This window comes from Nonomuraea sp. NPDC049637 (genome assembly GCF_040675235.1).
Classification (GTDB): domain Bacteria; phylum Actinomycetota; class Actinomycetes; order Streptosporangiales; family Streptosporangiaceae; genus Nonomuraea.
Genome location: NZ_JBFAOM010000017.1, coordinates 113,226 through 169,800, shown reverse-complemented (window position 1 = coordinate 169,800; position 56,575 = coordinate 113,226). Strand labels below are relative to the sequence as shown.

The 56,575-nt window shown below is 70.8% G+C and carries 50 protein-coding genes and 2 pseudogenes (2 of these 52 only partly in view); 33 read left to right on the top strand and 19 right to left on the bottom strand.

Annotation, left to right across the window (positions count from 1 at the left end; genetic code table 11):
• The 5 genes in view from AB0J71_RS24355 to AB0J71_RS24335 are tightly spaced (at most 50 nt apart) and all read left to right on the top strand, a layout consistent with a single transcriptional unit that may run on beyond the window.
• Positions 1 to 855: the 3' portion of an ABC transporter ATP-binding protein gene (locus tag AB0J71_RS24355; RefSeq protein ID WP_352329867.1), read on the top strand. The gene continues 102 nt to the left of window position 1, outside the view; 855 of the gene's 957 nt are visible here — the last part of the coding sequence; the start codon falls outside the window, past its left edge; its stop codon occupies positions 853 to 855.
• On the top strand, positions 848 to 1,663 hold the full coding sequence (locus AB0J71_RS24350) for an ATP-binding cassette domain-containing protein (protein WP_364416161.1): 816 nt from the start codon (positions 848 to 850) through the stop codon (positions 1,661 to 1,663). The genes AB0J71_RS24355 and AB0J71_RS24350 overlap by 8 nt, the downstream gene beginning before the upstream one ends.
• Positions 1,660 to 3,072 (top strand): amidase, encoded by a 1,413-nt coding sequence (locus AB0J71_RS24345; protein WP_352329871.1) that lies wholly within the window; start codon positions 1,660 to 1,662, stop codon positions 3,070 to 3,072. Before AB0J71_RS24350 ends, AB0J71_RS24345 begins: the two co-directional genes overlap by 4 nt.
• A gap of 10 nt (positions 3,073 to 3,082) precedes the next feature.
• Positions 3,083 to 4,714, top strand: coding sequence for an amidohydrolase (locus tag AB0J71_RS24340; RefSeq protein ID WP_364389423.1), 1,632 nt, complete (start codon positions 3,083 to 3,085; stop codon positions 4,712 to 4,714).
• 50 nt (positions 4,715 to 4,764) lie between these two features.
• Entirely contained in the window at positions 4,765 to 5,574 is an 810-nt protein-coding gene (locus AB0J71_RS24335; protein ID WP_364416159.1) for a hypothetical protein, read from the top strand.
• 24 nt (positions 5,575 to 5,598) lie between these two features.
• Here AB0J71_RS24335 and AB0J71_RS24330 read toward each other — a convergent pair whose 3' ends face one another.
• Positions 5,599 to 5,802, bottom strand: a complete 204-nt coding sequence (locus AB0J71_RS24330; RefSeq protein WP_364416157.1) for a hypothetical protein — start codon at positions 5,800 to 5,802, stop codon at positions 5,599 to 5,601.
• A 288-nt stretch (positions 5,803 to 6,090) separates the two neighbouring features.
• Between AB0J71_RS24330 and AB0J71_RS24325 the strand changes: the two are divergent.
• The 5 genes and pseudogenes from AB0J71_RS24325 to AB0J71_RS24305 form a co-directional block, all read left to right on the top strand.
• Positions 6,091 to 6,947: pseudogene (locus AB0J71_RS24325) on the top strand (transposase); the annotation flags it as partial.
• Between the two features lie 296 nt (positions 6,948 to 7,243).
• Positions 7,244 to 8,887, top strand: a complete 1,644-nt coding sequence (locus AB0J71_RS24320) for a Tox-REase-5 domain-containing protein (protein WP_364416155.1) — start codon at positions 7,244 to 7,246, stop codon at positions 8,885 to 8,887.
• Positions 8,888 to 8,889: 2 nt separating this feature from the next.
• Positions 8,890 to 9,630 carry an Imm52 family immunity protein gene (locus AB0J71_RS24315; RefSeq protein WP_364416153.1) on the top strand — a complete coding sequence of 247 codons (741 nt, stop codon included), beginning with the start codon at positions 8,890 to 8,892 and terminating at the stop codon, positions 9,628 to 9,630.
• Positions 9,631 to 9,954: 324 nt separating this feature from the next.
• A complete protein-coding gene (locus AB0J71_RS24310; RefSeq protein WP_352325858.1) occupies positions 9,955 to 10,110 on the top strand; it encodes a hypothetical protein in 156 nt (51 codons plus the stop codon).
• A 52-nt stretch (positions 10,111 to 10,162) separates the two neighbouring features.
• A complete protein-coding gene (locus tag AB0J71_RS24305) occupies positions 10,163 to 10,417 on the top strand; it encodes a hypothetical protein (RefSeq protein ID WP_352325857.1) in 255 nt (84 codons plus the stop codon).
• Between the two features lie 461 nt (positions 10,418 to 10,878).
• On the opposite strand, the gene AB0J71_RS24300 is transcribed toward AB0J71_RS24305, so the two are convergent.
• Positions 10,879 to 13,653: a hypothetical protein gene (locus AB0J71_RS24300; protein ID WP_364416151.1), complete on the bottom strand. Its 2,775-nt coding sequence runs from the start codon at positions 13,651 to 13,653 to the stop codon at positions 10,879 to 10,881.
• A 254-nt stretch (positions 13,654 to 13,907) separates the two neighbouring features.
• Between AB0J71_RS24300 and AB0J71_RS24295 the strand changes: the two genes are divergently transcribed.
• Complete coding sequence (locus AB0J71_RS24295) at positions 13,908 to 14,267, top strand: RICIN domain-containing protein (protein ID WP_364416149.1); 360 nt, start codon at positions 13,908 to 13,910, stop codon at positions 14,265 to 14,267.
• A 324-nt stretch (positions 14,268 to 14,591) separates the two neighbouring features.
• Here AB0J71_RS24295 and AB0J71_RS24290 read toward each other — a convergent pair whose 3' ends face one another.
• Complete coding sequence (locus AB0J71_RS24290; protein ID WP_364416147.1) at positions 14,592 to 15,137, bottom strand: GNAT family N-acetyltransferase; 546 nt, start codon at positions 15,135 to 15,137, stop codon at positions 14,592 to 14,594.
• A 343-nt stretch (positions 15,138 to 15,480) separates the two neighbouring features.
• The gene (locus AB0J71_RS24285; protein WP_352325852.1) at positions 15,481 to 17,094 is read right to left on the bottom strand and encodes a thiamine pyrophosphate-dependent enzyme; all 1,614 of its coding nucleotides are present in this window, start codon (positions 17,092 to 17,094) and stop codon (positions 15,481 to 15,483) included.
• A gap of 309 nt (positions 17,095 to 17,403) precedes the next feature.
• Between AB0J71_RS24285 and AB0J71_RS24280 the strand changes: the two genes are divergently transcribed.
• Positions 17,404 to 18,531: an FAD-dependent oxidoreductase gene (locus tag AB0J71_RS24280; protein WP_364416145.1), complete on the top strand. Its 1,128-nt coding sequence runs from the start codon at positions 17,404 to 17,406 to the stop codon at positions 18,529 to 18,531.
• Positions 18,532 to 18,572: 41 nt separating this feature from the next.
• Positions 18,573 to 19,025 carry a hypothetical protein gene (locus tag AB0J71_RS24275; protein WP_364416143.1) on the top strand — a complete coding sequence of 151 codons (453 nt, stop codon included), beginning with the start codon at positions 18,573 to 18,575 and terminating at the stop codon, positions 19,023 to 19,025.
• Between the two features lie 337 nt (positions 19,026 to 19,362).
• Here AB0J71_RS24275 and AB0J71_RS24270 read toward each other — a convergent pair whose 3' ends face one another.
• Positions 19,363 to 19,737: a hypothetical protein gene (locus AB0J71_RS24270; RefSeq protein WP_364416141.1), complete on the bottom strand. Its 375-nt coding sequence runs from the start codon at positions 19,735 to 19,737 to the stop codon at positions 19,363 to 19,365.
• Between the two features lie 97 nt (positions 19,738 to 19,834).
• Positions 19,835 to 20,692 (bottom strand): TetR/AcrR family transcriptional regulator, encoded by an 858-nt coding sequence (locus tag AB0J71_RS24265; RefSeq protein WP_364416139.1) that lies wholly within the window; start codon positions 20,690 to 20,692, stop codon positions 19,835 to 19,837.
• A 134-nt stretch (positions 20,693 to 20,826) separates the two neighbouring features.
• Here AB0J71_RS24265 and AB0J71_RS24260 point away from each other — a divergent pair, with 134 nt between their 5' ends.
• Entirely contained in the window at positions 20,827 to 21,570 is a 744-nt protein-coding gene (locus AB0J71_RS24260) for an ABC transporter ATP-binding protein (RefSeq protein ID WP_352325846.1), read from the top strand.
• On the top strand, positions 21,567 to 22,889 hold the full coding sequence (locus AB0J71_RS24255; RefSeq protein ID WP_364416137.1) for an FtsX-like permease family protein: 1,323 nt from the start codon (positions 21,567 to 21,569) through the stop codon (positions 22,887 to 22,889). The genes AB0J71_RS24260 and AB0J71_RS24255 overlap by 4 nt, the downstream gene beginning before the upstream one ends.
• 38 nt (positions 22,890 to 22,927) lie before the next feature.
• Here AB0J71_RS24255 and AB0J71_RS24250 read toward each other — a convergent pair whose 3' ends face one another.
• Positions 22,928 to 23,608 (bottom strand): Pr6Pr family membrane protein, encoded by a 681-nt coding sequence (locus AB0J71_RS24250; RefSeq protein ID WP_364416135.1) that lies wholly within the window; start codon positions 23,606 to 23,608, stop codon positions 22,928 to 22,930.
• A gap of 185 nt (positions 23,609 to 23,793) precedes the next feature.
• On the opposite strand from AB0J71_RS24250, the gene AB0J71_RS24245 reads away from it, so the two are divergent.
• From AB0J71_RS24245 to AB0J71_RS24230, 4 genes are all read left to right on the top strand, one after another.
• Positions 23,794 to 24,126 carry a hypothetical protein gene (locus AB0J71_RS24245; protein WP_352329018.1) on the top strand — a complete coding sequence of 111 codons (333 nt, stop codon included), beginning with the start codon at positions 23,794 to 23,796 and terminating at the stop codon, positions 24,124 to 24,126.
• On the top strand, positions 24,123 to 24,500 hold the full coding sequence (locus AB0J71_RS24240) for an alpha/beta fold hydrolase (protein WP_364416133.1): 378 nt from the start codon (positions 24,123 to 24,125) through the stop codon (positions 24,498 to 24,500). The genes AB0J71_RS24245 and AB0J71_RS24240 overlap by 4 nt, the downstream gene beginning before the upstream one ends.
• 122 nt (positions 24,501 to 24,622) lie before the next feature.
• Positions 24,623 to 25,213 (top strand): nuclear transport factor 2 family protein, encoded by a 591-nt coding sequence (locus AB0J71_RS24235; protein WP_352329016.1) that lies wholly within the window; start codon positions 24,623 to 24,625, stop codon positions 25,211 to 25,213.
• A gap of 478 nt (positions 25,214 to 25,691) precedes the next feature.
• Positions 25,692 to 28,202: an excinuclease ABC subunit UvrA gene (locus tag AB0J71_RS24230; RefSeq protein ID WP_364416131.1), complete on the top strand. Its 2,511-nt coding sequence runs from the start codon at positions 25,692 to 25,694 to the stop codon at positions 28,200 to 28,202.
• Positions 28,203 to 28,337: 135 nt separating this feature from the next.
• Here AB0J71_RS24230 and AB0J71_RS24225 read toward each other — a convergent pair whose 3' ends face one another.
• Positions 28,338 to 29,687, bottom strand: a complete 1,350-nt coding sequence (locus tag AB0J71_RS24225) for an alpha/beta hydrolase (RefSeq protein WP_364389432.1) — start codon at positions 29,685 to 29,687, stop codon at positions 28,338 to 28,340.
• Between the two features lie 430 nt (positions 29,688 to 30,117).
• On the opposite strand from AB0J71_RS24225, the gene AB0J71_RS24220 reads away from it, so the two are divergent.
• Together AB0J71_RS24220 and AB0J71_RS24215 are read left to right on the top strand one after the other, a co-directional pair.
• Entirely contained in the window at positions 30,118 to 31,350 is a 1,233-nt protein-coding gene (locus tag AB0J71_RS24220; RefSeq protein WP_364416129.1) for a sensor histidine kinase, read from the top strand.
• Positions 31,347 to 32,048 carry a response regulator transcription factor gene (locus AB0J71_RS24215; protein WP_364416127.1) on the top strand — a complete coding sequence of 234 codons (702 nt, stop codon included), beginning with the start codon at positions 31,347 to 31,349 and terminating at the stop codon, positions 32,046 to 32,048. Before AB0J71_RS24220 ends, AB0J71_RS24215 begins: the two co-directional genes overlap by 4 nt.
• Before the next feature lie 37 nt (positions 32,049 to 32,085).
• Here the strand turns inward: AB0J71_RS24215 and AB0J71_RS24210 are convergent, their stop codons facing one another.
• Positions 32,086 to 33,705, bottom strand: coding sequence for a PHP domain-containing protein (locus AB0J71_RS24210; RefSeq protein ID WP_352329798.1), 1,620 nt, complete (start codon positions 33,703 to 33,705; stop codon positions 32,086 to 32,088).
• 361 nt (positions 33,706 to 34,066) lie between these two features.
• Between AB0J71_RS24210 and AB0J71_RS24205 the strand changes: the two genes are divergently transcribed.
• Positions 34,067 to 34,573, top strand: coding sequence for a GNAT family N-acetyltransferase (locus AB0J71_RS24205; RefSeq protein ID WP_352329796.1), 507 nt, complete (start codon positions 34,067 to 34,069; stop codon positions 34,571 to 34,573).
• Positions 34,574 to 34,965: 392 nt separating this feature from the next.
• Here the strand turns inward: AB0J71_RS24205 and AB0J71_RS24200 are convergent.
• A pseudogene (locus tag AB0J71_RS24200) lies at positions 34,966 to 36,216 on the bottom strand (alpha-L-fucosidase); the annotation flags it as partial.
• Between the two features lie 74 nt (positions 36,217 to 36,290).
• Between AB0J71_RS24200 and AB0J71_RS24195 the strand changes: the two are divergent.
• Complete coding sequence (locus tag AB0J71_RS24195) at positions 36,291 to 36,506, top strand: hypothetical protein (RefSeq protein WP_364416125.1); 216 nt, start codon at positions 36,291 to 36,293, stop codon at positions 36,504 to 36,506.
• A gap of 82 nt (positions 36,507 to 36,588) precedes the next feature.
• Here the strand turns inward: AB0J71_RS24195 and AB0J71_RS24190 are convergent, their stop codons facing one another.
• Positions 36,589 to 37,836: an MFS transporter gene (locus AB0J71_RS24190; RefSeq protein ID WP_364416123.1), complete on the bottom strand. Its 1,248-nt coding sequence runs from the start codon at positions 37,834 to 37,836 to the stop codon at positions 36,589 to 36,591.
• A gap of 74 nt (positions 37,837 to 37,910) precedes the next feature.
• Here AB0J71_RS24190 and AB0J71_RS24185 point away from each other — a divergent pair, with 74 nt between their 5' ends.
• Positions 37,911 to 38,918, top strand: coding sequence for a LacI family DNA-binding transcriptional regulator (locus tag AB0J71_RS24185; RefSeq protein WP_352326860.1), 1,008 nt, complete (start codon positions 37,911 to 37,913; stop codon positions 38,916 to 38,918).
• A gap of 76 nt (positions 38,919 to 38,994) precedes the next feature.
• Here the strand turns inward: AB0J71_RS24185 and AB0J71_RS24180 are convergent, their stop codons facing one another.
• Both AB0J71_RS24180 and AB0J71_RS24175 read right to left on the bottom strand, forming a co-directional pair.
• The gene (locus tag AB0J71_RS24180) at positions 38,995 to 39,297 is read right to left on the bottom strand and encodes a hypothetical protein (protein WP_352326861.1); all 303 of its coding nucleotides are present in this window, start codon (positions 39,295 to 39,297) and stop codon (positions 38,995 to 38,997) included.
• Between the two features lie 456 nt (positions 39,298 to 39,753).
• Entirely contained in the window at positions 39,754 to 41,469 is a 1,716-nt protein-coding gene (locus AB0J71_RS24175; protein WP_364416121.1) for a right-handed parallel beta-helix repeat-containing protein, read from the bottom strand.
• A 63-nt stretch (positions 41,470 to 41,532) separates the two neighbouring features.
• Here AB0J71_RS24175 and AB0J71_RS24170 point away from each other — a divergent pair, with 63 nt between their 5' ends.
• Positions 41,533 to 42,432, top strand: a complete 900-nt coding sequence (locus tag AB0J71_RS24170) for a TetR/AcrR family transcriptional regulator (protein ID WP_364416119.1) — start codon at positions 41,533 to 41,535, stop codon at positions 42,430 to 42,432.
• A 50-nt stretch (positions 42,433 to 42,482) separates the two neighbouring features.
• Here the strand turns inward: AB0J71_RS24170 and AB0J71_RS24165 are convergent, their stop codons facing one another.
• The 3 genes from AB0J71_RS24165 to AB0J71_RS24155 all read right to left on the bottom strand — a co-directional run bounded on the left by AB0J71_RS24165 (position 42,483) and on the right by AB0J71_RS24155 (position 45,225).
• Entirely contained in the window at positions 42,483 to 44,525 is a 2,043-nt protein-coding gene (locus tag AB0J71_RS24165; RefSeq protein WP_364416117.1) for a serine hydrolase domain-containing protein, read from the bottom strand.
• Between the two features lie 122 nt (positions 44,526 to 44,647).
• Positions 44,648 to 44,896 carry a hypothetical protein gene (locus AB0J71_RS24160; protein ID WP_352326865.1) on the bottom strand — a complete coding sequence of 83 codons (249 nt, stop codon included), beginning with the start codon at positions 44,894 to 44,896 and terminating at the stop codon, positions 44,648 to 44,650.
• Positions 44,893 to 45,225 (bottom strand): winged helix-turn-helix domain-containing protein, encoded by a 333-nt coding sequence (locus AB0J71_RS24155; RefSeq protein WP_352326866.1) that lies wholly within the window; start codon positions 45,223 to 45,225, stop codon positions 44,893 to 44,895. The genes AB0J71_RS24160 and AB0J71_RS24155 overlap by 4 nt, the downstream gene beginning before the upstream one ends.
• A 158-nt stretch (positions 45,226 to 45,383) precedes the next feature.
• Here AB0J71_RS24155 and AB0J71_RS24150 point away from each other — a divergent pair, with 158 nt between their 5' ends.
• The 4 genes from AB0J71_RS24150 (at position 45,384) to AB0J71_RS24135 (ending at position 49,133) form a co-directional block, all read left to right on the top strand.
• On the top strand, positions 45,384 to 46,163 hold the full coding sequence (locus tag AB0J71_RS24150; protein WP_364416115.1) for an ABC transporter permease: 780 nt from the start codon (positions 45,384 to 45,386) through the stop codon (positions 46,161 to 46,163).
• A 21-nt stretch (positions 46,164 to 46,184) separates the two neighbouring features.
• Positions 46,185 to 47,207: a glycine betaine ABC transporter substrate-binding protein gene (locus AB0J71_RS24145; RefSeq protein WP_364416113.1), complete on the top strand. Its 1,023-nt coding sequence runs from the start codon at positions 46,185 to 46,187 to the stop codon at positions 47,205 to 47,207.
• Positions 47,191 to 48,006, top strand: coding sequence for an ABC transporter ATP-binding protein (locus tag AB0J71_RS24140; protein ID WP_352326869.1), 816 nt, complete (start codon positions 47,191 to 47,193; stop codon positions 48,004 to 48,006). Before AB0J71_RS24145 ends, AB0J71_RS24140 begins: the two co-directional genes overlap by 17 nt.
• A 677-nt stretch (positions 48,007 to 48,683) precedes the next feature.
• A complete protein-coding gene (locus AB0J71_RS24135) occupies positions 48,684 to 49,133 on the top strand; it encodes an RICIN domain-containing protein (protein ID WP_364416111.1) in 450 nt (149 codons plus the stop codon).
• A 138-nt stretch (positions 49,134 to 49,271) separates the two neighbouring features.
• Here the strand turns inward: AB0J71_RS24135 and AB0J71_RS24130 are convergent, their stop codons facing one another.
• The 3 genes from AB0J71_RS24130 to AB0J71_RS24120 all read right to left on the bottom strand — a co-directional run bounded on the left by AB0J71_RS24130 (position 49,272) and on the right by AB0J71_RS24120 (position 51,738).
• Entirely contained in the window at positions 49,272 to 49,901 is a 630-nt protein-coding gene (locus tag AB0J71_RS24130) for a hypothetical protein (RefSeq protein ID WP_352328014.1), read from the bottom strand.
• A gap of 80 nt (positions 49,902 to 49,981) precedes the next feature.
• Positions 49,982 to 51,076 (bottom strand): HAMP domain-containing sensor histidine kinase, encoded by a 1,095-nt coding sequence (locus AB0J71_RS24125; RefSeq protein WP_364389440.1) that lies wholly within the window; start codon positions 51,074 to 51,076, stop codon positions 49,982 to 49,984.
• A complete protein-coding gene (locus AB0J71_RS24120; RefSeq protein ID WP_364416109.1) occupies positions 51,073 to 51,738 on the bottom strand; it encodes a response regulator transcription factor in 666 nt (221 codons plus the stop codon). Before AB0J71_RS24120 ends, AB0J71_RS24125 begins: the two co-directional genes overlap by 4 nt.
• A 163-nt stretch (positions 51,739 to 51,901) precedes the next feature.
• Between AB0J71_RS24120 and AB0J71_RS24115 the strand changes: the two genes are divergently transcribed.
• The 4 genes from AB0J71_RS24115 to AB0J71_RS24100 all read left to right on the top strand — a co-directional run.
• The gene (locus AB0J71_RS24115; RefSeq protein ID WP_364416107.1) at positions 51,902 to 52,966 is read left to right on the top strand and encodes a hypothetical protein; all 1,065 of its coding nucleotides are present in this window, start codon (positions 51,902 to 51,904) and stop codon (positions 52,964 to 52,966) included.
• A gap of 268 nt (positions 52,967 to 53,234) precedes the next feature.
• Positions 53,235 to 54,566: a PHB depolymerase family esterase gene (locus AB0J71_RS24110; RefSeq protein WP_364416105.1), complete on the top strand. Its 1,332-nt coding sequence runs from the start codon at positions 53,235 to 53,237 to the stop codon at positions 54,564 to 54,566.
• A complete protein-coding gene (locus AB0J71_RS24105) occupies positions 54,563 to 55,939 on the top strand; it encodes a PHB depolymerase family esterase (RefSeq protein WP_364416103.1) in 1,377 nt (458 codons plus the stop codon). Before AB0J71_RS24110 ends, AB0J71_RS24105 begins: the two co-directional genes overlap by 4 nt.
• Positions 55,940 to 55,964: 25 nt before the next feature.
• Positions 55,965 to 56,575, top strand: the start of a protein-coding gene (locus AB0J71_RS24100; RefSeq protein WP_364416101.1) for a lectin. Its footprint extends 967 nt past the window's final position; 611 of the gene's 1,578 nt are visible here — the first part of the coding sequence; its start codon is at positions 55,965 to 55,967; the stop codon falls past the right edge of the window.

The following is a 56,575-nucleotide window of genomic DNA, read 5'->3' as shown; positions in this document are numbered from 1 at the left end:
GGGCTCGTCGGCGAGTCCGGGTCGGGCAAGTCCGTCACCTGCCGGGCCGTGCTCGGCCTGCTGCCCGGGCGGACCGCCGTGAGCGGGCGCGTCCTGGTCGACGGCCAGGACGTGCTGGCGCAGACCGCCGCGGGGCTGCGTGCCCTGCGCCGCCGGCGCGTGGCGATGATCTTCCAGGATCCGCGGGCGTCGATCAATCCCGTCCGGCGGATCGGCGACTTCGTCACCGAGGGACTGCGGGCGGGCGGGCTGCCGTACCGGCAGGCTCTCGATCGGGCGGAGGGGCTGCTGGAGGCGGTGGGCATCGAGGATCCGAAAGCCGCGCTGCGCCGTCACCCGCACGAGTTCTCCGGCGGGATGCTGCAACGAGTGATGATCGCCGGGGCGCTGGCCGCGGAGCCCGACCTGCTGCTCGCCGACGAGCCGACGACCGCCCTGGACGTCACGACGCAGGCGGAGGTCATCGCGATCCTGTCCCACCTCAGGACCGCGCGCGGGATGGGCATGCTGTTCGTCACCCACGACCTGGAGCTGGCCGCGGCCATCTGCGACCGCATCTACGTGATGTACGCGGGCCGGATCGTCGAGGAGCAGGCCACCGGCGAGCTCTTCGCCCGCCCCCGGCACCCGTACACGGCCGGGCTGCTGGCGGCCACGCCCCGGCTGGAGTCCCCCGAGCCGCCGCACGGCGTGCCCGGCAGGCCGCTGTCGCTGGCCGAGTCCCCGGCCGGGTGCGCCTTCGAGGCCCGCTGCGCTCTGGCCGTCGAACGATGCCGGGAGCGACGGCCCGACCTGGAGATCCTGGAACGCGCGCAGGTGGCGTGCCTGAGAGCTGGAGAGCCGGTCCATGACTGAGAACGTGCTGGAGGTCGAGGGGCTGCGCAAGGCGTACGGCCACAAGGCGGCCGTGGACGGCGTCTCCTTCTCGCTGCGGGCCGGCGGCTCGCTCGCCGTGGTGGGCGAGTCGGGATCGGGCAAGACGACGACCGCGCGGATGCTCGTCGGCCTGGAGCTCCCGGACGCCGGGCGGATCAGCGTCGAGGGCCGGAACCGCTCGCGCGCCCCGCGGGGCCGCCGGGCCAGGCTGTCGCGGGCGCGCGAGATCCAGATGGTCTTCCAGGACCCCTACCTCTCCCTGGATCCGCGGATCAGCGTGAGCGAATGCGTGGAGGAGCCGCTACGCCTGCATTTCGCCCTGGACAAGGAGGCCCGGCGGGCCCGGCGCGAGGAACTGCTGGAGCGCGTCGGGCTCGGCGAGCGTGAGGCCGCCGTACGGCCCAGGCGGTTGTCCGGCGGCCAGCGCCAGCGGGTCGCCATCGCCCGCGCGCTGGCCACCGCGCCGAAGGTGCTGATCCTGGACGAGGCCACCTCGGCGCTCGACGTGTCCATCCAGGCGCAGATCCTCGACCTGCTGGCGCGGATCCGTCGCGACCTCGATATCGCCTACCTGTTCATCACCCACGACCTGGCCCTGGTCCGGCACGCGGCCGACGACATCGTCGTGCTCCACCGCGGCAAGGTCGTCGAGGCCGGGCCGACCGCGCAGGTCCTGGCCGCCCCCCAGCATCCCTACACCCGCCTGCTGCTGCACTCCGTGCCGCGGCCGGGCTGGGATCCTGCCCAGATCGCCGCCGACCGGCGCGCCCTTCAGGAGATCATGTGAGTGAGCTCGCACACCTGTCCGCCACGCAAGCTCTGAAGCTGTTCAGGACCCGGGCCCTGTCGCCCGTCGAGCTCATGACCGCGGTCATCGAGCGGGCCGAGGCCGTCGAGCCGCGGGTCAACGCGCTCAGCGAGACGATGTTCGACGAGGCGCTCGATCAGGCCAGGAAGGCCGAGCGCGCCTACCTCGGCAACGGGTCGCCGCGGCCGCTCGAAGGGCTGCCGGTCGCCACCAAGGACGAGCAGCCGATCGCCGGAAGGCGTGCCAGCGACGGTTCCCTGGCCCACGCCGGCCACGTCGCCGACACCACCCATCCGGTCGTCGAACGGGTCGTCGCCGCCGGCGGGATCGTCCATGCCCGCACCACCACGCCGGAGTTCTGCTGCGCCGCCTACACGCACTCCCGGCTGTGGGGCCTCACCCGTAACCCCTGGAACCTGGACTACTCGCCCGGCGGTTCCTCCGGCGGCGCGGGCGCGGCCCTGGCGTCGGGGACGGCGACGCTCGCCACGGGGTCCGACATCGGCGGCTCGATCCGCCTGCCCGCCGCGGCCACCGGCACGGTCGGATACAAGCCGCCTTACGGGCGGGTGCCCGCGATGTCGCCGTACAACCTGGACCACTACTGCCATGACGGGCCGATGGCCCGTACCGTCGCCGACTGCGCGCTCCTGCAGAACGTCATCGTCGGGCCGCACCCGGCCGACGTCGTGTCCATCCGCCCCGCCGTGCACATCCCCGAACGCCTCGGCGACGTCGCCGGGTTGCGCATCGCCTATTCCCCCGACCTGGGGAACTGGGAGATCGAGCCGGACGTCGCGGCCAACACCCGCGCGGTCGCCGACGCGCTGGCCGCGGCCGGCGCCATCGTGGAACAGGTGGAGGTGCCGCTGCGGCGCGCCGACGTCATGCGCGCGGCCTTCATCCACTTCGGCGCCATCTTCGGTCCCATGGTCGCCGGCGTGGCGGACACGCACCGCGACGAGCTCACGCCCTACGCCCTCGCCTTCGCCGAGGACTCGCGCGCCGCGCTGGCGCGGGACGGCTTCCTGGCCGGGCTGGAGCTGGAGGGCCGCATCTACGCCGTGATCGGCGACGTGCTCGACCGGTACGACGCGCTGATCTGCCCCACCGCGGGCACCGCCGCGCTGCCCGCGGGCGAGGACTACGTGGACACCAAGCTGACGGTCAACGGGGTCCAGTTCGACCACTACCTGGAGTACTCGCTGACGACCGTCTTCAACATTGCCAGCCGCTGCCCCGTGCTCAACGTCCCGTCCGGTCTCGCGTCGAACGGCGTGCCGACGGGGACGCAGATCGTCGGCCGCAGCTACGACGACGCGACGGTCTTCCACATCGGCGCCGCCGTCGAACGCGTCCTGCCGTGGCCCACACGCCCGCAGCTCTGAGGAGACTTTCATGACTTTTGCCGACAAAACTGCCGACATCGTGTTCCTCAACGGCCGGGTGCGCCCCATGGCCGGCGCTCCCAGCCGCGCGCTGGCCGTACGCGACGGGCGGATCCTGGCGCTCGGCGAGGTCGAGGAGGTGCGCGACCTGGCCGGCCCGCGGACCGAGATCGTCGATCTGGCCGGCCGGACCCTGCTTCCCGGGTTCCAGGACGCCCACGTGCACCCGGTGCTGGCCGGACTCTCCATGACCCGGTGCGACCTGCACGAGGCGCGGGACGCCGCCGACGCCCTTGCCGTCGTCCGCGCGTACGCCGCGGCCAATCCCGAGGTGCGCTGGATCTCCGGCGGCGGATGGTCCATGGAATGGTTCCCCGGCGGCACGCCGAGCCGGATCGCCCTCGACGAAGTCGTCCCCGACCGGCCGGTCTACCTGACCAACAGGGACGGGCACGGCGCATGGGTCAACACCGAGGCCCTGCGGCTGTGCGGCGTCCACGACGGAACCCCCGACCCGAACGACGGGCGCATCGAGCGCGAACCCGATGGAACCCCTCAAGGAACCCTGCACGAGGGCGCCGCCTCGCTCGTGGGCAGGCACGTGCCCGAGCCCACGGACGAGGACCTGCTCCGCGGCCTCCAGGCCGGCCAGCGACGCCTGCACCAGGCCGGAGTGACGGCATGGCAGGACGCGATGGTCGGCCCGGAGGTCCAGCGCGCCTACGAAGCAGCCGCCGACGCCTCCATACTCACCGGGCGCGTGGTCGGCGCCCTGTGGTGGGATCGAGAGCGGGGCGAGGAGCAGATCCCCGAACTGCTCGCCCGCCGTACCACCACCGGACGGTTCAGAGCCACCAGCGTGAAGATCATGCAGGACGGCGTGGCGGAGAACTACACCGCCGCCATGACCTCCCCCTACCTGGACGGCTGTGGATGCCGGACCGGCAACAGCGGCATCAGCTTCGTCGGGCCCGAGGACCTGCGCGCCTACGTCACCCGGCTGGACGCCGTCGGGGTCCAGGTCCACGTGCACGCCGTCGGCGACCGGGCCGCCCGGGAGGCGCTGGACGCGTTCGAGGCGGCGCTCAAGGTCAACGGGCGCAAGGGCAACCGGCATCACATCGCCCATCTCCAGGTCGTCCATCCCGACGACGTGCCGCGGTTCGCGGCCCTGGAGGTCACCGCCAACATCCAGCCGTTGTGGGCGGCGCACGAGCCGCAGATGGACGAGCTGACCATCCCCTTCCTCGGCGACCGGCGCGCCGCCTGGCAGTACCCCTTCGGCGACCTCCTGCGCTCGGGCGCCGCCCTCGCCGCGGGCAGCGACTGGCCGGTCAGCAGCCCGGACCCGTTCCTCGGCATCCACGTCGCCGTCAACCGGATGCTCCCCGACGGATCGGGGCGGCCGTTCCTGCCCGCGCAGCGCCTCTCGGTGGCGGCGGCCCTGTCGGCGTACACGATCGGCACCGCCCGGATCAACCACCTCGACACCAGGACCGGGACCATCGAGCCCGGCAAGCTCGCCGACCTCATCGTCACCGACGCCGACCCGTTCGCCGTACCCTCCGGTGACCTGGGCGGCATCACCGTCCTCGCCACCTACGTGGAGGGACGACAGGTGCACGCGCATCCGTCCTTCTGACCGCTCGCCGCCGTGACGAGATGGTGATCACCGTTTGCGATCATCGGCTCATGAAGCGCATGAGCGCCGTGCTGGTGATGGCCGGCCTGCTGAGTGTCACGATTCCCGGCGGCGCCGTTCGCGCGGCTCCTGAGTCGCAGTCCCTCGACTCCGTCGTCGAAGCGATCCAGCACCAGTTCGCGAAGAAGGGCAGCGTGCGGTTCACCGTCAAGCGGCGCGGCGGGCCTCCGGCCACCTGGGACATCAAGGCGTCCGGCGCGTACCGCTTCAACGCCTCAGGCGTGTACGCCGCCGACACCACGACGATCTCCCAGGAGGCAGGGGGGACGGGCCGGTCTCGGGAGATCAGCGTCGGCCCGGACTTCTACTCCCAGGGCTACGTACGTTCCAAGGACGGCAAGTACATCTGGAAGTCGCCGTCAACGGTGGGGAAATGGACCTACGGCGGGCGGAACCTTTCCGGCGTCATCTGGGGAGAGGACCTGATCAACGGAATCAACCCCGGATTCCTCAGGCTGGGCGCCCACAACGGTGCCTTCAGCGGCGACGGCGGAACATTCGAGGGAGTCCGGACCACGGTCTTCAACGGCGTCGTGACGGTTCCGGAGGTGGGGGAGCGGCAGGCCGGCATGTTCTTCGAAACCGAGCAGGAGGGCGGCTCGTGGCGCGGGTCCATCACCTGGAAGCTGTGGGCGGGCCCGGACAATCTGCCGCGACGCTTTCACGCCATCCTGAGGTTCACCTCGGCGTACGGGGGCGATGAGGTCGAGACGATGACGATGAACATCATCTATCGAGGTTGGGGGAGCCCGGTCAAGATCACGGCCCCGCCCAGGAGCCTCGTCACCGATGACTGGTGATCCGACGGGCACGTCCGGCCGTGTTCACGGGGTGGTGCCCATGCCGTACTGAGCTGCCTGCAACGACCACAGCTGCGCGTATTCGCCGCCGAGAGCCAGCAGCTCCTGGTGGCTGCCGCTCTCGGTGATCCGGCCGTCCTGCAGGACGAAGATGCGGTCGGCGTGCTGCACGGAGTGCAGTCGATGGGTGATGAGGATGACCGTGCGTCCGCCGGCCAGGGCGCGCACCCCGGCGAAGGTCTCGGCCTCGGCGCGGGGTCGAGGGCGGCGGTCGGCTCGTCCAGGACCAGCACGGGTGCGTCCCGGAAGTACGCGCGGGTGACCGCGGCGGCGCAGGCGAGCGCTTCGGGGGTGGGGCCGGTGGTGTGGCGGCCGATGGCGACGTTGGCGGACACGGTGAAGGGCCATCGTTCGTAGCCCTGGGACAGCAGGGCCACCTGGTCGAAGAGTACGCCCGGTGGCCCTGGTAGGCCATCGAACAGGGCACGTGGAGATCTCACCGACGAGGAATGGTCCTTGATCGAGCCTCACTTACCTCTGGGTGAGCGGGGCCCGATCCCGGATCTGCGGCGGCTGTTCAATGCGGTGATGTGGCGGTTTCGTACCGGCAGCCCGTGGCGTGACCTGCCGGAGGAGTACGGGCCATGGTCCACCGCATACGACCGGTTCCGTACCTGGGCGCGGGACGGCGTGTTCGAGCAGCTGATGCAGGCCGTGATCGCCGAGGCCGCAGCCCGGGGACAGGTCGGCCTCGCCCTGGTCAGCGTCGACTCCACCACCGCCCGCGCCCACCATCATGCCGCCGGGATGGTCTTGGACGGTGAGCTGAGCGCAGCCCTGGAAGAAGCCGTCGAGCAGGAAAGGGGGCTGCGCCAAAGGGGCAAAACGCCCCCGACGGCGACCCCGGCGACGAAGAGGTCAGGGACAACGTCGACGGGGACGACGGGAGGAACGAGCGGCGCCGGCTGCGACGCCGATACCGGTTCCGGCTGAAGGCCGCCAAGCTGGGCCGCTCCCGGGGCGGGTTGACCAGCAAGGTGCATCTGGCGGCCGATGGTCGATGCCGTCCGCTGTCCTTCGTCCTGACCGCCGGCCAGGCCGGAGACAGCCCGCAGTTCCGCCCGGTGCTGGAGCACATCAAGGTCCGGCTAGCGATCGGCCGTCCGCGCACCCGGCCGGGCGCGGTGGCCGCGGACAAGGCCTACTCCTCGCGCGGCAACCGCGCCTACCTGAGCCGGCGCGGGATCAAGGCGGTCATCCCGGAGAAGGCCGACCAGGCAGCCAACCGCAAGAAACGCGGATCTGCCGGCGGCCGGCCGGTCACCCATGATCCCGATCTCTACAAGCAGCGCAACACAGCCGAACGCTGCATCATCACGTTGCACCTTGACGGGCTGACGAAGCGAGGTCGCGGGGGATGAGCGACATGCCTGAGAATCGCCCGGGCGAAGAACTGCCACCGCCTATCGGTCCTCCCGCGTCTGGGCCGCCGTGGTCTTCCGGCCCTCCTGCGTCCGGGCCGGCACCGCCTACCGGTCCTCCCGTGCCCGGCTTGCCACCCCCTGGCCCTTCCTTTCCCGGCGTTCCTTTCCCGGGCCCGCCGGTCCCGGGTGGCCCGCCGGTTCCAGGTGGTCCGCCGGTCGGCCGACGGACGCCGAATCGTCGCCGGATGTGGTTCCTCGTCGGCGGAGGAGCGGTGGCGGCGCTGGCCGCGGTGGCCGTCGCGCTCACCCTTCTGATCAGCAGCTTAGGTCGCCTGCCCGGCCTGACCCGCCCGGTGAACACGGCAGGCCCCGCTGCGACCACGGAGGTCAACAGCGCGATCAGCCATCTGGCCGGGCTCCCGGCGGCTCACTACAGGGGAACGCTGGCCGACCGCGGCCAGCAGCTGGGCCTCGACGTCAAGGTCACCTCAAAGGGGTCGACGGCGGGCACGGTGACCGTGAGCGGTCAGAAGATCAAGATATTCACCGCCGGCGGTAGCACCTATGTGAAAGCCGGACCGGGCTACTGGCGCACGAACGGCGCCACTGCGCGCCTGAGCAAGGAGTACGCCAAGCGCTGGGTCAAGATGAGCACCGGACCCGCCGGTTTCGCGCTGTCGAAGCTCCTCGCCCCGCCCAGTCTTGCCCGGCTGCTGGGCCTGTCCGGACAGGTCGACTTGTCGAGCGGCCCGGTCACCAAGGTCAACGGCGTCCAGGCACGTAAGGTGACTGCGCCGATTGGCGCCATCTATGTGACGACGACTGCTCCGTACCAGATCGTCCGCATCGATTCCGGGGCATCCGGCGGCGGTCCGGCACCTCCCACCCCCCATATCACCGGCACCGGTCTCTCCGGCGGCGCCCTCGTCGTGCGGCCGGCGCGATGGCGTGACGATTTCCGGTTGAACATCACCGTCTCCGCGATGACGGGTGCCCAGGCACGGACGTTCATCGACCAGCTCAAGCAGGAAGCCAAGGCCCTCAGGGGCGCCATCGACTCCAGCGTGGCCTTCTCGGCGGCGAGCTCCGGCAGGCTGTCCCCCTGTAACAACAGCGGCTGCACCGCCACCATCACGATCAGCAACCGGGTAAAGCTCGACAGCCCCTATCTCAAGGTCGGCGCGATCACCGCCGACGTCATCATCGACTTCCAGCTGGACGGCAGGCCTGCCGGCTCATGCCGGCGGCAGGTCTCCATCCCTGCCAACGGCGAAGCGGACGTCACCTGCAGCGTCTCCTACCACGCCGCCACCAACCGCAGCCACAGCGTCCGCGCGCAGTCCACCGGATTCGCCCGGGCCCTCGTCAAAGCCGAGATCCCGGCCACCATCAAGGCACTTGAGGCGGAACAGCAGGCAATCCCCTCTGCCAGCTCTGACACCGACAACATCGTGACCGACGCCCGCGTTCTGAGGACGCCGCGGGTGGGCACGACCGGCGGCGGACCGGGCAGATGGATCAAAATCAACTACACCAAGCGCAGGCACTGGATGCGTTACCAGGAGCAGGTCACGGGCGTTCGGATCAGCCGCGAGTACAAGGTCAACGGCGTCAAGTTCGACGGGTACGACGGCCCTCGGGGAGTCCTCCTGGATGCCAAGCTTGGCTACAGTAAGAAGCTTGACGAGCATGGAAACCTCACCAAGAAGCAGGCGGACAAGTTCAAGGTTCAGGCCAATCGGCAGATCGAGGCCGCCAAGGGGACCGGCAGGTCCATCGAATGGAGGTTCTCCAACGAGCGGGTGGCCGATGCCGTCAGGGAGTTCTTCGAAGAAGAGGGCATCAACATCAAGGTCGACTATCAGCGGATGAACTGGAAGATCAGATAATCGTGCGCAAGATTCTGGTGCGGGGATTCTGGGGTCCTCGCCGGCAGTCTGCGCAGGACTGCGCCGAACGCTGGGCCGCCTGCTTGACGAGGCTTCAGCGCACCGCTCCCGAGCTGTTCACCACCTGGCACTCGCCGCTGGACGAGGATGAGAAGGATCCTCCTGCGCTCAAGCCCGACGCAGGGAGCCTGCTGGCCGAAATGGCGCGCCTCGACGAGTACCTGGAGGTGGAACTCGGTGCCACGAAGGCGGAGCTGGGCTTCACCCTTTCCGCTTGGAGCACCGCGCCGCACGGGGGAAGCGTCGTATTCCGCGGAACCGTGGGCTCTCATGCCGAAGGCTCAGAGGTCCGCAACAGCATCACGGTGACGATGCAGGGCGAAGAGGTGGCGGCGCACGGCTGGGAGGTCGCCGCCGGCATCCTCACCATCGTCGCCGAGCACTGGGACATCGACTGGGGGGACGCGGGCCACGCCCAACTGTGGGCCCGGCTCAAGGAACATCGGTCGCTGCGGCCGTCCGACCTGCGAGCCGGATACGTCACCTACCTGTCGGCCCGCCGCTGGGCGGAGGCCCCGGCCTCGCAGGAGGGGACGATCACTCCCTTGGGCGGCGGTGCGCTCATCGATCTGAGGGCGGAGGTGACCCGCGCGAGCAGTGATGACCCAGTTGTCCGGCTTGATCAAACGCTCGCCGCCTCGCCCGCGTTCACGCCGGTGCCTGACGACCGCGGGACCTGGTGAACCGTTCGATGAAGCTGTCACTCAAGTGCCGGTGACGCGGTGAAGGCGACGAGCCGAGCCGCCATGGTCGCGGCTGCCGCCACTCCTGGTGTCCAAGATGATGCTCGTGGCCGGTCTCACCGAAGGGCAGATCGCGCGGGCGGTCATCGAAGCGGCCGACCTCGACGGTGTGGCGACTACGTCGGGCGGTGACGCTTGATGACGGTCATCTGGACGCGCCACGAGTACACGTACGCTCCCGCGCCCGAGGTGTAGCCTGGCCGCCGGATCGTCTACACGACGCAGGCCGGCCGAGGGCCGGGAACGCCGGCGATCGACCGGGGCATGCACAAGGTGGTCGAACCGCTCAAGCGGAGCGGCAACGTCTGGGTACTCCAGTGCGAGCGCGAGGTGTTCTTCGGGCATCACCCGCAGGCCGGGGTGCCCATCGCCGATGCGGCCTTGATCAGCGTCGGCGCCGAGGGCGATGATGCCTCATGAGCGCCACCGTGAAGCTCCGCATCTGGTCCGAGACGCGACGCGGAGGTCAGCGATGAACGCCACGCCGATCGACCTCACCGAGGGGCAACGCAAGCTCTTGATCCGCATCCGGGACTCCACAGTGATCACTGGCGACGTGAACACCTTGTGGGGCGACTGGGCGAAGCGCGCTGCCTTCAAGTGGCTGGCCGAACAGGGGCTGATTCGCGACGAGCGGGACGATCTTGCGAATGGTCACCGCTGGCACCTCACCGACGCGGGCCGCGCCGAACTGGAACGGCGCGGGACCGGGGAACACCGACGATGAGTGAGGTCCTGGACTATGGCGAGGTAGTGGCCGTTGACGCTGGCGATCTCGGTCAGGCACTCTGGGTGAGGCTCAGAGGGGCGTCCTTCTCCCGAAGCTGTCCCCAGCCGTCAGGTGGCGCTGATCGGGCACGCCTGTTCTGGCCGGTTCCGGAATGGCTGAATCGCAGGTCAGCGCATCCGAGACAATCTCCATGCGGATTCGGGCGCATCCCAGCGCTGACGCCCGGTGCCGAAAGCTGCGGTTCGCCGGGCTGGTCGGGGTCCTGCTGAACGATCCCTGATGTTCGGCTCCTGCTACACGCAGCTCACCGACGTCTTTCAGGAGCAATACGGGATCTACTGCTTCGACCGTACGATCCCGCATCCGCGCGGCCCAGCTCCGTCCCGCCGCGACCGAAGCCGCCACGGGGGTGGCCACCGAGGTTGCCGCTGGCGGGCGGCCACCTCGGAAGCACATGGCTAGCTCGAGAGACCCGAGTTGATCTCGGCGAGCAGCTGGGTCGCCTTCGTGTAGCGGATGAGGTTGTCCAGCGTGGGCGGCTGCGCGAGGGTGGCCTGGGCGTGGCGGACGGCCTCGCCCACCGTCCGCACCCCCAGGGCCCGCGCGGTGAGGCCGTCCACGGCGGTGCCGGCGTTGATCCGGCGGTCGGCCAGGTTGAGCGTGGTGGCCAGCAGTTCGGCCCGTAGTGTGCGCGGCTGCGTCAGCGGCAGGGTGAGGACGGCGGTGGACTCCCGCAGGGAGAGCGCCCCGTTCGCGGCCGAGCCGTCGGCGCCGTCGAAGCGGTCGTCGGTGGCCTGGACGCGGGCGAGCGCCTCGGCGGTGCGCAGGTCGGGCCGCAGCGCCCAGAACGTGACCAGCCCCGGGTCGCGGCTGGGGGAGACGGTCGTGATCCGCGTTTCCGCCGTCGCGGCGGCGGGGCTGGTGGGGCACGGGCCGGAGCCGTCGGCGCTCAGCGAGACCGGCACGGTGACCGTCGCCGCGTCCAGGAACAGCAGGCTCGGCCGCGCGGTGAAGGCGATCGTGCCGGTCCCCGTGCCGGCGGGCAGCGTGCCGATGGCCCAGCGCAGCGTGGTGGTGCCGTCGGCGTTCCTGCTCACGGAGCCGGGGCGGGGCCCGGCGCCCTGGTCGAGCGCGGTGCTGTAGTAGAGGCCGGCGGGCAGCGTGGCGGTGAGCGTGGCGCCGGAGGCCGCAGCCCCGCCGGTGTTGCGGTAGGTCAGGGTGTAGGCGGCGGCCTCGCCGGCGTCGACGGTGGCGGGCGCGGTGGCCGCCACGCCGATCACCGGCCGGTGCACCGTGGTGGACACCCCGGCGGTGTTGTCGGACAGGGTGCCGGTCTCGGCGTATCCGCGCTCATTGGTCCCCGACACGGCCGCCGTGTTCGTCAGGACCGTCCCGTCCGTGGTCGCACAGGGGACGTCGTAGGTGAACGTCTCCCGCGCGGAGCCGCCCGCCGGCACGTCGGACGTCGTGCGGTGGACGACGTCGCCGCCGGGCATCGTGTCGTCGATCTTCACCGCCGTGGCGGTGGCGGGTCCCTTGTTGCCCACGGCCACGCTGTAGGTGAGCCGGTCGCCGGGGGAGGCGTCCTGCCTGTCCACGGTCTTGGCGGCGGTGAGGTCGATCGGCGGGTTGAGACTCGCGGCGGCCTCGGCGGTGATCTCGGCGCTGCCCAGGCCGAGCACGCCCTTGTGCGCGCCGTCCTCGAACCAGGGGCTCTCGCGGAAGTTGAGGTTCAGGTGGTCCCAGTCGTTCCAGGAGGTGAGGGTCTGCTTGGGGGAGACGGGGCAGGACGTGGTGTCGGGGCCCATGATGATGTGGTTGACGTCCCCGGATTGGCTCGTCGCCCTGGTGCCGTCGCCGTTCCAGTCGACCGGCTTGTTGGCCGGCGTGGTCAGCGCGACTCCGGGTCTTCCGGCCACCACCGTCCCGTACACGACCGTCGCGCTACCCGCTCCCGGCAGGGCGTCGCCCACCTCGTCGAGCCCCTGGTCCTCGTTCATGGGGGCGCGCTCCTGGGGCTGGTAGTCCAGGGGGCGGGACGCGGTGGACGCCGTGGGGAACTGGTAGGAGTAGTTCATGACGCTCAGGTAGTTCGGCTTGCAGTTGATGCTGTCCAGGCCGCCGTGCTGCAGCCCGAGCGTGTGGCCGAGCTCGTGCATGAACGTGCCCGCCTCCGCCGCGGTCTGGCCGCCGTTGGCGATGATCCGCGTGTTGTCCCACGCGCCGAGCGAGATGACGAAGTCGTTGCCACCCGGCAGGGCGACGCGGGCCAGGTGGGCCAGGTCGACGTGCTGCTGGGTGTCGTCGCCCGCCTCTGCCTGGCCCGATGTGGTGCCGAGGCCGGTCAGCCCGTGCACCGACACGGCGTAGCGGAACGCCAGCCGCTTGGCGCCCAGGATGTTCTCGCAGTTGCGGGAGATCCGGTCGAGCACGTCGCCGAAGTTCCCGTCGCAGGCGATGGCGGGGTCGCCGAACTTGACATCGTCGAAGTCGTCCCAGCTGCCGGGGCTCTTGGTGTCGAACGTGACCCGCTCCGCCTCGCCGGCCCGCTCCCCGGTACGGACGTGCAGGGTGATGCCGTGCGCCGCGAAGGCGGTCACCACCTGGCTGATGGCGTTCGGGTCGAGCTCCCTGGAGCGCCGGCAGTACGACGCCAGGCAGAACATCGCGTCCAGCTCGACGAAGATGTCCTTCTTGTTCGGGTCGGCGCTGTACGGGGGCTGGTTCAGCGCGAGATCGACCGTGCCGTCCTGGTCGTAGTCGATGCCGTTGGTCTCCCAGTCGTCCAGCAGCCCGTCCTGGTCGGTGTCACGGCCGGTGTGCACCTTCAGGGTGGTGGAGCAGGTGCCGATCGTCGTGTCGCCCGACAGCGTCGAGGTGATGTCGATCCGCAGGCCGCTCGCGTCACCGAGGCCCTCCGCGTACGCCGGCGGCAGGTCGAACTCCCCCTGCACCAGCCCCGTCTCGGCCGATAACAACTGCCGGTAGAACGGCGTGGCGTGCCAGTAGTGGAACCCGGCCTCCACCGTGGCGGTGAACCAGCCGCTCTCCTGACTGTCGTTGAGGAAGGTGATACGGGCACGGGGCCGCTCGCCCTCCGCGAGCGACAGGGGCGAGGTCCCGAGGAACTCGCACTCACCGTGCACCGCGCCGTCGGCGTGCCCCGCGGGGGCGCCGAGCAGGGCGGCGACGACGAATAGGACGAGCGGCACGATCACGCGGCGGATAAGCATGGGCCGAGTGTCGGCGCCCGCGCTCGTGCCGTCATGAGTAGCCCGTACTCATCCTGTTCCGGCGGCGGCCACAGCCTGGCCGCCACCCCTGCGATGGTGGTTCCACAGCCGGGCAACGACCCGTCCAGTCCCTGAACTTCCGGGGTGAGGCGCGGGTCGAAATCCGAGTACGGGGTTACTCATGACCGATCTCGCCTGGGCCGGTGACGGTAGGGGAGTTCAGCCCGTGTCACCGAGGAAGCGCAGGAGAGATCATGAGTGGTAGGCGACTCGCCGTAGCCGTTGCGTCAGCCGGTCTGCTGGCCGGCACGCTCTGCGTGCCCGCCTCGGCGGTGGCGTCGGCGTCGTCGGCCGGTCCGGTGTACTGGTACCAGGTCGTGGCTCAGCACAGCGGAAAGTGTCTGGACGTGGCGTACGCCAGAACCGGGCACGCCGCCAACGTCATCCAGGGCACCTGCGCTCCCCGCGGCAGCGGCTACAACCAGCAGTGGCGCATCGTCGACAGCGGCGCCTCCGGCAATTACATCCGCCTCATCGCCCGGCACAGCGGCCTGTGCCTCGATGTCGCCTATGCCAGCACCAAGCACGGAGCGAACGTCATTCAGGGCACCTGAGGCGGGCCCGGATCCGGCAATAACCAACTGTGGCGCTTCCGGCAGGTCGGCGTCAGCTGGGAATAGGATCCGATGGCCCCGGCAACGGGCCAGGCGTCTCAGTACCCACCCAAGATCGTGACTCAGCTGGCGGGGCCTGCCGTCTCCGTCCAGCGCGACCGCGACTACATCCGCGACAAGGGACCCTGGAGGCCGGCAGGCGGCCGCCGCGCGCGGCCGCACCGAACGACTGCCCGGCGACTCCCGCCCTTTGCGTCCCGTCGAGGCCTTCGGCGGTGGCCACCGGCGCGAGCTGCGTGATCTGGCGAGCCGATGCACGCGTCCCTAGCGCGGGTCGAGTACGCGCGTCATCCAGATCGAGTCACCGTGTTCGCTGTCCTCGTCGATGCGGTCGCTTCGGTGGAAGCCGAGTTTCTCAAGGACGCGGAACGAGGGTGTGTTCCACTCCCGTACAGTCGCCCAGAGGCGGCGACGCCCTGTTCGGATCGCGGCTTCCAAGACCGCACGGGCGGCTTCTGTCGCATAACCATGGCCGTGAGCTCGTCGTGCCAGCTCGTACGCGATCTCGGGTTCGTCGAACGATCCCTGGCCGACGGTCAATCCGCAATACCCGATGAACTCGCCGGTGTCGCGCAGCTCTATGGCCAGCAACCCGAGCCCAGGAGCCGCCGTCAGCGGATTGTCAATGAGCCAGCTGCGGACGTCCTCGACCGTCGGCCGTCCCTCGGCGTCGATCCGCCGGGCCGCCGGCACTCGCGGATCCCGTTCGAGCCACAACCCGCGGAACTCCTCCGCATCCGACGGCACCCACCGCCGCAACCGCAGCCGCTCGGTCACCAGCTCCGCCGGCAGATCCACATATGTCTTCATCCCGATCAACCTAACCCAATGCTGATCGACCTTGGACGGTGACCCTGTTGGTGGGGGATGCCGGCACGATGCCAGTACGGGCGGACCGAAGAACACGTGCAGCACCCGCGCCCACGTCAACCGTCTGAGCTGCGGACAGGCGGTCCGCTCGATCCGCGTCGTCCCAAGGCCGTCCCTCGCCTCGATCCCGAACGCTGGTTCAGCGATTCACTGCCCCTTTCACTCGTACGTGCTCCGCCCTCCCGGCAGAGCATGTGAGGTCGTCGAGGGCGCCGGAGCGTCCTCGCGCGGCATTGCGGCGACGCGCCCCTCATTGCGTCAGGAGGTGGGTTCGGACGGTGGTTCAGGGCAGCACTGCAGGCAGCCCGCGCGAGTCGACCTTCGCGACGATCAGCGCCGGAGCGCTGGACGACGTCTTCACGGTGGCGAGCGCCTGGTCGAGCTCCGCCGCGGTGTCGACGGAGTACGTGGACCGGACGCCCAGCGCGTCGGCGAACTTGACGAAGTCCCATTGGTTGAGCAGGACGTAGGGCTTCGGCGTCACGCCGGGGTCGGTGAAGTAGTCCGAGTCGATGAGGTACTGCTCCAGGCCGTAGATGCCGTTGTCGATGACCACGACGACGGGGTTGCGGTCATAGCGTACGAACGTGGACAGTGCCTGGGCGGTCATGTGGAAGCCGCCGTCGCCGCAGATGACCAGGGGACGCCTGCTCGACCCGAAGGACGCGCCGACGGCAGCGGCCACGGAATGGCCGATGGAGGCCCACACGGCGCTGCTCAGGAACCCGTCGCGGCCTTTGACCGGCAGGTTCGCCGCAGAAGCGCCGCCGAGGAAGGTGTCCGGCATCGCCAGCCATGTGGCGTCCAGGGCGGCGCCGACGCGATCGAACACCTGGGCGTAGGTCAGCGGGCCGGTGGCGACGGGCGGGGCCGGGTCGACGGCCGCGGAGAGGGGAACCGGCGCCTCCTTCGCCGCCTCGGCCACGAGTGCGGTCACCAGGGCGGTGATGTCCGCGTTCTGCTTGCTCCCGTTCTTGATCTTCACCTTGCCGTCGTAGGCGGTGACGATATGGTCGGTGTTGTTCTGGATGAACGTGGCGTAGCTGCCGGGGAAGACGCAGCCGAGCATCACGATCAGGTCCGCGTCCCGGACCTCGGGGGGCTGGCAGCTCGGCGGGGCGAAGACCCCGACCCAGCCGTCGTCCTGTTCGGACAGCACCGATTTGGCCAGCACCTGGGTCGACCAGCGGACACCGAGCTTGGCGATCAGGGCGGCGACCTTGTCGGCCAGTCCGTAACGCTGGACCTCGACGCCCAGCAGGAGCACGGGTTTCGTGGCGGCGCGCACGAGGCCCACGATCGCGGTGGCGAGCTGCTGCTCCGTGCCCGCCGCCGGATCGGTGACGGGCAGCGCGCCGGCCGGGGGCGTACAGGCCGCCGTCCAGATGGTCCGATCGATCTCGATGTAGACCGGCCGTTTCTTCCTGATCGCCGTCGAGATCGCGCTGTCGACCAGGCCGGGCACGTCGGCGGCCTGCTCGGCGCGGGCGGCGCTCGCGGTGACCAGCCGGTAGGCGTTGAGGTCTCCGTCGGGCTGGCCGGTCGAGTGCGAGAACAGGACGTCCAGGTTCTTCAGGTTGGCCCGGTTCGCGGCGCTCGGGCCGCCGTTCACGACGACGACCGGGCTGCGCTCGACGAACGCGCCAGCGATGGCGTTGATCATGCTGAGCATGCCGACGCCGTTGGCCACCGCGGCGGCGCCGAGGCCCTTCATGCGCGCGTAACCGTCGGCCGCGTATCCCGCTTCGAGGTCGGTGGCCGTCACGACCGGCGTGATGTGGTGCGCGCCCACCGCGTCGAACAGCGGGGCACCATATGCGGCGGGCACACCGAACAGGGTGTCGACCTGTTGCTGGCTCAGCCGCTCGAGGATGTAGTCGGCAACGGTGAAGGGCACGATGACGCTCCTGGGCATGCCCGCCGTACGGCAGATCAGTCGGAAAGGACAGGCACGGATCGTCCGGCCGCTTGGGACGCCTACCCGCGCGGCCGGCCGGGCGAACGCGCGGGAGCCGTGCCTTGACGTTGCTCAGGGCTGGTGTTTCCGCAGGTCAAGACGTCTATATGCGGCTCGGCCGGACGTCGTCGCCGTCTTGGAAACAGTCGTCCAGAAGCCGGTCAAGCGTTGGAGTCGGGGGAAGGAGCGGACGCCTGCACGGGTATGCGTACCCATCGACGGCCAAGCGTCTGATCACCGGAGCCCGACATGCTGCTGGACGAGCGTGGAGTGAGCACACCTGCCCACCTGCCCACTCCGGACTTCACCTTCGATCCCCATGAGCCGGGCGCGTGCGTCGCGGGTCTGAGGCCCTACCGCAAGCACTCCTATCGGCTCGAAGGAGAGGAGCTCGGCGACAAGTTCGTCATCCACAACTACGGCCACGGCGGTGGAGGCATCACGCTGAGCTGGGGCTGCGCCGCCGCGGTGCGGGACATGGTCCTCAAACGCCAGGCCGATACCATGATCATCGAAAGGGAGATCGCGGTGATCGGCGCTGGCGTCATGGGAATGACCGCCGCGGCCCTGCTGCTCGACCTCGGGCTGAACGTCACGATCTATTCCGACCGCAAGCCGGTCGAGACCACGTCGTACAAGGCCGGCGGCCAGTGGGCCGCGTCGATCCTGGAGTATTCCAAGGACTTCGCCAAGGTGCAGGAGTTCCAGTACATCCTCGCGACCGCCTACACGATGTTCAAGGCCGGCATCGGCAAGGGCTTCGGCGTGTCCGAGGTCGACAACTACAGCGTCCGTCCCACCTCGGGAATCGACGTGGTGCACGAACTCGTGCCGGGACTGCTGCCGCCGCGCGAATATCTCCCGCGCCTGCCGTTCGCGGGCCACAACACCTCCGGATACAGGTACCGGACGTTGCTCGTCGAACCGCCGATCCTCATTCCCCGGCTGGAACGCGACCTGAGGGCGCGCGGCGTCATGTTCGTGAGCCGGAGATTCATCAACAGCACGGACGTGCTCACGTCCCTGACGCAGAAAGTCATCATCAACTGCACCGGGCTCGGCGCGAAGGAACTGTGGAACGACAACGAGATGATCTCGTACCGAGGACAGCTCGCGATGTTGCGGCCGCAGCCGGACCTGGAATACCTGTACGGGCAGAAGGGGTACATGTTCCCGCGCCATGACCACGTCGTCATCGGGGGCACCGTCGAGGAGAACGACCAGGAGGTGTTCGATCCCGACAGATGCAAAGGCCTGGTGGATTACATGGCCGGCGTGTTCGGTCAGGCGCCCGCGGTGCCGATGCCGGACTTCCATGTGCACCATCCGCGCAACGAGCGCCTGGTCGATCCGAGACTGTCGATCGCCCATGACTGAACGCGGGAAAGTCAGCAACCACAGGAAGTGACAAGGCGGCAATGACTCAGACAGTTCAGGGATTCAGCGTCCAAGCCAAGTGCCTGGCCCAGGACGGTACGCCGTGGCATCTGCCCGGACCGGACGACACGGCGGAGAAGGGGGAGAGAGTGACCCTGCACATCACTGCCCGCCTTCTCAACTCGTCGCAACCCGCCACGGACCTGGCGATGATCGAGTGCGAAATGCTCCGCGGATTCACGCCAGTCAGGGACTCGCTCGACGCCCTCGTCGCAGGCGGCCTCGTAAGCTTGTACGACATAGACGAGACAGATCAGTTGAATCAGCGACTGGAGCTCTACCTCAAAGAAGTCGGAAGCACCCCTACCGAGATCGTCTTCGAGATCGAGTGCAAACAGGCGGTCCACGACCTGAAGCCATCGACGATCGAACTCTCCGACTCCTACGACGCCGACAGCGGCGTCACCACCACGTATCCCACGGCCGAAGAATGACGAGCCAGCCGTTGACGGCAGCGATGGGGATGGCGGCTTCGCAGCGGACAGCACCGGCGCCGCGCCGCCTCCGGCAGTCCCGCGTACGACAGCTCGGACGCCGCCCTGACCACCACGCGCAGGGCCGATGGAGGCGACGCCATCCGGGGTGCCGCCGGAACACGGCTACGCCACGCCCGACAGCGGCTGGGCCGTCTCGTCGTGGACAGTCCTGGCTCACCGGCGACCGGTCACGCGCTCCCATACAGCCCCCTCCTGTCCCGACCGGCACGGCACCGGCCCCCCAGGCTTCGGAGCCGTCCCCGCCCCGGATGGGTCATCACCCTGCTGCAGCCGGTCAGCGACGGGTGGCGGCGAGGCGGCCTCCCGTGACGCGGAGAAGATCGAGCTTTCCGTCCTCGGCGCTTCCGGCCGCTGCCGTGTAGGTGACCAGGCGCAGGTCGGCGCCGGGAACGACGAGGACGTCGCAGTCGAGCAGGATGTCGCCGACCTGAGGGTGCCGGATGGTCTTCGCGTCGGTCGTATGGGGGGCGCCGGTCGTCTGCGCGGCCCAGTGATGAGCGAAGGCGCCGGAGGTCGCGCGGAGTTCCCGTACGAGACGATCGAGCCGGGCATCGGCGGGACAGCGGGAGACTTCGGTTGCCTTGAAGTCCAGCCCGGCAGATGCTTCTCGCTGTGACGGCTGAGGATCGAGGGTCCGTGTAGCAGGCATGGCCAACCGGCCCCTTCGGCCAGTCGGTATGGACTCGGCGAGTCTCGCCGCAGTTCGAGCAGGGCGGGGAAGGCCGGGGGCGGCCTGCTTCCCGACCTCACCGATGCGGGGTGCCCGTCGGCGCCGGCGGGCCCTGGTCGGGCGGCAGCAGCAGCCCGATGCCGTCGAGCATGCGGTGGAGCCCGAACTCGAAGATGTTCTCCGGTTCCGATGCCTCGAACGCCTCGTCCCCGAACTCCGCGACCATCGGCAGCCGCGCCGCCCCGATGCTGCGCGCGAACGCCTCCTTGCGGGCCTGCGCCCACTCCCGCCGCGTGTGCCTGCTGGTACGGGCGGCCTGCGCCTCGTGGGCGAGCGGCACGGCGGCGCTCTGCACGTACGTGCCGATCATGATGGCGACCTGGACGAGCGTGGCGAAGTCGAGCCCGTGCCCGTCGAGGGCGCGCATGCGCCAGTCGGTGTAGGCCATCAGCGCGGGCGCGACCGGCGGCCGGGTGGTGACCGCGACGAGGTGGGACATCCACGGATGCCGCCGGTAGAGCTCCCACTCCTGCCGGGCCGAGAGCTCCAGCCTGGCCCGCCAGCCGTCGGGCCCCGGCTCGGGCAGCGGGCGGGCGGCGAAGACGGCGTCGACCATGAGGTCGTTGAGCTCCTCCCGGCTCGGGACGTACCGGTAGAGGGACATCACCCCCACTCCCAGGTCGGTCGCGACGCGCCGCATCGACAGCGCGGCGACCCCCTCCCGGTCGGCGAGCGCGACGGCGGCCCGGACCACCCGGCCCTGGTCGAGCGCCGCCTCGGCCGGACGTCCCGGCTGGGCCGCGGGCTCCTCGGGGGCGGGCGGCTCGGCGAGCCGCGCCCGGTAGGCCCTCGTGCGGCAGGCGCGCGAGCAGTAGCGCCGGGGCCGCCCCCGCTCCGCCGTCCGCAGCTCCCGCCCGCACACCTCGCACGCCACTGCGCCAGCCCCCTTTTCGTCACGGTCAAATTCCGTGACGAAATTATATCTCACCCCCATGACGTCGCGCTCATATGCAATTGATGTACGGTGTATTTATGACTCGTGCAGCGTACATAAATCCTGTGACGAAAATGGCTCTGGAACTCCACCATGTGACGAAACGCCACGGCGAGGGCGCCACCGCCGTCACCGCCCTCGACGACGTCTCCCTGGCGATCCCCATCGGCACCTTCGCCGCGGTGATGGGCCCCTCCGGCTCGGGCAAGAGCACCCTGCTCCACTGCGCGGCCGGCCTGGACCGGCCCGACTCCGGCTCGGTCGTCCTCGACGGCCGCCGCCTGGACGGCCTGGACGAGGCCGCGCTGACCCGGTTGCGCCGCGAGCGGATGGGCTTCGTCTTCCAGTCCTTCAATTTGGTGCCCACCCTGACGGTCGCGCAGAACGTGACCCTGCCCCTGGAGTTCGCCGGCCGCCGCGTCGACGCGCGCCGGGTGCGGGCCCTGCTCACCCGGCTCGGCCTGGGCGAGCGCACCGGGCACCGGCCCGGCGAGCTGTCCGGCGGCCAGCAGCAGCGGGTGGCCATCGCCCGCGCGATGCTCGGCGAGCCCGCCGTCGTGTTCGCCGACGAGCCGACCGGCGCCCTCGACACGCAGGCCGCCCGCGAGGTGCTGGCCATCCTGCGCCAGGCCGCCGCCCAGGACGGACGGACGATCGTCATGGTGACCCACGACCCCGTGGCCGCCTCCTACGCCGACGTGGTGGTGTTCTTCGCCGACGGCCACGTCGTGGACCACCTGCCGCGCCCCGACGCCGCCACGGTCGCGGCCCGCATGGCCCGTCTGTCCGCGCCAGCCCACGCCGGGGGTGCGCGATGAGGTGGCGGCTGGCCCTCGGCACGATCAGCGCCCACCGGGCGTCCTACCTGGCCTCGGCCGCCGTCATGGCGGCCGGGACCGCGCTGCTCACGGCGTTCGCGACCCTGCTGGAGACCGGCCTGGCCACCGGCCGCGACCCCGGGTTCCTCGTCATGCTGCCGGCCATCCTGGGCGGCTGGACACTGGCCGTCGTGGCCTTCGGCGTGGTGTCCACCGTGTCGCTGACCATCGGCCACCGCGAGCGGGAGCTGGCCCTGCTGCGCTCCATCGCGGCCACCCCGCGCCAGATCCGGCAGAACGTCGTGCTGGAGACGCTGGTCGTGGCCGTCCCCGCGATCGCCGCCGGGCTGCTGCCGGGCGCCGGGCTCGGCGCGGTCGTGCTCGCCCGCCTGGCGGACGCCGGGCTCGTCGGGGCGGGCGTCGAGCTGGTCGCGGGGTGGCCGAGCGTCGCGCTCGGGGCGGGCACGTCCCTGGTCGCCGCGCTGGCCGCCGCGCTGATCTCCAGCAGGCGCGCCGCGTCGATCCCGCCGGTGCGGGCGCTGGCCGCCGCCGGGCCCGCCCGCGCGCTCGGCCGGGGCCGCCTGGTGGCCGGAGGGCTGCTGCTGGCGCTGGGGCTGAGCCTGTCGGTGACGACCCTGTTCATGGCGGACGGCCCGCTGCTGTCCAGCACGGCGGGCCCGGCGGGCGTCGCCGTCGCGGTCGGCCTGGCCCTGCTCAGCCCGGTCGCCGTCCGGCCGGTGGGACGGCTGGCCGGGGCCGGGCTCGGGGCGTCCGGGCGGCTGGCCGTCCGTAACCTGCACGCCCGCGCCCCGCAGACCGGCAGCGTCGCCGGGCCGCTGATCCTCATGGTCGGCATCGCCGGCGGCACGCTCTACATGCAGAGCACCGAGGACAGCCTCCATCGGGGCGCCGCCGACGTCAGCGCCCGGCTCGCCCCGGTGAACTACCTGGTCGTCGCCATGATCATCACGTTCACGGCGATCGTCGTGGTCAACACGCTGATCGCCGCGACCCGCCGCAGGGGCCGCGAGTTCGGGCTGCTGCGCCTGTCGGCCGCCACTCGTGCCCAGGTCATGGCAACTGTCGTGGCCGAGGGCGTGCTGACCGCGGTCCTGGCCCTTGTGCTCGGCACGGTCGCCGCCGCCGCGACCACCGTGCCCTACAGCCTGGTCAAGACCGGGTCCCCGATGGCCGCCGGGCCCGGCTGGGTCTACGCGGCCATCGCCGGGGGCGCGCTGTTGCTCGTCCTGGCGGCCACGGTGCCCACTGCCGCGGGGGCGCTGCGGGTCAGGCCGGTCGAGGCGCTGTCCGCCCCCTGACCGCTGACCTGCGGCTGAGTCATTCCAAGCTCATGCTCTCAGCGCCTCGCCGGAGTGGCGGGGCCTGCGGTGTCGGCGGGAGCCGAAGGGGCGAAGGCCGGGAGTCTGCGACTGGCGTGATCGGCCAGGCCGCGCAGGGCGATCAACCCGTCTCCGAGCAGTACGAAGCACACGGCCAGCGCCAAGGCCATGAGTGCCACGCCGTCGTACCCGAACTTGTCCACATCCAGAAAGGGATAGGGATACCGCTTCCACGCGCCGGGGGGCAGCAGGGCGCCTCTGACCAGGGCGAAGGCCAGATACGCCATCGGGTAGACCAGCCATCGGAGAGCGGCTGCCCATCTTGGCCGAGGAGCGTTCCGGTCGAAGAACAGCCAGTCGATCACAGCCATGACGGGCGTCACATAGTGGAGGAGGAAGTTGCCCAGACCGTAGCCGTGCAGGGAGAGGTGTTCGAAGGGGCTCGCTCCACGCATGCGTAGAAAGTGCCAGACCAGCCCAGTGATCACGATGTAGAGCGTCACGGCCCCCTTGAGGTCGGCAGAGGGGCACCGCCTGCCGATCACTTTCCAGGAGTAGAACCCCATCAGCAGCAGATTGCTCTGCACGGTGAAGAGCACGAGCGGGTTCAGCGGGCTGCCCAGGCCCATCCAGGTATAGATCAGGCCCACCATGGCAGCCGCTATCAGCATCAAGCGGGACGCCGTCACCCAGCTCACAGGGATCATGGTCGCACGAAGCGCATCGTACCGACCTGCGATCCGCCGATCGCTGGAACGTCGAAAGCAAGGGTGGGCCCCTGGCCGCGGTGGCCTCCTCCGAGCCCAGTGCTTGCTAGCCATATGACTCCGTCTACGCCATCACCGACCTGGGCCGCGAAACCGCCGAACGCTGGCTGCGCGAGATGCTGCGCACCACGGGCGGCGAGTTCCCCGAGTTCGTCGCGGCCGTTTCGATACTGGTCGGGCTCCCGCCGGAAACAGCGTGCGAGGAGCTGGAGACACGCGCCCACGCGCTGGCCGCGTCGCTGGCGGAGGTGGAGTCGACGCTGGAGTCCTCCGGCGAGGTGCCGCGGTTGTTCCTGCTGGAGGAGGAGTACCGCCGCGCGGTGCTCACCGCCGAGCTGGAGTGGGTCCGCGGTGTGGTCGAGGACCTGCGGCAGGGACGGCTGACCTGGGACGAACCATGGCGGCGCGCGATCGCGTCCGCCCTCGAACCACCGGAGGAACAGGCATGAGCAAGGAGCTGTACTACGAAGTGACGGGCTCGGGCCCGTCACTGCTGCTGATCGCCGGCGGCACCGACGACGCCAGGGACTTCACCGGGATGACGCCGCTGCTGTCCGACAGCTACACGGTGGTCTCCTACGACTGCCGCGGCATCTCCCGCAGCCGGTCCGACGGCCCGGCTGCGGACGTGACGATGGAGACGCAGGTGGCGGACGCCCGCTGGGTCCTGGAAGCCGCCGGCGGCGGACCGGCGCACGTCTTCGGCAACAGCAGCGGCGGCCTGATCGCCCTCGCCCTCGCCGCCCGCCATCCCGGCCTGGTACGTACGGTGGTCACCCACCCGACCGCATTCGCCCACAGACTCCGCCGAATCCTTGCCTAGCCCGGCCTGCTGAAAACCCACGTCATCCTTGTGGGGCCCTGCACGATGGGTCGGTGTCTTGATGATGCGGCAAGGGGGCGACCTGGGCGGATATCGGCAGGCGCAAGGTCCCCGTCCTGGAGGTGGGACAGCGCGTCCAGTGGTTCGGGCCGGTCGTCGGTGGCGAGCTTGCCGTCTACGGGTCCGATTTCCGCCGGGTGCATCCTGTCCAGGGCGGACATGATGAGCGCATGACGGCAGAGACAATGACGAATGACGGTCCGGCTCCGGGGGGCGACGAGGGCAGGAGCTCACTGGCAGTGCTGGAGAGGTTCTACCGGGCGGAAGTCGCCTATATCGCCGCAGGGGGCTTCGGCAAGGCCGACTTCGGCGAGCTTGCCGAGTGCCTGGACCCGGAGGTCGTGATGTACCAGGCGGACTCCCTGCCCTACGGGGGCACCTGGCGCGGACCGAGCGGCATCGAGCAGTTCATGGCCGCCATGAGCGAGGCATGGCAGTCCCTGGAGTTCCTGGAGCAGAAGTATGTGGTCGACGGCGGCAGTGTCGTGGTCTGGAACCGCGGCATCCTGCGCGCCCGCGCCACCGGCCGGGCCCTGGAGACCTCGGTGATGCAGCTGATGACGATCAGGAACGATCGCATCACCGAGATACACCCCTTCTACCTGGACACTTCTGCGGTCCTGCACGCCCTACGCGCGGACGACGACGTCTAGTCGTTCTGTCCCGTGAGGTTGAGTACGTGGCCGGTTGGTGGCGCGAGTGGTCGTCGACGCCGGTCACCACCTCGCCCTCACGCCCGCCAGCCGGCGGCACGCCGCCCGACTCGACAGCACCTGTCACCCATGTCGTGGGATCGACGCGTCAAGCATGTCCCGGGACAGGACACGGATGAAAACATGACACAAGGCGTCGGGTTTCAGAGTGATCATCAATGCACCGGTCGGCGCCGATGTGGGGGTGGACCGGGGGCCTGACCTTCGACGGGGACGACAAGCTCGCCGAGGTGTCCAGGTCCTGATCTGCGGTACGGGCCGAATCCGGACCGGCCACGTGCCGACGGAACTGATCAAGCGGCCGCGTGGTGGCGGAATCAACTTGTGTCGACACGGGTGGGAGTCCATCCGCCTGTGTTCGCCTGTGTTGCGAGAGGGTGGATCAAGGTTGACTGCGTTCGTACGGGACGTCGCCAGTATGGGGCGAGAGGCCATCGAGGTGGTGGGGGCTCGTACCAACAATCTGCGGGACGTGTCGGTGAGCATCCCCAAGGGGCGGCTCACCGCCTTCACCGGGGTGAGCGGCAGCGGCAAGACCTCGCTGGCCATCGACACCCTGCACAACGAGGCCCAGCTGCGCTACCTGGAGGGGCTTTCGCCGTTCGTGCGGCAGTACATCACCCAGCGCAATCGGCCGAAGGTCGACCGCATCCTGGGGCTCGGCGCGACGCTCGCCGTCGACCAGCGCCGCCTGAACCGCAACCCCCGGTCCACGGTCGCGACGATCACCGGCATCGACGGGCATCTGGGACTGCTGTACTCGCGCCTCCCGGGGATCGGCGCCGACCCGGCGGCGCAGAGCGTCAACGGGCATCTGACGACCGCTCATTTCGACCGCAACACCCCGGAAGGCAGTTGCGCGGACTGTCACGGCGTGGGCGGGCGCTGGCAGGCGCAGGAGGACCTCATCATCACCCATCCGGAGCTTCCCCTCTTCGAGGGGGCCTCGCCCTGGTACGCCAAGTGGCGGTCGGGGGAGCACGCGTTCGTGCCGGCGCTCGCCGACAAGCGCGGCGTGGACCTCGGCCTGCCATGGCGGTCGCTGCCGGAGGAGTTCCGCCACTGCGTGCTGTACGGCACAGGTGAGGAGAAGGTCGAGGCGACCGTCGACATGACCAGCAAGAAGGAGACGGTCTCGGTGACCTACACCTCCAGCCAGCCGCTGCGGGGGGCGCTGGCCGAGGTGGAGCGGGTGTTCCTGAACGCCCAGACCGCCACCGCCAAGCAGCGCTACCTGCCGTACATGCGCAAGCAGCCGTGCGGCACCTGCGGCGGCAGCGGGTACGACCAGGTGGCCCGGTCCGTGCGGCTCGGCGGGCTGACCTTTCCCGACCTGCTCCAGGTGGACGTACGGGAGGTGCGCAGCTGGGCCGCGCGGCTGGCCGGCGACCTGGACGCCCGGCAGCGCGAGGTGGGGGAGCCGCTGCTGCAGGACCTGGGCCGCAGACTCGGGATCCTCGACCGCCTCGGCCTGGCCCATCTCCAGCTGTCCAGGAGCGCGGCGACACTGTCCGGGGGCGAGTTGCAGCGAACGCGGCTCGCCGCGCAGCTCAGCACCGAGCTGAGCGGCATCGTCTTCGTCCTGGACGAGCCCGGGACCGGGCTGCATCCGGCGGACAAGGCGCACCTGCTCGACATCGCCCTGGAGCTGCGCCAGGCCGGCAACACGGTGCTCCTGGTCGAGCACGATCCCGAACTGATCGCCCGGGCCGACTGGGTGATCGACATGGGGACCGGCGCGGGCCGCCTCGGCGGTGAGATCCTGGTGTCGGGGCTTCCCGCCGACGCGGCCGCCCACCCCACGTCGCTGACCGGACGCTACCTGGCCGGTGAGGGGCCCCGGCTGCGCCGGACCCGCCGTCCGGCCGGGGATGACACCGGCTGGGTGGAGCTGCACGGCCTGCGTGCGCACAACGTGACCGCAGACGTGGTGCGTTTCCCCGCCGGCCGGCTCACCTGCCTGACCGGGGTGAGCGGCAGCGGCAAGAGCAGCCTGCTCGGCGCGCTCGCGGCGAGCACGGAGGCCGCGTTGAACGGGACGACGATCGACACCGTGCGACAGGTGACCGGCCTGGAGGGGTTCGACTGGGTCGCCGTCGTCGATCAGGAACCGCTCGGGCGCACGCCGCGATCCAACCCGGCCACCTACAGCAAGGCGTTCGACGTCGTCCGTAAGCTGTTCGCCGAAACCGACATGGCACGCGCACGTGGGGTCAACGCGTCCTGGTTCAGCTTCAACACCGCGGGCGGTGGCCGCTGCGAACCCTGCACCGGTTATGGCCGCAAGCTGGTCGACATGCACTTCCTGCCCGATGTGTGGGTGGTCTGCGACGCATGCCAGGGGCGGCGCTACACGCCGGAGGCCTTGGAGATCACGTACCAGGGATTGGCCATCGACCAGGTGCTGGAGCTGACCGTCGCCGAGGCGGTGGAGCGGTTCTCCGAACCCCGGCAACTCGCCGAGACCCTGGGGGCCTTGAACCAGGTCGGGCTCGGCTATCTCCAGCTCGGCCAGAGCGCCACAGAGCTGTCCGGCGGCGAGGCGCAGCGGCTGAAGCTGGCCTCCGCCATCCAGCGCGGCGCCGCGGGCCGCAAGGCCGGTCTCGTCGTTCTCGACGAACCCGTCTCGGGCCTGCACCCCTCTGACGTCCAGCGGGTGGTGGATGCGTTCGACGTGTTGCTCGACTCGGGCAACACCGTCGTCGTGGCCGAACATGACATCCCCGTCGCCGCGTCCGCGGACTGGGTGATCGACCTGGGGCCTGGAGCCGGTCCGGACGGGGGCGCGGTGGTCGCGGAGGGCACCCCGGACGCCGTCGCGACCGCGAACACCCCGACCGCCGGCTTCTTCCGGCGGTACGCGGCGGGCCTGCCTCTCCTGGAGGGGCCGCGGCTCGGGTTCGTGTCACCAGCCGCACAGCAGGTGTGAGGGGCACCAGGACTACGGCAGAGAGGACAACCGCCCCTGATCCACCTGACGTGGCGCTCGGAGTGCTCGCCGGCCGCGACACCCGCTTCGGGGCCCGGGTCCGGCCGGGACGGCTGGTGGCGGGGCGCGAACGTGTCAGCCGGCCGGGCGGCCGCAGGTGACGTCCTTGCCGGGCAGGACGCCGTCGACCAGGTAGCCGGTGACCTTGGTGTCGACGCAGGCGTCGCCCGCCGCGAGGTAGACGCCGTGGCGGAAGGCGCCGGTCAATGTGATCATGCGGGAGCCGGTCAGCGCCCGGTGCATGGCCTGCTGGCCCGGATGGGGCGTCGCGGGGTCGCCGGCCGCGCCGACGATCAACGCCGGTACGGAGTTGCGGATCCTCGTGGGCGCTTCGAGCGGCTTGACCGGCCAGAACGCGCACGGGCTGATGTTGCGGACGAGCGGTCCGAACAGTGGTTCGGCGGTGCGGTGCCGCTGGATGTCGCGGTAGTAGGTCGCCGGGTCGCGGGGTGCGGCCCGGTCACCGCACAGGATCGCCGTGCCCGCCCGGTCCGAGGCCGCTCCGGCACCGGTGAACAGGCCGTCGAGGAATTCCTTCAGCGAGGCGGGCGGCGGCGTCCCGCCGCCGCGGCCCAGCGCCCGCGCCTCCTCGGCGAGGACGGCATAGGACTGCGGGCCGTCGCTGTAGAGGCGTGCGAACAGCCAGTACGGCACGACATGGGCATCGACGCGGTATCCGCCGATCTGCACGGGATGCCGGTTGATCTTCTCCACGGTCGCCAGGACGGCGTCACGTGTCCCGCCCAGCCCGTACTCCTTGTCATGTGCTGCGGCCCAGGACGCCCAGCGCCGCAGCGCGGCGTCCATCGCGGGGGCGGCGCGTGCGAACATGCGCGGGCCGTACACCTGCGGGTCGACGGCGCTGTCGAGCACCACCCGGTCGGCCCGCGAGCCGAACAGCTGCAGGTAGGTCGCACCCAGGTAGGTGCCGTAGGAGTAGCCGAGGTAGGACAGCTTCCGCTCGCCGAGCGCGGCCCGGATCACGTCCATGTCGCGTGCGGTGTTCCTGGTCGTGGCGTACGGCAGGGTCTGGAGATTGCCCTTGGCGCAGCCCGCCGCCAACTGTTCGGCGAGGCGCACCCCCTCGTCGAAGGAACGCCGGTCGGGTCCCGCCGAGCGGAGGAAGGTGTCGGTCCGCCACCGGCAGTTGATCGGTGTGCTGCGGCCGACGAACCGGGGGTCCATGCCCACCAGGTCGTAACGGGCCGCGACCGCGGGCATCTCCTTGCCCAGGAGCGTCATCGAGAGGCCGGCGCCTCCCGGCCCGCCGGGGTTGAGCAGCAGGACGCCGCGGCGCCGGGAGGAGTCGGTGGCCTTGATCCGGGAGAGCGCGATGGAGAGGGTCCGCCCCTGCGGGTTGCGGTAGTCCATCGGGACCAGAACGGTGGCGCATCGAGCACCGGCGGCGTCCATCTGTGCGCCCATCTGATCGCCGGGTCCGGTTGCGCAGGCGCGCCAGGTGATCGTCTGATGGTGGAAGCGGTCCAGGGGGGTGGCCGCCTGCGCCGGTCCGGCGGCGCCCAATCCGATTCCGGCCGTGAGTGCCACTGCGGCAGCCGTTCCACTCTTGATGAGGAGCATGCGTCGTTCCTTGGTGAAGGGGTTGTTTCCTGCGGATCCGGCACGCGTCGAGTTCGACGCTCCGGTCAGGATGGGTCCGGGCTCGGGGGCGCCCCCTGCTGATCGCCGGCTGTATCCAAACTAGGGGGCTGAGCAGCCCCTGGACATCGTGCGGAAGGTCGATCCGGCCCTGCCACCGGCACACCAACCGCCCGCTTCTCTGCAACCGCTGCCCCAACGACGGCTCCTCCCAAAGGAGGACAAAGCGGGTCAGGCTGGCGGCTACCTTCGTCTCATGAACGTGGTGCGACGATGGGGCCGCTGGTGGCGCGGCTTGCCGGTGATGGTCGCCGACACCCTGCTGGCCGGTGTGTCGACCGCGCTGGCGGTGACGCAGGCCGCCTTGTCCGCCCATGACCCGGTCGTGCTGGCGTACCTGCTGGCGGTGCTCACCAGCGCGCCGCTGGTGCTGCGCAGGCGCCACCCCGTCCCCGTCCTCGCGGTGATCACGGCGGGCCTGATCGGCTGCGGCCTGGCCGGTTACCCCAACGGATTCCAGGCCCCGCCGGTGCTGGTCAGCCTCTACACCGTCGCGGCCTACCGCCGGGAGGGCCACCGCGACGGCGTCGTGGCCCTGGCGTTGATGGCGGGCATCCTCGTTCCCGACCTCGTCAGGTCCGGGCTGACCTTCGCGATCGTCAAGAGCCTGGTCGAGAACGCGCTTCAGCTCGGCGCGGCCTGGGCCATCGGGGAGGGGGTGCGCAGCCGCCGGCTGCGCCACCAGGACCTCGTCGAGCACGCCCGCCACCTGGAGATCGAACGCGAGGAGAAAGCCCTGCGAGCGGTCGCCGAGGAACGCGTGCGCATCGCCAGGGAACTGCACGACGTGGTCGCCCACCACCTGTCGGTCGTCTCGATCCAGTCCGGTGCCGGCGGCCGCCTGATCGACACCGAGCCCGCCGCCGCACGCGAGGCGTTCACCGCGATCGCCGCCACCACCCGCGAGGCACTGGCCGAGCTCCGCAACATGCTGTCGGTCCTGCGCCTCACCTCCGACGTCGGCGAGGACTCCTACGCCCCGCAGCCGGGGCTGGCCCAGCTGGACACGCTGCTGGAACGCTCCCGCCTGTCCGGCCTGTCGATCCGGCGGGAAACCTCCGGTCAGGTACGCCCGCTGCCGCCCGGCGTGGACCGGTGCCTGTACCGCATCACCCAGGAGTCATTGACCAACGTGCTCAAACACGCCCCACACGCCGACGTGACCCTTACCCTGACCTACCAGCCCGCCGCGGTCACGCTGCAGGTCGCCGACGACGGCCCGGCCACCACCGGGCCGAGCGCCGACGGGCACGGCCTGATCGGCATGCGCGAACGAGCCACCCTCTACGGCGGCACCCTCACCGCCGGCCCACGTACGGACGGCGGCTTCACCGTGACCGCGCACTTGCCCGCCTCCCCACTCGCCGAACCCGCCTTCGCCACGGCCCACCCGCAGCAGAGCGCACCACGACCCGGGGCAGCCCGATGACCGGCCCCGACACCGGCCGCGGGACCATCCGCGTCCTGGTCGTCGACGACCAGGCCCTGGTCCGCGCGGGCCTGGTCGCCCTCCTCCGCACCGACGCCGCTCTCGCGGTCGTCGGCGAGGCCGCCGACGGCCACGAAGCCATCGCCCAGGCCGCGGCGACCGCCCCGGACGTCATCCTGATGGACATCCGCATGCCCGGCCTGGACGGCGTCGCCGCCACGCGCCACATCCTCGCCCACGCCGCCGGCCCGGCGCCGAAGATCCTCATCCTGACCACCTTCGACCTGGACGAACACGTCTTCGCCGCCCTGCGCGCCGGCGCCTCGGGATTTCTGCTCAAGGACACCCCCGCCGACCAGATGCTGGCCGCGATCGCCACGGTCGCCCGCGGCGAGGTGCTGCTGGCGCCCAGCGTCATCCGGCGCCTGGTCGACCATTTCGTCGCCGCGCCCGAACCCGACCGGCGCCGCCCCGAGGAACTCGCCCGGCTCACCAGCCAGGAGACCGCCGTGCTCCACCTGGTCGGCCAGGGCCTGACCAACCAGCAGATCGCCACCCGCCTGAACATCGCCGAGGCCACCGTCAAATCCCACCTGGGCCGCCTCATGACCAAGCTCAAGCTGTCCAGCCGCGCCCAAGCCGTGGTCGTCGCATACGAGACCGGCTTGATCGTCCCCGGAGCCGGATACCGCACCTGATGCCCGACAACTCACCGCTCGGGAGCACGGACTCGTTCTACGTCAGTTCCACGAAGGTGGGATTGGTGTAGCACCAGAGGTCGTGCCAGGGGTTCTCATTGCGGCCCGTGTCCGCGGCCGGCTCCATCCCGCCGGGAGCGCTGCGCCTGCCGTCGGTGCCACGCAGCCGGAAGTAGAACGGCTCGCGCACGTCGCGGAACTTGTAGTGGAACTGGGCGACCCGGCCCTTGCCCTTCGGCGTGAACGACTCGACCACGCTCACGTCCGGGGCGGTGAAGACGTCGGGGTCGGCGGCCGGGCCGGTGATCGCACCGCGGATCAGATCCAGGCGGGCGAGCCGGGGGATCTCTTCATTGGCGTTGGGACGGCCGGCGAGATCGACGGAAATGGTGATGGTGACGTCGTCGCCGCGCCGCACCGACAGCCGTCCGCCGAAGGTGGCCGGGGCGTTGCCGGGGGCGTGCGCGTCGACGTGCAGCCCGTCGATGAGGCCGCCCATCGACACCCAGGATCGCCCGGCCCTGATCGCCTCCATGACCGCGCCATAGCTGCGTGAGGTCGCCCCCACAACCGTGCGGCTGAACTGGCCGGGCCAGAAGTCGGCGTGCCGCAGCGGGACGCCGCCGTCGATGGGATCGGGGTATCTGCCGTGCTGGTCGTACCAGTCAGCGGGCCGGGAGGGCTCGACGGTCGTGTCGCCGTTGTAGAAGTGGCCGTCGGAGTTGGCGGTGATCCACCAGCCCTTGCCCTCGGCGAGCATCGAGTCCCACATGCCGCCCAGGATTCCGGTCATGGAGTCGAAGCCGCCGTACGTCGGGTAGTGCTCGGGCCGCCAGCCGGCCCAGGAGTCGGGGTCGGCGGTGTTGTTGAAGTCGCCGCGGGCCCTGGGCTCGTTCTGGGCGCCAGGCGCGCCCTCCATGCCGACGGCGATGTTCGGCGCCGTGTCGCGGTAGGTGCGCAGGTCACGCGGGGAGTACCGGCCGCGCCGCATCACGTGGTTGATCAGGAACAGCGCGGAACTCGCCGAACCCGTGCGCAGCGCGGTCCCGAGCCAGGCGAGCGCCTCCAGCGCCTTGGCCTCGTTCGCCGGGGTGCCGGCGCCGGTGCCGTTGATCCTGGAGTCGAAGAGCCGCTCGAACGCGCGCAGCAGTTGGATCTCATCGCGAGCACCGTCGAAGAACACCGTGGCGTGCTCGCCTCCCGGGACGTTCCACTCGAGCCCCTGCCACAACAGCAGCTCAGGGTGCCTGGCCCGGGAGGTGACGATGTCGGCATAGGTGGACTCGACCGCGAACTTCTCGTGCGCGGCGTGCCCGTGGTCGGTGATGACCAGCCAGTCCAGGCCGTGCTTGAGAGCGCCCGCAGCCTGCTGCTCAATGGTGTACATGCCGTCGTAGCTGTACTGCGTATGAACATGATGGTCGCCGGCCAGCCAGTGCAGCGCGCGGGAGCCTCCGCTGGTTGCGGCGGCGGGACGCGTGGTCAGCCCTCCCAGAGCGGTGACGCCGAGACTGCTTAGGCCGAGCAGCCCACTGTTCAGCAGAAAGCGCCGCCGGCCGAGGTCGGCGGGGGACAGTTCGGTCTCTGAGACGGACAGGTCGGCGAACGCAGCCGTTCCTTCCGGCGCGCTGTGGGAGTGTGCATGGGTGCGGCACATGGGACATACCTTTCATCTGGAATACCTGGTGCGTCGTTCTCGGGTGGCCCATGAGCTTTCGCACGAAATGGGGCGGAACAGGTGACCTGCGGCCCTTCGTCACGCTCGCAGAGGAGCGTGACGGCTTGCATGGAGAGGAAGCGAATGCTGGGCGACTTCTTGCCGAACGGCGGAAGGCTCCGGCGAGCCACCTGTCGCGCTGTTCGGGGCGCCTCTGCGCTGCCGGGCCTCCCACCTCTTGGGGCGGTCAGTTCGTCCGACATCCGGGCATGACGTGCGGCGATTCGCGCAAGGGGCACCCGTGCCTGGTCGCAGGCATATTCGCATGACGGTCCGCGCGATGATCCGATAGAGAGGACCCATGTCGATTCATGTGCGCCTTGACGACCTGTGCCGGGAGACCTGGGAAGCGGTGGCCGAGCTGAGGGTGGCTGACGACCAGGATGATCTCATCGCGTCGAACCTGTACTCGATCGCGGAGAGCCGGTTCCTGCCGGGCTTCGTGACCCGTGCGGTGATGCACGACGAGCGCGCCGTGGGCTTCGCGATGTACGGCCCCGACCCCGATGACGGCCAGATCTGGCTCTATCGCTTGATGATCGACAAGGATCACCAGGGGAAGGGGCTGGGCCGAGCGGCCCTCCAACAGGTCATCGCCCACGTACGGGACGCGTTCGACGTGCCGGTGCTGCGGCTGGGAGTGCGTGGCGACAACATCGCGGCCAGGGCGCTCTACACCTCTGCCGGGTTCGTCCCCACCGGGCAGGTCTTCGGCAGGGAGGAGGTCCTGGAACTCCGTCTGCGAACGGGGCACACCGAAGCGTCCGGTGACGTGCATGATCCTCGAAAAGGAAATCCCGGAAGCTGACGCACGCCTCACCAGCAGGGGCATGCCTCGGACCGGTGACCGCGCGGGCCGCCCTGCGACCAGGGACGGCGGCGCGTTGATGGCCGTCATGAGCGTGGGCAGGGCTGGGATCATCCGGGTCGGCCAACGCGTCCTCTGGGCCGGCCCTTCTCCTCGGCCTGGATGATCAGCGTCTTCCTCAAGTACCAGGACCCGCCGCTCGGCACGTGGCGCCTGCTCGGCATCGTCGCCGTCGGCGTGGCCGCCAACGGCTCCCTGCCGCCGGCATACGTCGCACGGGCCGTAGGCAGACGAGGGCGGCCCGCCTGGCGCAGGGGCCGCCCCCTTTCTCCCGTGCCGTCTGCCTCCCACGCCGATGGCGCGGCCGCGGCGCACGAGTTCGCGTCCCCCGTTCAGGCGCCGGGCGCCAGCCTGAGGACGGCGGCCGGCAGCCCGCGCAACGCCTCGGGGACGACGACCCCGCCGGAACGATCCACCGCGGCCGGGCCGTCACCCCAGGTGGCTCCGGCCCGCGCCCGCTCGACCAGGTCGCCGGCGAGTGTCAGCCGTCCCGCGGCCGGGTCCAGGGCGATCACGTGGAGGGCGCCGTCGGGGGCGGCGGTGTAGCGGACCGGGTCGCCGACGGGCTCGGCGTGCCGGACCCACGGCCGGGTGCCGTAGATCGCCTCGCCGTGGGCCGCCAGCCAGGCGCCCAGGTGGCGCAGCCGTTCGACCTGGGACTCCGGCAACGAGCCGTCGGCCCGCGGCCCGATGTTGAGCAGCAGGTTGCCGTTCTTGGCGACGGTGTCGACCAGCAGGTGGACGAGCTCGTCCGGCCGGACGAGGTGGCGCTCGTCCTCGGCCCGGTTGAAGCCGAACGACTGGCCGAGCCCGCGCGTGGCCTCCCACACCCACGGGGAGGTCTGCTGCTCGGAGACGTACTCGCGGGTGCGCGAGCCCAGGTGCGGCACGCCCCAGCGGTCGTTCACGATGCCCTCTGGCACCCGCTCGTAGTAGTGCTCGAACAGCGCCTGCAAACTGTACGGCCCGGCCGCCTTGCCCGAGTCGGGCCAGTCGATGTCGTTCCACAACACGTCGGGGGAGTGCCGGTCGATCAGCTCCATGGCCTGCTCGAAGCAGTAGCGCGCGAACGCCTCGTCGTTGCGGCGCAGCGTGAACAGGTCCGTCATCGACTGGATCGGCGGGAAGTCGGACACGTGCCAGTCCAGCGCCCCCGAGTAGTACAGGCCGAACCGCAGGCCCGCGGCCCGGGCGGCGCGGTCCAGCTCGGCGATCAGGTCGCGGCGGGGGCCGCGGCGCGCGCTGCTGAAGGCCGTGGTGGCGGTGTCCCACAGGCAGAACCCGTCGTGGTGCTTGGCCGTGGGCACGACGTAGCGCGCGCCGGACCCCGCGATCAGTCGCATCCAGGCCGCCGGGTCGAACGCCTCCGCCCGCCAGGAGTCGGCGAGATCCTCGTACGGGGTGCCGACCCCGTACTCCCGCTCGTGGAAGGCGCGGGCCGGCGAGCCGGGGATGCGGACGGTGTTGGCGTGCCATTCGGCGTACTGGTGGTGGCTGAACTCCAGTTCCACGGGCACGTGCTCGCCGGGCAGACGGGCGGTCGCCCACGCGGGCACCGAGTACAGCCCCCAGTGGACGAAGACGCCGAACTCGTCCGGCGCTGTCGATCTCTCAAGTCGCCGAAGGCTGGCGCAAGGTCGAAATCCTCCTGGACCCCGTGACCTACGCCTACCGGGCGCGGCGGGAGACTGCGATCACCGGCCACGAGGAGCGTTACCCCAAGCCGGACGGGGTCCTCATGTCCACGTTGAAGGACGGCGAGTTGGTTCCCGTCCCTCCTCATCTGGAGTGGAGCGTCGAGAAGGGCACGACATGGTCGGTCTTCACCCGCGTCGCGATCGGCGTCGTGGACCAGGCCGGGGAGCGGCCATGACCTCTGCCTGCCGTGCGCACAGGGGCTTGCGCGGCGGCGAGCCGGCCGGGAAGCCCGACCTCGCCCGCGACGAGCGGTCCCGTTACGGGCGCGGCCTGCCCGTCGCTCCTGCTTCGGCGGTGCCGCGCCGTGCGGGGGAGGGAACGACGGCTCTGAGTGCGGGCCACGCCAGCAGCGCCAAGGCCGCGGCGAGTGCCGCCACGGCCAGCATGGCGCCCGGCAGCCCGGTCGCCTGCGCCCAGTGCCCCACGTACACCGGCCCGGCGAGGTAACCGAGATAGGCCGAGGTGGACACGACCGAGGTGGCGGCACCGCGGGCCGCGCCGGGGACGTTGGCGGTGGCCAGGGCGAGCACGGTGGGGAAGAGCACGGCGGTGCCGACGGCGGCCAGGGCCAGCCCGAGCAGAGCCAGAGGGAGAGACGCGGTGAGGGCGAGCAGGGACGTCCCCGCCGCGGAGATCACCGCGCCGGCGGTGAGGACGATCCACGCGCGCCGGGCCTGCACCGCGCTGATCGCGAAGCGGGTGAGCGAGACGGCGAGTGCGAAGACCGCGGGTCCGGCGCCGACCAGCACGGGTCCGGCGTGCACGGCATCGGCGAGGTAGACGGCGCTCCAGCTCTGGTGAGCGTTCTCGACGGCGAATCCCAGCGCACCGAGTCCGCCCGCGACCAGCAGGAGCGGCAGATGAGCGCGCAGACCCGGCCGGCTCCGCGCGGCCGAGGTACGGTCATGATCGCGACGGCCGGCATCAGGCCGCGCGCGGTCGCCGGTGACGAGGGCGGCGCTCACAGCGCCGGCGGCGAGCAGGACCAGCACGTACGGCACGACCACGGGCAGGCCGGCGGCGTTCAGCAGGCCGGTGACGAGGCTCGCCGCGACCACGGCCAAGGAGAAGAAGCCGTGCGCCCTGGTGATAACCGGACGGCCAGTGGCCCGTTCGACGGAGCCGGCCGCCGCGTTGATCGTCACGTCCGCCGCGCCGGACGACACGCCCAGAACCGCCAGTCCCACGGATGAGGCAAGCAGGTCGTGAGCGGTGACGGCCACGGCGATGCCGGCGAGGCCGAGCGACGTGAGCGTGATCGCCGTGACGCGATGCCCCCACCGGTCCACGGCCCTGCCCGCCAGAGGCATCGCGGGCAGGGCGCCGACGGCGATGAACAGCAGCGCCGTGCCGAGTTGGCCATCGGTCAGCCCGGCCTGGTCGCGAATGGCGGGCACGGACGCACCCCACACGCCCCAGAACGCGCCGAAGACAGTGAATCCCGCGTACGGCACCCAGGCTCGGAGGTGACCGTGACCGGTGCAGTCCTGTGTATCGATACACATGCTGTGTAACGATACACAGGATAGGGTGAGGCATGGCCAAAGACCCTTCTCGGCCCCGGCCGACCATGGCGGAGGTGGCCCGCGCGGCGAAGGTCTCGGTGATGACCGTCTCCTACGCCTACGCCCAGCCTGACCGCGTCTCCGAACGCACCCGGGCCAGGGTCCGCGAAGCCGCCGCCCGCCTGGGATACCCCGGCCCTCATCCGGGGGCCCGCTCACTGCGCCGGGGACGGACCGGCAGCCTCGGGGTGGTGCTCGGCGAGCACCTCACCTACGCCTTCGAGGACCCCCAGGCCACCCGGTTCCTGGCCGGCGTCGCCGAGGTCTGCGCCAGTCACGGTCTGGGGCTCACGATCGTGCCCATCACCGGGGCGCCCTCGGACACCGACCGGGTCGCCGAGGCCGCGGTCGACGGTTTCGTCGTCTGGACGACCAGCGACGACGACCCCGTGCTGCAAGCGGTGGCCGCCACCGCTCTGCCCGCCGTCGTGCACGGCGGACCACACCACCGGGACCTGCCGATCGTGGCCATCGACGACCGTGCCGCAGCCCGCGCCGTCGCCGCCGAGGCCCTCGCCGGCGCCCGGCGGCCGATGGTGCTCAGCTTCCCGCTCGATCGCGCCAGGACGCCGGGGGTCCACAACGGGCTGGATCCGGCCGAGGCGACTTTCCGCGTGACCCGTGAGCGCCTGCGCGGGGTCCGTGACGGCTGGGAGGCGGCCGGCGGTCGCTGGTCGCAGGTGCGGGTCGCGGTGTGCGCACGCAACAGCGCGCGCGAGGCCGACTCCATGGCCACGGCGTTCCTGAAGGGGCCGGACGCGCCGGACGCTGTCATGGCCATGAGCGACGAGCTCGCCCTGGGCCTGATGCGAGCGGCCGCCCGTGCCGGTCTCGCCATCCCCGGCGACCTCGCCGTCACCGGCTGGGACGGCACCGACGCGGCCGCCGCCGCCGGGCTGACGACCGTCGCGCAGGACCTGCGTGCCCAGGGAGCCCGCTGCGCGCAGCTGGTCCTGGGCGAGGAAGCGGCAACCGGTCCGATCGAATGGCGCCTGGTCCTGCGCGACTCCACCCGGCGATGAGCACCGTCAAGGGCGAGCTCCGGCCAGGGGACCTGGCCGCGCCCGCCGGAGACGCCACCCGAGCGGGCTTCCGGTGTCAGGCCGGCGGCACGTGGGCGCACTGCGACGCGACCACGGTGCCGTTGACGTACGCGGGCCTCGGGCACAGGAACGTCTTGGGAGGCGAGGGCACCCCGGACGGGAACGTGACGTAGGCCGGTTCCGGGCTCGACGCCGGTCCCGTGCAGGGGCCGGCGAGGATGTCGATCCCGCCGCGGTAGGGGTTGAGCGACCAGAAGCCTTGGACGCAGTCGTACACACGTTCCTGGGCCGCGGCCGCCGTCGCGGGCAGGAGCGCTGCCGCGACGAGGGCAAGGACGAGCGTTCGGACGTGGCGCATGATGCATTCCCTTCTGAGTCCTGAGGGTTGCCGGACGAAGCTGTCGGGGCCCACGCCCGAGGAGCTGTTGGCGTGCGGCGGGGGCTTCACAGGGGTTCCTTCCTGCAGCCGTCGGCGCCGAGGAAGCCGTTCCAGGCTCCCTTCAAGGAGACGGTTCCGCTCAAGAAACTAGGCAGCCCGGCCAGGGGCTGCCCAGAGGCATCTGTCACCGGTTCGTGTGCGCTTCTCCCAGACCTGATGGGGGCGTGCCGCCATTCGGCACGTCCTGGACAAGCGCCCCCGGGCGTCCACCCGGTGCGCCGCAGCTCATCCGGCTGTGGGTGTCCCTGACCGGTGCGCGTCGCGCTGAGCTGCGCAAGGCGTTCGTCGACATGGTCCACCGGGCGCGCGAGGCAGGGGGATCGGGACCGACATCGGCCCGGCCGGGACGGCTGGTCCCGGCCAGGCGCCCGTTCGTCAGAGGGGGCGGCGGGGGCCCGCCTGGGCGCGGATGGCGGTGGTCGCGGCGTTCAGTTCCTGTTCGTCCTCGATGGTGCGGTTCTCCTCGTACGTGACCCCGGGTGGCGGGGCGTCGTGGCCGAGCGGGTCGGCGTCCCAGAAGTTGCCCCGGTAGACGACGTTCTCCAGCGGCGGGCCCACGTGCAGCACCGCCGTGTTGTCGGCGCGCGCGACGACGTTCTCCTCCACCCGCACCCAGGAGGCGCCGTAATCGGTGTAGAGCCCGAAGTTGTACGGCGTGCGGGTGTCCTCGATGACGTTGCCCAGCACCAGCGCCCCGTCGTCATGGGAACCGCCCTGCGGCCCCGACACGTACACGCCGCCGCCGTCGGCCAGCACCTGCATGGTGTCGACGGTCCGGTTGCGGACGATCCGGGTGCCCTCGCCGGGCCCGGCGGTGATCCCGCAGTGCGGCACGTCCCTGACCTCGTTGTGCGCGACGACGCACCCGGACGTCCCCATCACCGCGATGCCCGGCGATCCCGGATATTCGAGCCCGACGCCGCGTACCAGGTTGTCCTCGATCACGGTGCCCCGGCTGCCCGTCACCACGACGGCCCCCGCCGAGAGCGTGTCGAAGTCACAGCCACGCACGACGTGCCCCTCGCCGCCGGACACCCCCAGCCCGGACGCCCCCAGCCGGGTGAACCGGCACCCCTCGATCACCACGTCCGAGCAGTCCTCGAACGTGACGCAGGCGGGAATCGTCACGGAAGCCGTGGGATACGTCACGGACGCCCCCTCGCCCAGCTCCGCCACGCCGACGCCGCCGCCCTCGTAGAAGCCGCTGCCGTGATAGTGCACGAAGCCCTCGGGGCGGCTCGGGCGCAACCAGGTCGCCTCGGCGAACGTCAGCCCGCGGAAGGTCACCCGCCGCGCGCCGGACCCGCGTACCAGGGTCTCCAGCGACGGGGCGACCACCCGCGTACGGGCCGGGTCCTCGCCGGGGCGGGGCAGGTAGCGCAGCACATGGTGGCCCGGCCGTGAGCGGTCGAGCACGAACGTGCCCGGCTCGCGCAGGAAGCTCGGGTCGTTCTCGATCCTGGTGGGCAGGCCGGGCCCGGCGGAGGTGATGCCCTCCCAGGTGGAGTTGTACAGCTCGGCGGCCCATCCGAAGGCGGGCGTCGCCATGGTGATCACGGTCCGGTCGCCGTCCTGGGCGACGTCCGCGACGGGCAGGCGGCCCTCGGTCCACGGGTACACGCCGCGGTGGACGAACTCCACGTCGCGCGGGCTGGTCCAGGCCAGCGGCGCGGCGCTGTCGGTGACGTAGCCGGTGGCGGTCGCGGCCGGGGACGAACCGGGCAGCCCCTCGATCGCGGCCCGGGCGGCGCGGCGGCCGTCCACGTAGAGCTGGCGGGTCTCCAGGTCGCCGACGTCGGCCAGCCAGACGCCGTCGCGCACCTGCCAGCCGGTGATCGTCCGGCCACCGCTCAGCACGGCGTCCTCCTGGTCGGGGGTGCCGTGGCCGTAGGCCTGGTAGACGGTGCCCGAGTCGGCCTCGGTGAGCTCCAGAGGCTCGCCCAGCACGTGGACGCCGCCCCTGAGGTGGACGACGGACTCCCCGCCGGCCCCCCTGGCGGCCTCCCGGGCGCGTCGGACGGTGGCGAAGGGGCGGTCGAGGGAGCCGGGCCAGGAGTCGTCCCCGCCGGGTGCGACATGGAAGTGGAACACAGGTTTCCCCTTTGCTGTTTATGGCGTACACGGAGTAATACACCATAAACGAGGGAGGCGCCAATGACGCGAGGTGCGGCGGGGGACCCGGACCACGGGCTCGAGCTGTTGTGGCGGGACGCGGAACGGGAGCCGCGGCCCGGCCTCAGCCTGGGCCGGATCGTGCGGGCCGCGGTCGAGCTGGCCGACGCCGAGGGCCTGGAGGGGTTGTCGATGCGCAAGGTCGCCGACCGGCTGGGCTTCACGACCATGTCCCTCTACCGCCACGTACCCGGCCGCGACCAGCTCGTGGAGCTGATGCGCGACGAGGTGCTGGGCGAAGCCCTCGTCCCCGCCCCGGACGCCGCCCCGGACGCCGCCCCGGACGCCGCGCCGGACGCCGGCCCGGACGCCGGTGTCGGGTGGCGGGGGCGGCTGGAGGAGGCGGCGCGGCGGGCGTGGGAGCTTCGCATGCGCCACCCGTGGCTGGCCGAGGTGCGCGGCTCCCGCCACCTGCCGGGCCCGAACGCGGTCGCCCACTACGACCACATGCTCGGCGCGCTGACCGGCACCGCGCTGCGGCCGTCCGAGGTGGTCGCGGTGGTCGGCCTGCTCGGCCGGTTCGTGGACGCCGAGGCGCTGCTCCTGGCCGAGACCCGGCGCGAGGAACGCCGCAGCGGCGTGTCCGAGCAGGAGTGGTGGGGCGCCCGCGACTCCCTTTACCAACGCCTCGACCGCTTTCCCGCCCTCTCACGCCTGTGGGAGACGGGCGGCTGGGACGACCCGGAGGACTCCTTCACGTTCGGCCTGCGCCGCCTCCTGGACGGCGTCGAGGTGCTGATCCGAGAGCGTGACGAAAGCCGTGACGAAAGATGCCCCGAGTGTGGCGCCCCGCTGGAAACCGCCCCCTCGGGCCGCCCGCGCGTCTACTGCTCGCGGGCCTGCCAGCAACGCGCCTACCGCAAGCGCAGGTCGGCCGACTGACCCGACCCGGTGGGCCTGTGCGGTGCCTCGATGATCGTCTCCGGAGGCTCTCAGCCGATCAGGTTGTAGGCGGCGGCCACACTCAGATAGGCGAGCGCGGCGAGGACCACGACGGTGCAGTGGATCCGCCCGGCCAGGGTCCACCAGCCCTTGACCCAGGCCAGCCCGGCGGTGACCAGCGTCACGCCGGCCCCGGCCGCGGCCAGGACGGGCAGCGTGGTGATGGTCGTGAACAACGGGCTGCCGCCCAGGAAGAACTCGGCCTGGTTGGCGTCGAAGTCGGCGAACATCGCCACGAGGGATCCGGCGGAGGCCGTGACGAGCACCGCCGTGATCCACGCGGGCAGCCCGGCCAGGCGCGGCCCGCGAACCGTCCGCCCGCGAACCGTCCGCCCGTGAACCGGCCGCAGGGGCGCCGTCCGCCCGGCTCCGGCGGCAGCCCCGAAAGCACCCGCGGGCGCGAATCCGTCGCCGGACCCGCCGGACCCGCCGGACCCGCCGGGCCTGCGGCGGCGCCGGGCGAGGCGTACGGCATGCAAGAGGGGTCCGCCCACAGCCGACAGCAGCAGCACGGTCAGGCTCACGCCGAGCACGCCGAGATGCAACGTGGGCGACTGGTACCAGGCCAGGCGCTCCAGCGGCCCCGCCGGGTTCTCCGTGGCCAGCAGGCCGTCAGGCCGGAACTGGATGGTGCGGTAGCCGTTCTTCTCACGGAACAGGGCGGGGGCGATCTGCGTCCACTGACGGCTCTCGGTGGGGCCGAGCGCGACCGCGCCGGTGGTGGTCAGGAGGCCGTCGCCGCCCGCGCTGACCGTCACGGTGCTGGTGAGCGAGCTGAGCTTGCCCAGGTCGGTCATGTCGGCGGCCAGGGCCGTACGGTAGGTGCCGGTGTACTGGGCGACGTCGGGCAGCGGGCCCGGCGTGCCGTCCGCCGGGGCGGGAGCCGGGGCGAAGCGGTCGGCGAAGGCGTTGACCAGGGACCAGGCGGAGTCGGGGCCGCCCTTGCCGATGCCGTTGTAGGAGGCGTAGACGCCGATGCCCCGGTCGGGGATCAGCGCCATGATCGCGAAGTAGCCGGGAATGTTGCCCCGGTGCACCAGCAGGCGCCGGCCGTTCCTGGTGTACTCCTGGAAGCCGTACCCCATGCCGGCGGTGCCCTCGGCGTTGCCGAAGCGGCGGCTCTGCATGAGCCGCACGCTGTCCGGCCGGAGTATCCCGCCGCCGCCGGTCAGCTGGGCCAGCATGAACGCGGCCATGTCGGTGGCGGTGGAGCGGAAGCCGGCTCCGTGCGGCGGCATGTGCCCGTATTTTGCCCCTTCGGCCCGGACCTGGTGGCCGTCCTGGAGACGGTAACCGGGGGCGAGGGCCTGGGCGACCGGGCCGGGCTCGGGCTGGGTCATGCTGGCGTGCGTCATGCCGAGCGGGCGGAAGATGTTCTCCTGCACGTACTGGTGGAAGGGCAGGCCCGAGCGCACCTCGACCAGGTAGCCGGCCAGGCCCATCCCGTAGTTGGAGTAGACGGCCCTGGTGCCGGGCGGCCGGATCCGGGGCGGCTGGTGGTCGGCGAGGTGGGCGCCGAGCGGGTGCACCTCACGGGCGGTGGCCGCGCCGGTGCCGAAGTCACCGCCGGCGAACCCGGCGGTGTGGGTGAGCAGGTTCGCCATGGTGACCGGCCGGCCCGGGTAGGCGTCGTCGATCTTGAACGTGGTGAGGTACTGGTTGACGTCGGCGTTCAGGTCGATCCGGCCGCGTTCGACGAGCTGCATGACAGCGGTGGCGGTGATCAGCTTGGCCACCGACGCGGGGGCGAAGACGGTCCGCTCGGCGTCCACGGGACGGCCGGTCTCCACCTCGGCGACGCCGTACCCCTGGGCGAAGACCTGACGGCCGCCCGCCACGACGGCGATCGCCGCCCCCGGGATCTGGTGCTCCTTGAGCTGGCGGGGCACGTAGGCGTCGGCGAACTGCCGTACCGACCGGGCCGGATCGGCCGCCGTGGCGGCGGCGGGGGCGCTCACCGCCAGCAGCGGCACGGCGACCGTCAGCGAGCACATGAGGGCACGCCGGCGGGATGATTTGCGTTCGAGCAGCATGAGCTGCTCTCCTTTCTGTGGGAGCACGTACGCGTCAAAGGCACGCCGTCACGGCGTGGTCGTGCGGTTCCGCCGTCCGGGGGTGAGTTGCCGCTCGCCCCCGGACCTGTGTCACGGGCTCGTCAGTCGACGCTGAGCAGGATCCTCTCCATCGCCGCGACCTTCTCCGTCAGCTCGCCCAGCCTGGCCTGCACCTCACCCTGCCGCTGCACGGCCTGCTCGGCCAGTTCGCGATATCTGGCCATCTCGGCCGTCAGCACGTCGGTGCGGTGCCGTTCGAACCGGAAGTAGAACGCCATGCAGGCCGTGATCGCGCCGAACAGAATCAGCACGACCACGATGGGGATCACGATGGAACCGATGTCGATCACTGCGGGGTCTCCTGCACCTGATGGGGTCCTTCCTCGTCGTCCGCGCGCAGAGCCGCGAGGACGGTGTCGATCGTCAGGGTGAGCTCGAAGGGCAGCAGCTCGATGTACTTCATCGCCTTGCCGTCGGCCGCCAGCTCCAGCCGCCCTTCGATCAGTCCCGCCTTCTCCAGCCGCTCCAGATGCATGTAGAGCAGCGCACGGGACACCTTGATCCGGCGGGCCAGCTCGCTGACGTGGACCCGGCCGCCGGCGAGCTCGGCGAGGATCTGCAACCTGAGCGGATGCCCGACCGCGCCGAGCAGGCGGAGCAACTCTTCGCTGGTCGGCATGTCGTCCTTGGAGGGTCTGTCTTGCACCTGTTAGTTCAGTCTTACAGGTGCAAGTGTACGCGTCAAACCGCTTCGCCGGGGCGCTTGCGCGCGGGTGGAGGATCCTCTACCGTCATCCCGACTAAACCAGTCGCTTATGAAGGAAAGGGGCGGGGCCGGTGATCCGTGGTGTCGGGTTGCGGGCGGCGGGCGTGGTTCTGCTGGCCGCGATCTGGTGGGCGGTCGCGGCCTCCCACCTGTGGCCCGAGGTGTTCGTCCCCAGCCCGGGGTCGGTGTGGGACCAGCTCTTCCTGACCTCCTCCGTGCACGACGGCCGGCGCGGCTACGGCGGCTACCTGCTGTCGGAGCACCTGCTGGCCAGCCTGCGCCGCATCCTGCTCGGCAGCCTGTACGGCATCGCCGGCGGCATCGCGCTCGGCCTCGTCGTCGGCCTGGTGCCCACCGTGCGCGCCCTGCTCAATCCGCTCATCACGTTCGTCCGCACGTTGCCGCCCCTCGCCTACTTCAGCCTGCTGATCATCTGGCTGGGCATCGACGAACCGCCCAAGGTCTCGTTGTTGTTCGTGGCCGCGCTGCCGCCCGTCGCCGTGGCCACCGCCGACGCCGTACGCGGGGTGCACGAGGACTACCTGTACGCGGCCAGGTCGCTGGGGGCCGGGCGCTGGCAACTGCCGTACCGGATCGTGCTGCCCTCGGCGCTGCCCGAGGTGATCACCGGCGTCCGGGTCGCGGTCGGGGTGGCCTACACCACGGTCGTGGCCGCCGAGACCGTCAACGGAGTGCCGGGCATCGGCGGGATGATCCGCGACGCCCAGCGCTACAACCAGACCGACGTCGTCGTGCTCGGGCTGCTCGTCATCGGCGCGTCCGGCCTGCTCATCGACACGCTCCTCCAACTCACCGAGCGCCTGCTCGTGCCCTGGCGCGGCAAGGCCTGACCCCCTGCGAAGGCATCAGCCATGAAACACCGCCTCATCCCCGCGCTGGCGCTCGCACTGTGCCTGGCGGCCTGCTCCACCGGCACCGGCGCCGCCCCCGCCGCCGACGGCAGCCCCACGGAACTGCGCATCGGCTACCAGCTCATCCCGAACGGCGACCTCATCGTCAAGGACCAGCGCTGGCTGGAGAGCGCGCTGCCGAACACGAAGATCAGCTGGATCAAGTTCGACTCGGGCGGCGACGTGAACACCGCGATGGTCGCGGGCAGCATCGACATCGGCCTGGCCGGCAGCAGCCCGGTCACCCGCGGCCTGTCCGCGCCGCTGAACATCCCGTACCAGGTGCCGTGGGTCTTCGACGTCATCGGCGAGAACGAGGCGCTGGTGGCCCGCCAGGCGGGCTCGGTGGCCGAGCTGAAGGGCCGGAAGATCGCGACGCCGTTCTCCTCGACCTCGCACTACAGCCTGCTGGCCGCACTCCAGGAGGCCGGGCTGAGCGAGTCGGACGTCACCGTCGTCGACCTGGAGCCGCCGGACATCCAGGCCGCCTGGACGCGCGGCGACATCGACGCCGCCTACGTCTGGACGCCCGTGCTCGGCGAGCTGCGCAAGGGCGGCAAGGTGCTGGTCACCAGCAAGGAGCTGGCCGCCAAGGGCAAGCTGACGGCCGACCTGGCCGTGGCGCGCACCCAGTTCGCCACCTCCTACCCCCAGGCCCTGCGCACCTGGCTGACGCAGCAGGACCGGGCGGTCAAGCTCGTACGCACCGACAAGCGGGCCGCGGCGGCGGCCGTCGGACGCCAGCTCAACCTCAGCCCCGACGAGGCCGCCCGCCAGATCGACGAGCTGATCCTGCTGGACGCCAAGGAGCAGGCCGGCTCCGACTACCTGGGCACCCCGGACAAGCCGGGCGCGCTCGCCGAGAACCTGCGCAGCGCCGCCGAGTTCCTCAAGGCCCAGAACAAGCTCCCCGAGGTGCCCGCCCTGGAGGTCTTCCAGAAGGGCCTGGACACCAAGGACCTGCGCGATGCCTTCGCAGGCTGACACGCGCACCGCGGCGGCGGTGCGGCTGGAGGGCGTCTCGCTCACCTACCGGCCGCGCTCCCGCTGGTCGAAGGCGGAGCCCGTCGAGGCGCTGCGCGGGATCGGCGCCGACATCGGCGCGGGCGAGTTCGTGACGATCGTCGGCCCCTCGGGCTGCGGCAAGAGCACGCTGCTCAGGCTCGTCGCCGGGTTCGCCGCGCCCACCTCCGGGACGGTCGCCGTGGGCGGCGAGCCCGTGGCGGGGCCCGGACCCGACCGGGGCGTGGTGTTCCAGCAGCCGCGCCTGTTCCCCTGGCTGAACGTACGCCGCAACGTCGAGTTCGGCCTGCGCATGACAGGGGTGCCGAAGCAGGCCAGGCGGGCCAGGGCCGACGAGCTGCTCACGCTGGTGGGGCTGGGCGAGGTGGCGGGACGGCGGCCGTACGAGCTGTCCGGCGGCATGCAGCAGCGCGCCGCCATCGCCCGGGCGCTCGCGCCCGACCCCGCGATCCTGCTGATGGACGAGCCGTTCGCCGCGCTCGACGCGCTCACCAGGGAGCGGCTCCAGGAAGAGCTGCGACGGCTCTGGCAGGCCACGGGCAAGACCGTGCTCTTCGTCACGCACAGCGTCGACGAGGCCGTCTACCTGGGCACCCGCCTGCTGGTGATGAGCCGCGGGCCGGGCACGGTCGTCCTCGACCGGCCCTCGGAGCTGCCGCACGCGGCCGATCCGCGCGCCCATCCCGAGTTCCCGTCCGTACGCGAGACCGTGGCCGCGGCCGTCCGGCGGGCCGCCTCGTCCGACCTCGAGCTTTCCTGACGCGTTTCGGCCGAGCAGGCGGGGGAGGATTCCGGTCGGGCCAATCAAGCGGTGGGCCTGGAAATACGTGGTCCGGAAAGCTGGGAAGGCCAAATCGAAACTCCCCGACGGGCTGAACTATTGGCCTGTTCTGAGCCGACGTCAACGATTTCCTGGCTATTGGCCAATAGTGGTCAAGCGCCGGCGTCGCATGGCCCGGCAGTGCTTCGGTCTGGCCTGGTCCGACATCGATTCCGCGACCCACACTTCGGCCATTGGCGCCTGACGCCGCTGGTGGGGGCGAGTGCCGGAGGCTTGAACCCTGTCCGGATGTGGCCACGGCTGGAGGGTGATTTCCCGCCCGCAATCAAGTTTCATGGAGGCGAACAGCGCGTCGCCGCCTCGATCATCGACTGGAGGGAATCGCATGGCCATTTCTGCTGTCGCAAATTCTGGCCGGCATCGACAACTCCATGATGTCCAGGCGCAGCCGTGGTTCGGCAGCTCATCGCGGGTTTTCTTGACGGGCGTATCTGCCGGAATTCGAGGCTGAAGAATATGTCTCCGATATGGCAACTGCGCCTCTCTTGACCCTTGGAGCGTCGACCGGCTCGATGTGGTGACCGCCGGCAGGGTCGCACCGTCCGGTGTGTGTGGCAGGGCCCTGCCCTCGAATTCCCCCTATCCAGGAGGTACCCATGGCTCCCTACCCGTCGCGAGCCCGGCTGATCGTCAAGCATTCGGGCAAGGTGCTGGCGATCGAGAACGCCAGCCTCAAGGACGGCGCCAGCGTGAACCAGTACGACACCGGCACCCAGGACAACGAGAAGTTCGAACTGCGCGACGCCGGTGACGGCTACGTGCGCATCATCGTCAAGCATTCGGGCAAGGTGCTGGCGATCGAGAACGCCAGCCTCAATCAGGGCGCCAGCCTGAACCAGTACGACACCGGCACCCAGGACAACGAGAAGTTCCAGCTGCGCGACGCCGGTGACGGCTACGTGCGCATCATCGTCAAGCATTCGGGCAAGGTGCTGGCGATCGAGAACGCCAGCCTCAATCAGGGCGCCAGCCTGAACCAGTACGACACCGGCACCCGGGACAACGAGAAGTTCCGGCTGGAGCCCATCAGCGACGCCAACTGGTAGCTCACAAGGTTGAGCACGTCCGGCCGTCCGTGCGCCGGACGGCCGGACGTACCTGACATCGCGCGTCACCTGCAAGGGTGACGTGCCCGTCCGCTCGGCTGAGCGCGCATCGCGACCTGAGCCGTGGTCTCGTGGACGTCAGCGAATCCTCGCGGACGCCAGAGGCGCCGGCGTCTCCTGACCCGGCCAGGCACCACGTACCACGACGTCCGCGAGCTCGACGCCGACATCGAGCCGGCGGACGACGACCAGCTCGACCGTGTCTGTCACGATCACCGTCGGGTCGTCCTCGGTGACCCGCTCGATCTCGCGCACCGCCGGCAGCACCACTGCCTCAGCTCCACCACCGAGGACGCTCATATCAGGCTCGCGACGCACCAGACGGCCATCGACCTGCACCAGTTTCTCGGCCTGGCCCGTGCCATTGATGATCGCGCCCGCCAGCGCCGCAGCGTAGACAGGATCACCGACCCCGTCATAGATCCAGCGCATGCCCAGCACCGAGTGCTCGGCGGTGCCCAGCAGCCACGCGTCGGCACCGGGCAACGGCGCCTCGCGGTAGGTGAGCGGCATCTGATGAACCGGGCCGTCACCGACCCGTACCAGTATCGTCTCCATGCCGACCGCGCCGGCCGGGTCGTCGAACCGGAAGGAGGCGACGTGCCGCATCTCGCCGGCCGACCCGCTGTACCAGGGGCGTCCGGGCAACCAGCCGCTCAGCAGCTCAAGCTTCGTAGGCCGAAGGGTCGCCTGGTAGAGCAGTGCCATGGGGGCATCGTAGCGTGATCGAGGAATTCGCCATCGGGAGAACTTCCGCCGCGACCGGTCCGCCGGCGCCCGAACCGGGATCAGCCGAACAGTAGCGTCACGTCCAAGCCGCCCTCGGCGCGTGGAAGGGCCGTCAGCCGTGCGCCGTGCGCCTGGGCGACGGCCCGGACGATCGCCAGGCCCAGTCCGTGACCGCCGGTCGTGTGGGTGCGGGGGGCGCCGAGCCGCTGGAACGGCTGGAAGAGCCGCCGCAGGTCCTGCGGCCGGATGGGCGGGCCGGTGTTGCCGATCGTCAGGCGGGCGCCCTCGCCGGTGAGGCCGGTGGCGATGGTGACGTGTCCGTCAGGGACGTTGTGGTGGAGCGCGTTGTCGACCAGGTTGCCGATCATGCTGGCGATCAGGTCGGGGTCACCGCTGACGGGCGCGGGGTCCAGCGACGTACGAACCGTGACCGTTCGTCCGGCGGCCTCCGAGCGGCGCGACGACACCACCTGCTCGGTGACCTCGGCCAGGTCGACCGGCTCCCGGTGCTCGATGCCCTTCTCTCCTTCGGCCAGCGTGAGGAGGGCGCCGATCAGGCGTTCCTGCCGCGCTCCGAGAGCGAGTGCCTCCTCACACGCGGCCCTCAGGCTCGCCTCACCCGCCTCGGGGTCGGCGAGCGCGACCTGGAGCACGGCGCGCTGACCGGCCAGCGGGGTGCGCAGCTCGTGGGAGGCGTTGGCCACGAAGTGGCGCTGCGCCGCGAACGCGGAGTCCAGCCGCTCGAACAGGTCGTCGAGCGTACGCCCGAGCCTGGTCAGCTCGTCGTCCGGGCCGCGCAGGCCGAGCCGGCGGTTGAGGTTGGTGGCCGAGATCTGCCGGGCGGTCACGGTCATGGCGCGCAGGGGACGGAGGAAGCGCCCGGCCAGCCACCACGCGGCCACCACGGTCAGGGCCACGACGACGATCCCGGTGACCGTGAGCACGGCGTCGACCTGCTGGGCGGAGGCGTCGGGCGGGGGAGCGGCGTCCCCGGCCCGGAGGCGGACCTGGTCCCTGCCGAACAGGAAACCGGCGACCAGCATCATCGGGACGACGACCGCCAGAACCAGTCCGGCGTACAGCGTCGTGAGCTGCGCGCGCAGGGACGGCCGTCGCAAGTGGCTGCGAACGCGGCCGGTCACCGTCGGGTTCATCGCGGGACCCCGATGCGGTAGCCGCCCTCGCGGACGGTGCCGATCACCGGTGGTTCGCCGAGTTTGGCCCGTAACCGGCGCACGGTCGTCTTGACGGCCGTGGTGAACGGGTCAGCGGCCTCGTCCCAGACCCGTTCCAGCAGCTCCTCCGTGGACACGACCCGGTCACCGGCGGCCAGCAGGCACTCCAGCAGCGCGAACTCCTTCGGGGTCAGCTCCAGGCGCCGCGCGCCGCGAAAGGCCACCCGCCTGCCCGGGTCCAGCATCAGGCCCTCCGCCCGGAGGATCGGCGGCACGGCGGGCGCCGAGCGGCGCGCCAGCGCGCGCACGCGGGCCACGAGTTCGGCGAAGTCGAACGGTTTGGGCAGGTAGTCGTCCGCGCCCAGCCCCAGACCCTCGACCCTGTCCCGTACGGTGCCGGCGGCGGTGAGCATCAGCACCCGCGAACCCGTGTCACCGGCGGCGATGTCACGGCACACCTCGTCGCCGGGCGTGCCCGGCAGATCGCGGTCCAGCACCACCACGTCGTACCGGGTGGCGGCCAGGCGGGCCAGAGCGTCGTCGCCGTCGAGGACGACGTCCACCGCCATGCCCTCGCGCCGCAACCCGGTCCCGATCGCCCGCGCCAGAACCTCGAAGTCCTCGACGACCAGCACTCGCACGACCGTCCTCCTCACCCCGGTGGTGGCGCCGTCCCGTCCACCGTTTCCCGTCAATGGCCACGATGCCAGGGATCGGGTGTCGGGCGGGTGTCAGCGGCTGACACCCGGCCGACACCGGCCGTGCCGTACAACCGTCCGTGATCCCCCTCGGAAAGGACGAGACGTGACAGATCCGCGGTTGACCCGGCGCAGGTTCCTCGCCGTCGCCGGAGCCGGCACGGCTGCCGGCGGACTGCTGGCCTCCAGCTCGACGGCCGGCTCGACGGGCAGCTCGACGGGCACGGGCGAGGTGTCCGCACGGGGCCTCACCCAGGCCGTCCTGTCGGCCTTCGAACACCACCGGCTCGTCGCCGTCGGCGAGTCGCACGGCCAGCAGGAACACGGCGACGCGCAGCAGCTGCTGCTCACGGACCCGCGGTTGCCGGACGTGGTCGACGACATCGTCGTGGAATTCGGCAACGCGCTCTACCAGCCGGTCGTCGACCGGTTCGTCGCCGGCGGGGCCGTCGAGGACCACGTGTTGCGGCAGGTCTGGCGGAACACCACGCAATCGCCCGGGGGCACCGGCGACCAGCCGATCCGTGAGCAGTTCTTCCGTACGGTCCGCGCCGTCAACTGGACGCTGCCCGCCGCGCGGAGGATCCGGGTGCTCCTCGGGGACCCGCCCATCGACTGGTCACGCATCACCACCCAGGACCAGGTGGACGGCTTCCTCGCCCAGCGTGACACCCACATGGCGTCCCTGGTGCGGCGGGAGGTGCTCGCCAGGAACCGCCGGGCGCTGATCTGCTACGGCAGCGGGCACGTGACGCACTCGCCGGAGCGGGGCCAGAACGCCGACCACGCGATCCCGCTGATCGAGGAGCAGACCGGCCGGCGCGTGTACGTGATCGTGGCCGGCAGCCATCCCCGCCTGGCGGCCTGTCCACGGCGTACCGTGATCGCGTGCTCCGGCACCTGGCTGGAGTCGGCCGACGCGGGACACTTCATGGACGCGCCCCGGCTGTGCGGCTTCCCGCTGGGGAAGCTGGCCGACGCCGTCCTGTACCTGGGGCAGCTGAAGGACCTGACGCAGCCGCTGTGGAACCCCGCGATCTTCCTCGATCCGGTGTACTGGGCGGAGCTCCAGAGACGCAACGCGATCAACGGGAACCTCGTCGACCTGGAGGCGTACCGGCGGCAGCAGCCGATCTCCCTGCCCTCCTCACCTCCCGTGAGCTGCTCCTGACAGCGCCGGCCGGGCGCGCCGTAAGCCTGGTGAAGTTGCGTGTGCTGGACGCGGAGGCTGATGAAAGTTTCATGGCGACGCTCTGGCCGGCCCGCCTCGATAGCTCAAGGTGAGCGCGCCCGGCGGCCGCCTCGTCCGGCCGCCGCGCGCCATGGCGCTCTTGACAGCGCCTTTCCGGCTCGTATTTGCTCCCACCGTCCCTTCCATCGGCCCGGAAGAGCTCGACCGGTTAGCGCTTTGTTAGCGCTAACATACGAGAGGTGGATGCATGAGACCAGGCGAATCGCGCAGGAGAAGGCGCGCGGGCATCGGAGCCGCCCTGGCGGCTGTGATCACGGCGGCGGCCACCACTCTGGCCATGTTTCTGGTGGGCGCGCCGCAGGCGTCGGCCGCGGTCCTGACCGAGGTGACGAACTTCGGCACCAACCCGGGCGGGCTGCGAATGTACCTCTACGTCCCCGACAGGGTGGCGGCCAGGCCGGGCGTCCTGGTGGCGATGCACGGCTGCAACGGCTGGGCCCCCGGCTTCCACCAGGGCACCGAGTTCGCCTCGCTGGCCGACCGGTACGGCTTCATCGTCATCTACCCGCAGGCGAACAAGAGCGCCAACGGCCTGTCGAACTGCTTCGACGTCTGGTCGAACGAGGCCCTGCGGCACGGCGGCGGCAGCGACCCGGTGTCGATCGTCTCCATGACGAACTACGTGCTGCAACGCTACAACGGCGACCCGCAGCGGGTGTTCGCGACCGGCTTCTCCTCGGGAGCGATGGAGACCAACAACCTGCTCGCCACGTACCCCGACGTCTTCAAGGGCGGAGCGCCGTTCTCGGGCGTCCCCTACGGCTGCCTCGGCCCCGCCGGATGCGGCGACAAGACCCCGCAGCAGTGGGGTGACCTGGCCAGGAACGCCTACCCCGGCTACACCGGGCCCCGGCCGCGCGTCATGGCCTGGCACGGCACCGCCGACTCCGTCCTGCCGTACACGATGTTGCAGGAGGAGGTCGACCAGTGGACCGACGTGCACGGCCTGAGCCAGACCCCCGCCTCCACCGACAGCCCGCAGTCCGGCTGGACGCGGCGTGTCTTCGGTTCCGGGCAGGTCGAGGCGTACACCGTCACCGGCGCCGGACACGACCTGCCCCACCCGGGGATGGCGGCGTACGCCATCCGCTTCTTCGGCCTGGACGGCGGCTCGTCCACCACGACGCCGACCCCGCCACCGGCAGGTCAGATCAGGGGAGTGGCCTCCGGCCGCTGCGTGGACGTGCCCAACGCCGGCACCGCCGACGGCACCGCCGTGCAGCTGTGGGACTGCAACGGCCGCACCAACCAGCAGTGGACGCAGACCCCGGCCGGAGAGCTGAGGGTGTACGGCAACAAGTGCCTGGACGCCGGAGGCGCCGGCAACGGCGCCAGGATCCAGATCTACTCCTGCTGGGGCGGCGACAACCAGAAGTGGCGCCTCAACTCCGACGGCACCATCACCGGCGTCCAGTCCGGGCTGTGCCTCGACGCCGTCGGCGCAGGCAACGGCAACGGGACCGCGCTCCAGCTGTACAACTGCTCGGGCGGCGCCAACCAGAAGTGGACCCGGACGTGACGCCCCTGGCCCGCCGCGTCGGCCGCGGCCCCGCGACGACCTGGGCATCGCGTGCCGCACTCGCGGCCGCCGCCGTCCTCGTGATGGCCGCCGCCGTGCTGCTGGGCGTCAGGCCCGCCGCCGCCGCGTCGCTGACCCGGGTCACCGGCTTCGGCAACAACCCGACCAACCTGAACATGTACATCTATGTCCCGGACCGGGTGGCGGCGAGGCCGGCGCTGCTGGTCATGGTGCACTACTGCACCGGCTCGGCCTCCGGGGTGTTCAACGGCGTCGGGCACGACTACGTCACCGCCACCGACCAGTACGGATACATCATTGTGGTCCCGGAGGCCACCCGCAGCGGCCAGTGCTTCGACGTGTCCACTCCGGCCGCGCTGAGACGTGACGGCGGCGGGGACTCCACCGGGATCATGTCGATGGTCGGCTACGCCCGGCAGCGGTACAACGTGGACCCCGCCAAGATCGTGGTCAGCGGCTTCTCCTCGGGCGCGATGATGACGAACGTACTCGCCGCGCAGTACCCCGACGTGTTCTCGGCCGCCGCGGCGTTCTCCGGCGTCCCGGCCGGATGCTTCGCCACCGCCGACGGATCCTTGTGGAACAGCGAGTGCTCCGGCGGCCGGATCGTCAAGACCGCCCAGCAGTGGGGCGACCAGGCCCGCGCCATGTTCCCCGGCTACACCGGCGCCTACCCGCGCATGCAGCTCTGGCACGGCACCGTCGACACCACCCTGGCCTACGCCAACTTCGGCGAGGAGATCAAGCAGTGGTCCGGCCTGAACGGGGTGAGCCAGACCCCCGCGTACACCGACAGCCCTCGCTCGGGCGTCACCCGCACCCGGTACGGCGGCACCGGGAACCAGCCGCGGGTCGAGGGGCTCAGCTTCGCGGGGCAGGGCCACTCCCTGCCGTTGACGGGCATGTTCCCTTACGCCCTCTCCTTCCTCGGACTCGACGGCACCTCGCCCGGCCCGGCGCCCGGCGGCCAGGTCAGGAACGCGGGGTCGGGCAGGTGTCTCGACGTCGCGGGCGCCTCCCAGGCCAACGGCGCCCAGGCGCAGATCTGGGACTGCCACGGGCAGCCCAACCAGCAGTGGACGTCCACCGCCTCCGGTGAGCTGCGCGTGTACGGCGGCAAGTGCCTGGACGTGGCCAACCGGAGCACCGCCGACGGCGCCGGCGTGATCATCTGGGACTGCAGCGGCCAGAGCAACCAGCAGTGGCGCTTCAACGCCGACGGCTCGATCACCGCCGTCGGTGCGAACAAGTGCCTGGACGTGCCGAGCAACAGCACCGCCAACGGCGTCAAGCTCCAGATCTGGTCCTGCAGCGGCGCCGCCAACCAGCGCTGGACCCGCACCGGCTCATGACGACACCCAGGAGGTGGAGAAGCGAATGCGCACCATTCTCGGCCTGACGACGGCCGCGTTACTGGCGGCCGGCTCCCTCGTCGCGATCGGCGGTGCCACGTCCCCGGCCGTCGCGCTGGAGAACGGCCTCGCCCGCACCCCGCAGATGGGCTGGAACGACTGGAACAGCTTCGGCTGCAACGTCAACGACGGCCTCGTCCGCCAGACGGCCGACGCCATGGTCTCCAGTGGCATGGCGGCGGCGGGCTACACCTACGTCAACATCGACGACTGCTGGTCCACCAAGAGCCGGAACGCGAGCGGCGACCTGGTGCCGGATCCGCAGAAGTTCCCCAACGGCATCAAGGCTCTGGCCGACTACGTGCACTCCAAGGGGCTCAAGCTCGGCATCTACTCCTCGGCCGGCACCACGACGTGCGCGGGCTACCCGGCCAGCCTGGGCTACGAGCGGCGGGACGCGGCCCTGTGGGCGTCGTGGGGGATCGACTATCTGAAATACGACAACTGCGGCGACCACCGCGGCATGAACGGGCAACAGCGGTACACGGCCATGCGGGACGCGCTGGCCGCCGCCGGCCGCCCGATCGTGTACAGCCTGTGCAACTGGGGCCAGGAGAACGTGTGGACCTGGGGAGC

Bases quoted from the DNA above. Each gene is read 5' to 3' on its own strand.
- AB0J71_RS24310 (WP_352325858.1), top strand. From the start codon at position 9,955: ATGCACAAGGTGGTCGAACCGCTCAAGCGGAGCGGCAACGTCTGGGTA.
- AB0J71_RS24190 (WP_364416123.1), bottom strand. From the start codon at position 37,836: ATGTGTATCGATACACAGGACTGCACCGGTCACGGTCACCTCCGAGCC.
- AB0J71_RS24110 (WP_364416105.1), top strand. From the start codon at position 53,235: ATGAGACCAGGCGAATCGCGCAGGAGAAGGCGCGCGGGCATCGGAGCC.
- AB0J71_RS24280 (WP_364416145.1), top strand. From the start codon at position 17,404: ATGCTGCTGGACGAGCGTGGAGTGAGCACACCTGCCCACCTGCCCACT.
- AB0J71_RS24170 (WP_364416119.1), top strand. From the start codon at position 41,533: ATGACGCGAGGTGCGGCGGGGGACCCGGACCACGGGCTCGAGCTGTTG.
- AB0J71_RS24225 (WP_364389432.1), bottom strand. From the start codon at position 29,687: ATGGGCGCACAGATGGACGCCGCCGGTGCTCGATGCGCCACCGTTCTG.
- AB0J71_RS24125 (WP_364389440.1), bottom strand. From the start codon at position 51,076: ATGAACCCGACGGTGACCGGCCGCGTTCGCAGCCACTTGCGACGGCCG.
- AB0J71_RS24340 (WP_364389423.1), top strand. From the start codon at position 3,083: ATGACTTTTGCCGACAAAACTGCCGACATCGTGTTCCTCAACGGCCGG.
- AB0J71_RS24290 (WP_364416147.1), bottom strand. From the start codon at position 15,137: ATGAAGACATATGTGGATCTGCCGGCGGAGCTGGTGACCGAGCGGCTG.
- AB0J71_RS24215 (WP_364416127.1), top strand. From the start codon at position 31,347: ATGACCGGCCCCGACACCGGCCGCGGGACCATCCGCGTCCTGGTCGTC.
- AB0J71_RS24130 (WP_352328014.1), bottom strand. From the start codon at position 49,901: ATGGCACTGCTCTACCAGGCGACCCTTCGGCCTACGAAGCTTGAGCTG.
- AB0J71_RS24305 (WP_352325857.1), top strand. From the start codon at position 10,163: ATGAACGCCACGCCGATCGACCTCACCGAGGGGCAACGCAAGCTCTTG.
- AB0J71_RS24240 (WP_364416133.1), top strand. From the start codon at position 24,123: ATGAGCAAGGAGCTGTACTACGAAGTGACGGGCTCGGGCCCGTCACTG.
- AB0J71_RS24230 (WP_364416131.1), top strand. From the start codon at position 25,692: ATGGGGCGAGAGGCCATCGAGGTGGTGGGGGCTCGTACCAACAATCTG.
- AB0J71_RS24210 (WP_352329798.1), bottom strand. From the start codon at position 33,705: ATGTGCCGCACCCATGCACACTCCCACAGCGCGCCGGAAGGAACGGCT.
- AB0J71_RS24270 (WP_364416141.1), bottom strand. From the start codon at position 19,737: ATGCCTGCTACACGGACCCTCGATCCTCAGCCGTCACAGCGAGAAGCA.
- AB0J71_RS24155 (WP_352326866.1), bottom strand. From the start codon at position 45,225: ATGCCGACCAGCGAAGAGTTGCTCCGCCTGCTCGGCGCGGTCGGGCAT.
- AB0J71_RS24275 (WP_364416143.1), top strand. From the start codon at position 18,573: ATGACTCAGACAGTTCAGGGATTCAGCGTCCAAGCCAAGTGCCTGGCC.
- AB0J71_RS24260 (WP_352325846.1), top strand. From the start codon at position 20,827: ATGGCTCTGGAACTCCACCATGTGACGAAACGCCACGGCGAGGGCGCC.
- AB0J71_RS24320 (WP_364416155.1), top strand. From the start codon at position 7,244: ATGTGGTTCCTCGTCGGCGGAGGAGCGGTGGCGGCGCTGGCCGCGGTG.
- AB0J71_RS24335 (WP_364416159.1), top strand. From the start codon at position 4,765: ATGAAGCGCATGAGCGCCGTGCTGGTGATGGCCGGCCTGCTGAGTGTC.
- AB0J71_RS24135 (WP_364416111.1), top strand. From the start codon at position 48,684: ATGGCTCCCTACCCGTCGCGAGCCCGGCTGATCGTCAAGCATTCGGGC.
- AB0J71_RS24255 (WP_364416137.1), top strand. From the start codon at position 21,567: ATGAGGTGGCGGCTGGCCCTCGGCACGATCAGCGCCCACCGGGCGTCC.
- AB0J71_RS24350 (WP_364416161.1), top strand. From the start codon at position 848: ATGACTGAGAACGTGCTGGAGGTCGAGGGGCTGCGCAAGGCGTACGGC.
- AB0J71_RS24300 (WP_364416151.1), bottom strand. From the start codon at position 13,653: ATGCTTATCCGCCGCGTGATCGTGCCGCTCGTCCTATTCGTCGTCGCC.
- AB0J71_RS24205 (WP_352329796.1), top strand. From the start codon at position 34,067: ATGTCGATTCATGTGCGCCTTGACGACCTGTGCCGGGAGACCTGGGAA.
- AB0J71_RS24180 (WP_352326861.1), bottom strand. From the start codon at position 39,297: ATGCGCCACGTCCGAACGCTCGTCCTTGCCCTCGTCGCGGCAGCGCTC.
- AB0J71_RS24165 (WP_364416117.1), bottom strand. From the start codon at position 44,525: ATGCTGCTCGAACGCAAATCATCCCGCCGGCGTGCCCTCATGTGCTCG.
- AB0J71_RS24145 (WP_364416113.1), top strand. From the start codon at position 46,185: ATGAAACACCGCCTCATCCCCGCGCTGGCGCTCGCACTGTGCCTGGCG.
- AB0J71_RS24245 (WP_352329018.1), top strand. From the start codon at position 23,794: ATGCTGCGCACCACGGGCGGCGAGTTCCCCGAGTTCGTCGCGGCCGTT.
- AB0J71_RS24295 (WP_364416149.1), top strand. From the start codon at position 13,908: ATGAGTGGTAGGCGACTCGCCGTAGCCGTTGCGTCAGCCGGTCTGCTG.
- AB0J71_RS24140 (WP_352326869.1), top strand. From the start codon at position 47,191: ATGCCTTCGCAGGCTGACACGCGCACCGCGGCGGCGGTGCGGCTGGAG.
- AB0J71_RS24220 (WP_364416129.1), top strand. From the start codon at position 30,118: ATGAACGTGGTGCGACGATGGGGCCGCTGGTGGCGCGGCTTGCCGGTG.